Origin of the sequence: uncultured Aquimarina sp., from assembly GCF_947492965.1 — a bacterium.
Taxonomy (GTDB): Bacteria; Bacteroidota; Bacteroidia; order Flavobacteriales; family Flavobacteriaceae; genus Aquimarina.
In genome coordinates, this window is sequence record NZ_CANLOZ010000004.1 from 519,043 (window position 1) to 574,085 (window position 55,043).

Here is a 55,043-nt window from a genome sequence, read left to right on the forward strand (position 1 = left end):
CGGAGAAACAGAAAAGAACTTATCCAAACTTTTTGATAAGGCTAAAAATAAATCTTGGATTTTATTTTTTGATGAAGCGGATGCTATTTTCGGAAAAAGAACAAACGTTAGAGATGCTCATGACAAATATGCAAATCAAGAAGTATCCTATTTGTTACAGAGGATCGAAGCGCATCCTGGACTGGTAATTCTAGCTACTAATTTCAAAAATAATATCGATACTGCGTTCACAAGGAGATTTCAATCTATTATAGAGTTTGAGAATCCATCTTATAGAGAGCGACTAGAATTGTGGAAGAATAACCTTCCTGATAAAGTATCATTAGCCAATGATGTTTCTCTCGAAGAGATTTCTAAAAAATATGCGCTTACAGGAGCAAACATTATGAATGTGATACAATATGTTTGTCTAAAGACGGCCGCATCAAAACATTCTGAAATTCTCTTAGAAACTATTTTAGAGGGTGTGAAAAAAGAATACTTAAAAGAAGGTAAAATGATCACTATATAAAGTGATTTTTAATAGTTTATGAACTATTTATTCATGTTATTAACAATCCTATAGATTAAAAAGAGGAAATCAATATTTTTAAAAACAATCGTCTTTGGATACCAGAATATATTCCAATAGTCAGGGTATCAAGAATTAAAAATATTGGCACATGAATCGATTAATCGTAGTATTTTTTTCAATACTAATATTAGCTTGTAATCCCTCTGAATCTTCATCCGAAAAAACCGTAAAAGAACCTATAACGGTAGTATCGGATACTATTAAAGTAGTTGTTGAAAAACCTTTAGAATTAACCAAGAAACAGGCGATTTCCTTATTAGAATTACCTTTGGCTTGTATCAATACGGAATATCCAAATAAATTAGGGCAAACCTTAGGCGGTAAGGAAGATATTGGAGAGCCTAGTGCATTACACCCAGCGTTTTATGGTTGTTTTGATTGGCATTCTTCAGTGCATGGACATTGGTCCTTGGTGAAGTTGCTAAAATCCTTTCCTGATATCGAAAACGCTTCAGATATTAAAACAAAACTCTTAGCTAATATTTCTAAAAAGAATATTGAAGCAGAAGTTGTCTATTTTGAAGGGAAACACAATACTTCTTATGAACGAACATATGGCTGGGCATGGTTGCTAAAATTAGCAGAAGAAATTCATTCATGGGATGATCCTGTGGCTAAAGAATTAGAAACAAATTTACAACCGCTTACTGATCTTATTATCCAGCGATACATCGATTTTCTACCAAAACTAAAATACCCTATACGAGTAGGAGAGCATACGAATACTGCTTTCGGATTATCATTTGCCTACGATTATGCAGTTGCTTTGGATCATCAACTCTTAAAAGAAGCTATAACCAAAAGAGCAAAAGAGTTTTATACAAACGATATCTCTTGTCCGATAGTTTGGGAACCTAGTGGATATGATTTTTTGTCTCCTTGTTTAGAAGAGGTCGATATTATGAGAAAGATTTTATCCAAATCATCTTTTGATGCTTGGGTTCAAGATTTTATGCCGCAACTTAAAAACAAGGATTTTAATATTTCAGTAGGAGAGGTTTCGGATAGAACAGATGGTAAACTTGTACACTTAGATGGACTTAATTTTAGTAGAGCATGGGTTTTGTATGGTTTAGCAAATCAATATCCAGAGTATGAACATCTTGTGAATATTGCAAATAAGCATGTCAACTACTCATTGCCAAATCTTGTTGGAGATAGTTATGAAGGAGGTCATTGGCTAGGGTCTTTTGCCATCTATGCGCTTCAAAAATAGACTAGTAACACAGCACTAAAAACATACATGAATGTTCTCAGCGAATGTTCATTGTCCTACTAACATTCTAATATATAATTATATGATCAAATGGCTTCCTAAAATAGGTCCAGGTACCTTAGTAACTGCAGCATTTATTGGTCCTGGTACCGTTACGGTCTGCACAATGGCTGGAGTACAATTTGGATTTACCTTGCTTTGGGCTTTGGTATTATCGATTGTAGCTTGTGTCGTTTTACAAGAAATGTCTGCGCGATTAGGACTGGTAACACAACAAGGATTGAGTGAAGTAGTAAAGTCTCAGTTTGCAAATAAAGCTATTCGTTGGATACTTATTGCATTGATGCTATCCGCAATCTTTATAGGAAATGCGGCTTATGAAGCAGGAAACATTAGTGGAGGTGTCCTTGGAGTATCTACGATCATAGGATCTCCTACCATACAAATTGGGAGTATACCGCTTAACTATGTAAGTATCCTGATCGGAATTATAGCTTTTTTACTGCTGTATATAGGAAATTATAAGATTTTAGAGCGAAGTCTTATCGTTTTAGTACTGTTCATGAGTCTTGCATTCATTATCGCAGCAATGGTAACAAAACCAGACATATCTCTTTTGGTAAAAGGGTTTATCCCTGATCTCTCTTCCGATAAGATCCTTACCATAGTTGGATTAATAGGTACTACTGTGGTTCCTTATAATCTGTTTTTACATGCTTCTATTGTGAGTGAAAAATGGAAGTCAAAGGATGACTTACCAGCAGTACGAAGGGATACCGTAGTAGCAATAGTACTTGGAGGATTGGTTTCGATGGCAATCATTGTGGCAGGAGCAGCGATCCAGCAGTCAGAAATAAATAATGCAGCTGATCTGGCAAAAGGGTTAGAACCTGTTTTTGGGTCAATGGCAAAATATGTCCTATCGCTTGGGTTATTTGCAGCAGGAATTACATCTGCAATCACAGCTCCTTTAGCAGCAGCGTATGTGGTGAAAGGATGTCTTGGATGGGAGGATGGATTGAAGAGTAAACGCTTTAGAATGGTCTGGATGTTTATCCTTTTTTTAGGGGTTTTATTTTCATCTTTTGGTATCAAATCTATTGTCATTATTCAGTTTGCTCAAGTGGCAAATGGAGTCTTACTACCTATCGTAGCGATCTTTCTTTTATGGGTAATGAATCAGAAAAAAATATTGGGGAATTTTACGAATTCTAAATTGCAAAATGTATTAGGGTTTTTGATAGTGTTTGTAACATGCTTTTTAGGGTTTAGAGGTATTTGGAAAGTGTTGATAATTTTGTAGGAAATAATTTTATAAAATGTAAGAATTTGAAAAAAGTTTTATTGAATGCAGATGTTGGAGAAGGGGCTGGGTATGATGATCAAATTATGCCATTTATTTCGTGGTGTAATGTTGCTTGCGGTGTACATGCAGGTGATGACGAAGAGATAAAAAAAACGATCAATTTAGCTATGCAGAATGATGTTAAAATTGGAGCACATCCATCATATCCTGATCGAGAAAATTTCGGAAGGGTGTCTATGGAATTTTCTCATAATGATTTAGTGAAAACACTAACTGATCAAATTTTGAAAGTTAAAAAATTTACCGAAGAAGCAGGCGCGAAATTACATCATGTAAAACCACATGGAGCATTGTATAATGATGCTGTGAAAAATAAAGGTGTTGCTAGGGCTATTGTTGACTCGATTAAAAATATAGACAAAAGTTTATTAATAATATCGCCGAAAGATTCAGTTATTTCTTATTTTTACAAAGATGATTTTGAGATAAAACATGAAGTTTTTGCAGATAGGAATTATAATGATGATTTAACATTGGTGTCGAGATCCGAAGTTGGTTCGGTGATCGAAAATCCTGAAAAAGTTTTTAATCATGTTTGGAAAATGATTTCTGAAGAAAAAGTAAAAACAATCGGAGGAGAAGAAGTGGATGTTTTTTTTGATACAATTTGTGTGCATGGTGATAATCCAAAATCTGTTGAAATTTTGAAGTATATATATAAGGAGTTGACAGCTGAAAATTACGTGCTAAAATGAAGAATTCTGATGTAAAATTTGACTATAAACAATACAGTGAGAATTCAATTTTGATTCAAACCGATGCAAAAGTTGATGAAAATTTGCTGAATTTGTTGATTTTTTATAAAAAATCCATCGAGGAATTTTACGGTAAAGTAATTGTTGAGGTAATTTTATCATATAACTCGTTATTAATTTTATATGTATCCACTATAGAGAATATCTATGATAGTTTTTTTGAACTAAAATCACTGGTTTCTAAAGAAGTTTTAAAAAAGAGTGTAAAAAAACGCCTGTGGAATATACCTGTTTGTTACGATGTAAATGTGTGTCCGGAAATCGTTCCGTTTGCTGATCAAAAATCAATGAGTGTTGATGAGATTATTTCGCTTCACACTACTCCATTATATACAATTCATTTTATCGGTTTTTTACCAGGATTTTTGTATTTGAGTGGTCTTGATAAAAAATTGATAACTCCAAGAAAATCCAATCCTAGTCGTTTTGTAGAGAAAGGATCTGTGGCGATTGGTGGAAATCAAACTGGAATTTATCCGTCTAATAGTCCTGGTGGTTGGCATGTAATTGGTAGAACTCTTTTGTCTTTTTTCGATGTCAATTCGGATCCTTGTTGCTTTGCTACTCCTGGTGATAGAATAAAGTTTATATCGGTAACAGTAGGTGAATATAACGATATAGGTTTATCCATTGCTAATGAAAATTATCAATTAGTTCCTGAATATTTTTAATTGTTATGGTAGAGATTTTGTCTTCTGGAATGTATACGACGATTCAGGATAATGGACGTTTTGGGTTTTCAAAATATGGAGTTCCGCAAAGTGGTGCTATGGATAAAAGATCATTTCTGTTAGCAAATGCTTTGTTAGGGAATGATGAAAATTGTGCGGTTATTGAGTGGATGATAATGCCGCCGATTTTAAAGTTTTATGAAGAGTCGGTAATAGTTCTCACTGGTTCAATATGTGATCCGTATATGAATGATCAACCTGTAAAATTTAATCAGCCTTTAGGAGTTAAAAAAGGAGATGTTTTAAGATTGAAAAATGTATCAAAAGGTGTTTTTGGTTATGTAGGAATAAAAAATGGATTTTGTACGAATATTGTTTTGAATAGTAGGTCGCAATATAAAAGTATTACAGCTTCAGAAAAGTTGGTCAAAACTGATATGATATCCTATAGTAGTTATTGTGGATTTTCGACATCGTTATCTTCTGTGAAAATTGAAAATGATTGGCTCGATCAAGAAGGTTTAGAGGTGTATCCAGGTCCTGAATATGATCTGTTAAGTGATGCAGAAAAGTTGTCTTTATTGATGGGGAATTTTACTATTTCTAATGAGAGTAGTCGAATGGCAATTTCATTGAATGAAGAGGTGGGGAATAATCTCACTTCTATGATTTCGGTCCCAGTATTGCCAGGTACGGTTCAATTAACTCCTTCAGGTAGGTTGATTATCTTAATGAGGGATTGTCAAACTACAGGTGGATATCCAAGAATTTTTCAATTATCAGAGGAGGCAATTAATGTTATTGCACAGAAAAGGGTAAAAGAAAATGTAAAGTTTAGATTGTCTTGTTTCTAGGTGGATTTTCTTTTATACAATAGCTAAGATGTTAATTTTCCATTCGATTTGAAGTTTTATAATATTTAACCAATTAAATAGAGTTGCGTATATGTGTTGTTGGTTTTTGTATAATATATGTTATTCTGATTATAAGTTTGTTAAGTTTATATAGGTTGGTGATAGGGGTAAAACCACCTATTAGGTATAGGGGGAAAACCCCCTTTATTTATTTTTTCTGATTTTTATAGCATCTGTTTAAGTATTTGAAAATCAAAATATTATAATTATGGTTTTTCCGTAAATAAAGTTTACTAAAGGTTCAGGGGATTTGCGGATAATCTTGTTTTTTGGATATATTAGCGTTAATAAACCCATTAAACAAAATATTATGGCAGGAAAAGTACAAAAACCCCAAAAGTGTATCAATGTAGAAGAAGCTAGAGAGCTTCATGATAATTGGTGTAAGAAAAGAGGTAAACGTTTACAAAAGAAATTAGGATTTGAAGATGCTCGTGAATTTCATTGGTCAGTGGCTGAGTTAGAGGAGTATTTAGCATATGTAAAACAAGAATCAGAAGCACAAGGTATAAAGAACCCTGGTATTCGTGTTTATATGGGTGCGTATTCTTCATCCAAATGTAAAATGGGAAGAGGATATTCTACCTTGTTTTTTGCGCCTACAGGTTCCCGTCCAGGAGCGTCGGGAAAAGATGGTAGGGATGATGAGAATAATTATGAAATTGATGCTTTTAATAAAGGAGGGAGTGGTTTCCCGCCTAACGATTATTAAAAATTAATGAGTGATTTATTAAACTTAATAGTTATTAATTTATTTGAATTGATTGCAGCTATTGTTGGAACAATTTACATATCAAAATATCGAGTAGAAAAGCCTACTCGATATTTTGTTTCTTTTTTATGGTTTAATGTTTTTGTTGAAATAGTTTTTGGTTGGTTGCCTACTTTTATAGAAAATTTTAAATTTTTCTCATTATTAGAAGATACTATTTTTGTTCAAAATTTATGGATTTATAATATTTATGATATAATTAGTTTTAGCTTCTATCTCTACTATTTTACAATATTAATAGAATCCGAATTAAGCCGAAAAATAGCAAAAGGATTTATTGTAGTGTTTTTAATTTGTGCAATTCTGAATTTATCTTTTTCTGGTGTTTTCTTTGAGACAAACTCCACATTTAATGCTATCTTCGGAACATTGTTATTAGTGTTGTATATAATATATTTCTATTTTCAAATGTTGCAGAGCGAGAAAATTTTGGAATTTTATAAGTCATTTCCGTTTTATGTTTCTGTTGGAGCTCTGGTGTTCCATTTAATAGTTAATCCAATTTTTATTTATGAGCAGTATTACAGCCATAGTGTAAGTTCTGAATTTGTAAGAGTTTTTTTAACAATTCTAACAATAGTTAATATTTTTATGTATTCTTGTTATACCATAGGATTTCTTGTATGTTACAAAAAGAACAACTCTTACAAAAGGAGCAGATCTTACTCATAGTTTACTTTTCTGTAATCATTTTGTTTTTTGCAATTTTTGCCATAGTGTTTTTTGTGGCCTTTCAAAGAAGAAAAAACAAATTGCTATTAGAACGTTTAAAAGCAAAACAACGTTTTGATGAAGAACTCCAAAACTCTAAGCTCGAAATTCAGGAACAAACCCTAAAAAATGTAAGTTGGGAACTACATGATAATATTGGTCAGTTGTTATCTACTGCCGTAATGCAAATCAATATTTTAAGCACCAATTTAGAACCAAAAATCAAAGACTCTGTTCAGGATATCCGAAGTTTAGTTGGTGATAGTCTACAAGAAATTAGAAATCTTTCTAAAACCCTAAATCACGAAGTAATACAAAATATTGGTCTGATAAAATCTATCCAGGTAGAGTTAGATCGGTTTAAAAAACTAAATTTCTTAACACCAGAGCTTATTGTTACTGGAGAAGAGTTGTTTATCAATCCTAAGGATGAAATTATCATATATCGTATTGTTCAGGAGTTTTTCTCTAATACCATAAAACACGCTGAGGCTTCACATTTATTAGTAAAACTAGAGTATTCGCCAGATGATTTGGTGATTACGATCAAAGATGATGGAGTTGGGTATGATATGGAATCTGTGCAAGCGAATTCGGGATTATTAAATATGAAAAGTAGAGCAGCTTTGGTAAATGCAACTTTAGACTGTATTTCGGAGCCTAATAAAGGAGTATTGCTTACCTTGCAGTACCCATTTAAAGAAGAAGATAAGGTATAACAAAATTAAATCGAAAATGAAGAAAAAGACTGTTGTCATTGTAGATGATCATCTTCTATTCGCTCAATCTCTAGAAAGTCTTATAACCAATCTCGAAGGATATGAGGTTTTGGCTATTCTAAAAAACGGAAAAGAACTTACGCAATATTATCTGCATAAAAGAAAGAAACCAGAACTCATCTTGCTAGATGTAAAAATGCCAGTGATGGATGGTATCCAAACCATGCAGTGGTTAAAAGAAAACCAACCAGAGCAAAAGGTATTGGCTTTAACGATGGAAGATGATGAAGAAACCATTATCAAAATGTTAAGGGCAGGAGCGAGAGGGTATTTGTTAAAGGATATCCATCCGGAGAACTTCGAGTTTGCTATGAAAATGGTTATCGAACAAGGGTTTTATTATTCAAGTAAAATAGAAACTGCTCTAAAGTATTCTGAAAAAGCAGATGCTAAAATGACTGAAAACCTTGCTGAAAAACTAACCGATCGAGAATGGACATTTTTAAAGTATGCTTGTTCCGAGCTGACATATAAGAATATTGCAGGTGAGATGAATTTGAGTCCTAAAACGATAGAAAATTATAGAGAAGCAGTGTTTAAAAAATTGCAAGTAAAAACTAGAGTAGGACTTGTAATTTACTGTATGAAGAATAACTTATTTAAATTAGATTAGAGATTTCTATTCTTAACTATTTGTTTTTCAAAATTAAATTTTGCTATATTTATCCCTACAAATGAAGAAAATAAATTTAAATATCATTAATGTCATTACTATCGAGGTGATTATTTCATCTTGGTAAAGGGATATGATATGATACTAACTTATACTAAAATCCCTTTACGTTCGTAAAGGGGTTTTTTTATGAACTGTTTTAAACTGGTTCTATTAATAAAATGAAATAATGAATTTACAACAAGTAATTATTGTCCAAATTATTATCAACATCGTGATTATTATATCAAGGTGAGAAGGGCATTATGAATATATAATTTAAAAATCCCTTCTACTATTAGAAGGGATTTTTTTTTAACTAAAAAAATAAAAATATGATATGTAGTGATTGTAAATAGATTAAGTGTAAGTATCTGTAAATCAGTATAAAATGATGGTTTGTGAATGGTTGGATGTTGTAAGCTTATTGAATTAAATTTAACAGTTTAGTCATTACGAAATAATTTTATACTACGGTTTATTTATATACATGAGAATATGTTAATAAATAGGTTAAAAAAATAAGAAATTGATAAAAAAATAACATTCAGATAAGGATGAGTATTAATAAATATAGTAAACGAGTTACACAAGACGATACCCAACCAGCTGCACAAGCCATGCTTCATGCTGTAGGGTTAACCGATGAAGATTTTAATAAGCCATTAGTTGGTATCGCCAGTACAGGATATGAAGGTAATCCTTGTAATATGCATTTAAATGATTTGGCCAAATTAGTAAAACAAGGTACAAGAGAAGAAGATGTGGTTGGATTAATCTTTAATACGATTGGTGTAAGTGATGGCATTTCTATGGGAACTCCAGGAATGCGTTTTTCTTTGCCTTCTAGAGATGTTATTGCGGATTCTATGGAAACCGTAGTACAGGCAATGTCCTATGATGGAATGGTAACCGTAGTTGGATGTGATAAGAATATGCCTGGAGCATTAATGGCGATGATTCGTTTAAATAGACCTTCAATTTTGGTATATGGAGGTACAATTGCTTCCGGATGTCATGAAGGGCGAAAGCTAGATATTGTTTCGGCATTTGAAGCTTGGGGCGAAAAAGTAGCCGGAACGATGGAGAACACAGAATATAAAAGTGTCATTAAAAAAGCGATTCCTGGTGCTGGAGCTTGTGGAGGAATGTATACCGCAAATACGATGGCATCGGCGATCGAAGCTTTGGGGATGTCTCTTCCGTATAATTCATCGAATCCTGCTATCAGTAAAAATAAAGAAGAAGAAAGTATCGCTGCGGGTAGAGCTATGCGAGTGCTTTTAGAAAAAGATATTAAACCTTTGGATATCGTTACCAAAAAGTCATTAGAAAATGCAGTTCGTCTGGTAACTATTTTAGGAGGTTCTACAAATGCTGTACTTCATTTTTTAGCAATCGCTAGAGCGGCAGATGTAGAATTTACCTTAGCAGATTTTCAAAGAATAAGTGATGAAACTCCATTCTTAGCAGATCTAAAACCAAGCGGAAAATACCTAATGGAAGATGTTCATGATATCGGAGGAATTCCTGCCGTGTTAAAATATCTTTTAAAGAAAGGGTTATTACATGGTGATTGTTTGACCGTTACAGGAAAAACATTGGCAGAAAACTTATTAGACGTTCCAGATTTAGAAGAAGGACAAGATGTGATAAAACCATTAGAAAATCCTATTAAGGCAACTGGACATTTAAGAATCATGTTTGGAAACCTAGCAAAAGATGGATGTGTTGCAAAAATAACTGGGAAAGAAGGTTTGAGCTTTACAGGTAAAGCCAAAGTTTTCGATAGTGAATATGATGCGAACGATGGTATTAGAGATGGAAAAGTTCAAAAAGGTGATGTAGTCGTCATTAGGTACGAAGGTCCTAAAGGAGGTCCTGGTATGCCAGAAATGTTAAAACCAACAGCGGCAATCATGGGAGCGGGCCTTGGTAAAGAGGTTGCATTAATTACAGACGGAAGATTCTCAGGAGGAACGCATGGCTTTGTAGTAGGTCATATTACTCCCGAAGCACAAGAAGGGGGGTTGATTGCATTAGTAGAAGATGGCGATATGATCACTATCGATGCGGAATCGAATTCTATTACAGTTGCTATCGAAGAAGAAGAAATAGAAAGAAGAAAAGCTGCTTGGGTTCAACCACCGTTGAAGTTTAAAAAAGGAGTTTTATATAAATATGCCAATACAGTTTCATCTGCATCGCAGGGTTGCGTAACAGATGAATTCTAAAAAAAACATTTCAGTACGAGCTGAAAGAAAAATATATAGCGTAATGGAAACACAAACGCAAACGATAAAAAAAGAAACTGAAATAGCCTCTGGTCCAATGACAGGCGCTGAAGCAGTAATACATTGTCTGTTATCAGAGGGTGTAGATTTAATTTATGGATATCCTGGTGGAGCAATTATGCCAGTATATGATGAGTTATATAAGTTTCAAGATAGATTACATCACGTTCTTACCAGACATGAACAAGGTGCTACACACGCGGCACAAGGGTATGCAAGAACTAGTGGAAAAGTCGGAGTCGCAATTGCTACTTCAGGTCCGGGAGCTACAAATTTTGTTACTGGAATTGCTGATGCACAAATCGATTCAACGCCTATGGTTTGTATTACAGGTCAGGTAGGTTCTCATTTATTAGGATCTGATGCTTTTCAGGAAACGGATATTATAGGAATTTCTACTCCAATCACTAAATGGAATCATCAGGTCACCAAGGCTGAAGATATTCCTTCTGTGTTAGCCAAAGCATTTTATATCGCTCGTTCAGGTCGTCCTGGTCCTGTTTTGATTGATATAACAAAAGACGCCCAGTTTGGTGAACTGGATTTTAAGTACTCAACGTGTAAAGGTGTACGAAGCTATAAACCCGTTCCTGAAACAGATCCCGAAACAGTACAACAAGCTGCTCAATTGATCAACAGTGCTAAGAAACCTATGATCGTTTTTGGTCAAGGAGTGATTTTAGGAGAAGCTGAAGAAGAGTTAAAAGATTTTATAGAGAAATCTGGAATCCCTGCTGCTTGGACTATACTAGGATTGTCAGCATTGCCAACAGCTCATCCGCTAAATGTGGGAATGGTGGGAATGCACGGAAATTATGGACCTAATAAGCTTACCAATGAATGTGACTTATTAATTGCTATAGGAATGCGATTCGATGATCGAGTTACAGGTAATTTGGAAACCTACGCGAAACAAGCAAAAATTATTCATTTCGAAATTGATCCTGCAGAGGTTAATAAAAATGTAGAAGTAGACGTTGCTGTAATGGGTAATGTTAAAAATACCCTTGCAGAGATACTTCCTTTAGTAGCACCTAAAACCCATGAAAATTGGTTGCAGGAATTTAAAGATTTTGATACTGTAGAATACGAAAAAGTGATTAAAGATGAGCTGTACCCTTCTAAAGAAGGACTTTCGATGGGTGAAGTATTGCGAGGAATTAATGAGGAAACCAAAGGTGATGCGGTTATTGTATCCGATGTAGGACAACATCAAATGATTGCTTGTCGATATGCAGAATTTGTAAAAACAAAAAGTAACGTCACTTCTGGAGGATTAGGAACTATGGGATTTGCCTTGCCTGCAGCTATAGGTGCTAAAATGGGAGCGCCAGATAGAGAAGTGGTGGCAATTATTGGTGATGGAGGTTACCAAATGACCATACAAGAGTTGGGTACCATTTTTCAGACAAGAGTTCCTGTGAAAATTGTAGTGTTAAACAATGATTTCTTAGGAATGGTACGTCAGTGGCAACAATTGTTCTTTGATAAACGATATGCTTCTACAGAAATGGTAAATCCTGATTTTATTACTATTGCTAAAGGATATCATATCGCAGCTAAAAGAGTAACAAAAAGAGAAGAATTGCAAGGTGCAATTGAAGAAATGATAGCTTCCGAAGAACCTTATTTCTTAGAAGTGTGTGTAGAAAAAGAAAATAATGTATTTCCTATGATACCTACGGGAGCGTCGGTTTCGGATATAAGATTATGTTAGTTATGGAGAGAGAGTGTTATACCATCTCAGTATATACTGAGAATAATATAGGATTGTTGAATAGAATTTCTGCAATTTTCCTAAAACGTCATATTAATTTAGATAGTATGACAGCTTCTGTATCCGAAATAAAAGATGTATTTCGTTTTACTATTGTTGTAAAAATTACTGAAGAACAAGTAAAGAAATTAGTAGGTCAGATCGAAAAACAGATTGAAGTTATCAAAGCGTTTTATCATAAGGATGATGAAACGATTTATCAGGAAACTGCATTATTTAAAGTTGCTTCAAAATTATTATTTGAGGAGCGACAAATACAAAATGTGATTAAAGAAAGTAACGCTAATATCGTCACAGTAACTCCAGAGTTTTTTGTTCTGGAAAAAACAGGAAGACGAAAAGAAGTCGAAAAATTATATGATCAACTAGAACCTTATGGATTAATGCAATTTGTTCGATCTGGAAGAATAGCAGTAACTAAGGATAAAATGCATATATCATCTATATTAGAAGAATTTGTAGAAGAAACTGTGTAAGGGATAGCAGTGGCATCCTTTTCTAGGGGTGCCCTGAGGCTCTCGAAGGGAACCATTAGAAAAGATATAACGAATAGCCCGATCCGCCTCAGGCGGAATACACACAAAAAATAAGACAACTAAAAATCAAAATTAAATAGATTTCCGTGAGAACGGAAGTAACCACAAATTAAGAAGGAAATGGCAAATTATTTTAATACGCTATCATTAAGAGATCAATTAACACAATTAGGAAAATGTAGATTTATGGACTCTTCTGAGTTTACAGATGGAGTAAATGCATTAAAAGGAAAGAAAATAGTAATTGTGGGATGTGGAGCACAAGGACTGAATCAAGGATTAAATATGAGAGATTCTGGTTTAGATATTTCATATACACTGAGAGAAGCAGCTATTAAAGAGCAAAGACAGTCTTATAAAAATGCTACAGAGAATGGATTTACAGTAGGAACTTATGAAGAATTAGTGCCTAATGCAGATGTGGTAATTAACCTTACACCGGATAAGCAACATACTCAAGTGGTAAATACAGTAATGCCTTTAATGAAAGAAGGAGCTACATTGTCGTATTCGCATGGATTTAATATTGTAGAAGAGGGAATGAAGGTTAGAGAAGATCTAACGGTGATTATGGTAGCACCAAAATGTCCTGGTTCTGAGGTAAGAGAAGAATATAAAAGAGGATTTGGAGTACCAACCTTAATTGCAGTACACCCTGAGAATGATCCGCAAGGACATGGCTTAGATCAAGCAAAAGCTTATGCTGTAGGAACAGGTGGCGATAGAGCAGGAGTATTAGAATCATCATTTGTAGCTGAAGTAAAGTCTGACTTAATGGGAGAACAAACCATTTTATGTGGACTTTTACAAACGGGTTCCATTCTTTGTTTTGATAAGATGGTAGAAAAAGGAATTGATCCTGGATATGCTTCGAAATTGATTCAATATGGTTGGGAAACTATTACCGAAGGGTTAAAATATGGTGGAATTACCAATATGATGGATAGACTATCAAATCCTTCAAAAATAAAAGCTTTTGAACTTTCAGAAGAGTTAAAAGATATTATGCGTCCGTTATTCCAAAAACATATGGATGATATCATTGGAGGTCATTTTTCTAAAACAATGATGGAAGATTGGGCAAATGGAGATAAAAACCTATTATCATGGAGAGCAGAGACAGGAGAAACAGCTTTTGAAAAAACGCCAGCTGGAGATGTTGAGATTTCTGAACAAGAATATTACGATAATGGAGTATTGATGGTAGCTATGGTAAGAGCAGGTGTAGAGTTAGCTTTTGAAGCCATGACTTCTTCTGGTATTATTGAAGAGTCCGCTTATTATGAGTCTTTACACGAAACTCCATTAATCGCTAATACGATTGCAAGAAAGAAGTTGTTTGAAATGAATAGAGTAATTTCTGATACTGCTGAGTATGGATGTTACTTATTTGATCATGCATGTAAGCCGTTATTAGCAGATTTCATGAAAAAGATTGACACTGATGTTATAGGAAAGGCTTTTGACGCTGGTAAAAATAACTGTGTAGATAATGCTAAATTAATAGAAGTAAATACTGCGTTGAGAAATCATCCAATTGAAGTTGTAGGTTCGAGACTAAGAGCTTCGATGACTGCGATGAAGCCAATAGTATAATATAAAGTTTATTTGTCTAGCTGGGTCTGTTGAAGTTTTTTTGAGATGTGTATTGTGTAATCTTTGATGGACTCAGACTGGCAGATGAATTATTACTATGTAAAGAATGAATATGGATACTGAAGTAACCACATATTTTCCGGAATTAGAAGATATCCAAAAAGCGGCCTCCACGATTAAGGAGGTCTCTATGGTTACACCCCTAATGAATAGTATACGATACTCAAAGAAATATGATGCCAATATTTTATTAAAAAGAGAAGATCTACAAAGGGTACGATCTTATAAAATTAGAGGAGCTTTTAATAAAATTAGTTCATTAACCAAAGAGCAATTGGCTAAAGGAGTTGTATGTGCTAGCGCTGGTAATCACGCACAAGGTGTTGCTTTTGCTTGTCATCATTTAGGCATCGAGGGAACCATTTATATGCCATCTGTAACACCAAAACAAAAGATTGAACAGACACAAATGTTTGGTGGAGATCAGGTAAAGATTGTTTTAGAAGGTGATACTTTTGATGATGCGTCCAAAGCAGCAAGAAATAGTTGTAAAACACAAGGGAAGACGTTTGTACACCCTTTTGATGATCCTAAAACTATAGAAGGTCAAGGAACTATTGGTTTGGAAATTTTTAAGCAGGTAGATCATCCTATTGATTACATTTTTGTTGCCGTTGGAGGAGGTGGATTGGCATCTGGCTTATGTGGTGCTATGAAAGCGCTATCACCTAAAACAAAAATTATTGGAGTAGAGCCTAAAGGAGCTCCATCCATGTTGACATCTATTCGGGAAAATAAAAATACTGAGATCGTAGATATTGATAAGTTTATTGATGGTGCTGCAGTGCAAAAGGTCGGAGATTTAAACTTTGATATATGTAAATCTTATTTGTCAGATATGATAACTGTTCCTGAAGGATTGGTATGTCAAACAATCTTGGATTTGTATAATAGAGATGCAATCGTAGTAGAACCTGCAGGGGCTCTTACGTTAGCAGCTTTAGAAACCTATAAAGATAAAATCAAAGGTAAAAATGTAGTGTGTATTGTAAGTGGTAGTAATAATGATATTACTCGAACTGCGGAGATTAAGGAACGAGCATTGTTATATGCAGATTTGAAACACTATTTTATAGTGCGTTTTCCACAAAGAGCTGGTGCCTTAAAACAGTTTGTGGGAGAAATATTAGGTCCTAATGATGATATCACTCATTTCGAATACTCCAAAAAATCAAGTAGAGAAAATGGTCCTGCAGTAGTAGGAATTGAACTTAAAGATAAAAAGGATCTTCAACCTCTAATTGCAAGAATGAAAGAGCATAATTTCTTTGGAGATTATCTTAACGATAAGCCAGATCTATTTCAATTTCTAGTATAGTAAAATAGGACTATTGTTCTAAAAGCCCATCTGCAATCCAATCTTCAACTATATCGATGGTAGCTTGTGGCATTCTTCCTCCTTCATCAGAAGGTGGCATTACATTAAAAGCATTTGTAGTATCAATAAAACTAAATAAATTCCTATCATTTACTGCGTTTACTACTTGCTGAAAGGTAACTAATTCCATTGGTGCCGAATTTTGTAATGGGGATCCATGGCACTCTAAACAATTGGAATCTATAATCGTTTTTACATGACCTATATAGGTAGAAGTTTGTTCTGGAATCGGATCTGGATCGATAACTACATCTGGTTCAGTAGTTCCATCATCACTACTGCTACAACCTATTAGAATCATCGTAAATGCGCACAGTAATAGTAAAGTTGGGGATTTCATAATTTTCAATTTTTCTTAAATATAGCAAAATTCTGAAGAGTACATCATGGTATTCTCTGATAGCACTAACGCAGACTTCTAGAATAAATTATAATGCTAATTGTATATTGTATTCTTTTAACAGTTGTATATGATCTTCTAATCTAAATTCAGAAGCTTTAAATCGGTCTCTTCGTGCACTAGCATCTTCTTTTCTAATAATACTTCTTACAAAACGACGCACTGCGGTCTCGTTTTCCAAAATTAATCCAGGAACTGTAATACTTTTTCCTTCGTCATTTTTTGCAACCATGGTAAAGTAGCTGGAGTTACAATGTTTTACTTTACCAGTCATAATATTTTCTGCTTCTACACGAACACCAACCACCATAGAGGTAGTGCCCACATGATTTATAGAGGCTTTCATAGTAACTAACTCTCCAACTTCTATAGGTTTTCTAAAGTCTACCTTATCTACACTTGCGGTTACACAATACGCTTCAGAATGTTTTGATCCACAAGCAAAGGCAATCTGATCCATTAAAGAAAGAATATAACCACCATGAATTTTACCACTAAAATTAGAATGCGAAGGTAGCATCAACTCTGAGATCACCACTCTGGATTCTTTTGCTGCTTTATATTTCTTCATGTACAATTACTATTTATTTCTAAAATGTGGTGATTCTTCTTCTTCGACATCGATCACAAAGTATTTAGAGTCTCCTAACCATGAAACTTTGGCAAAACGTTCTTTATACTTAAGTTTTACATATCTTCCTTGATATTCTTCGAGTTTTTTGATGACTTCTTTATTTTGGTCCTCTACCGAAAAACTGAATATTTGTGCACCAGATATTCCTTGGCTTATTTCTCCTTCCCAGGTTTTAAATAAAACACCTTTATTGCTAAATTTAATCAGTTCTCCACTACGCACACCTTCGCTATAAGTTGCATAATAAACAGAAGCGTACCACACAGCAAAGAGTACTATGATAGCAGCAATAATAATTAAAAGAATTTTTTTCATTTTAGTATAAAAGTAGCTCTAGAATTCTGGTGTGATTAGTCGTATGGCATCATCTGTACCAACATAGATCACATCATTTTCATCTATGAATAAGTTTCTAGGGTTATTAAAAGTGGCAATAGAGGGAATCCCATCCATAAATCCAATTTCTCCAGTTCCAGCGTAGGTAGTTACCATACCATCGGTGTCAATTCTTTTAATTTTTTGATTACCAAAGTCTACAACAAAAATATTTCCTTGAGAATCGACAGCCACATCTAGTGGACTTGCAAATTGAGCAATATCACCTTCGCCATTAACATCTCCAGTGGTTCCTGTTCCAGCGATAGTAGAAACTACTCCTTGAGTTGTAACTCTTCTTACACTGTGATTTCCGGCATCGGCAAAAACAATATCGCCATTAGCTGCAATTGCCATACCAGCTGTAAAACTGATCAGTGCAGTGTCTGCGGGTCCGTCTACAAAGCCTGCTACACCTGTTCCGACTAAAGTACTTACTGTATTATCAGGTGCTATTCTCCGAATAGTAGCATTTCCTAATTCACTTATATAAATATTATCTGAATTATCTATAACAACTCCTATGGGTTGGGCAAATTGGGCTATACTACCATCACCGTTCACCAATCCTACATCTCCTGTACCAGCAATAGTTTCCACCGTTTCAGAAGAAAGATTTATTCTTCTAATCTTTTGGGCTGCTAAATCAGATACAACAATATTTCCCTGAGAGTCCATGGCCATACTTCTAGGATTATTAAAGGTAGCTTCTGCAAATGTACCATCCATGTCTCCAATTACACCAGTCATCCCAGTAACTGTGCTTACAATATTATCAGTATCGATTTTTCTTATTTTGTTATTACCATAATCTGATATGAATACAGATCCTTCTTCATCGGTTAATAATCCCCATAATGCAGAAAAACTTGCTTGTGCCACAGGACCATCCATATCTCCAGGCATTTCACTTCTTATCAATGTAGACACTTGAGCAGAAGTGATTACATATGTAAACTCAGGGCCCATTACGTTTTCTCCATTAAGAACAACACGAACGGTACCTGTTTGAGCTCCTCTGGGAACAATGGCAGTGATCTCCGTTTCTGTAACCGAATTAACAATGGCCTCAACATCATTAAAAAATACTGAAACAGCATTAGGATTCGTGCCAAAAGAAATACCGCTAATTGTTACTTCGGTGTCTCCAGGTCCACTAGTTGGAGAAATACTTTCAATTTCTGTCGGAACAAAAACAAGATTATCTCCATCTTTTGTACAACTTGTAATACTTAGGATAGACAAAAGCAAAAGTATCTTTATATTACTTTTTTTAGAAATAAGAGAAAAAGATGCCATGTGTTGAAGTTTTAAGTTATTACAAATATAGATGTAATTTTTTTTAAAATGATTCGTAAACTTTAGTTACAAATTCATCAATATACTTGGGTTCCAACCACCTAGTTACAATGACAAGGTTTTGTTCTTGATCGATTACTATAAAATTACCTCCGAAACCAGCGGCATAATACAGGTGTTCTGGCAATCCTTTCCAATGGCGATTCCCTTTCTTATTTAACCACCACATAAATCCGTAGTTGTTATTGGCGCTAGAAGGTTGTATTGCTTCTTGTATCCATTTTTTAGAAATCAATTGCTTGTCTTTCCAAATACCATTATTCATAAAAAGTAACCCAAAACGTGCGTGATCTAATGTATTGATAAATAGACCACCACCAGAATGACCACCACCACTTACAGATTGCATCTGCATACCATCTATAGTTACCCATGAATTGTCATACCCATACCATCTCCATGTTGTGGATGCTCCAATAGGATCCATTATATGTTGTTTAAGTATTCGGGGTAGTGGTTTGCGCCAAACATTAAGTAAGGAGTAGGCTAATACATTTACTCGCACATCATTGTATTCAAATACAGTTCCGGGATTATTTAATTTTCTGTGTTTCCAATCATCTACTCCTCCAGTATTAGGAGGGCGATCTGCCCAATCATATCCACCCCATAACTGTCCAGACCAGTCGGATGATTGTGTTAACAGATGTCGCCAACTTATTTTTTTATTATGAGCTCCATCAAACGTATGATCCCATACATACTTATAAGTGAGATCATCAACAGAGCCGATTAGTTTTGAATCTATGGCTAGGCCTGCGATTGTGGACAGATAACTTTTCGTTACACTAAATGTCATATCTACACGATCAATATCTCCCCATTTGGCAATAATATATCCGTCTTTTAAGATCAAACCAGCAGGCGCGCTTCTCTTTTTTGTTGGTCCAAGTATTTTATGATAAGGTTCGCGCTCAAATCCTTTTAAGATGGCAATTCGTAAATCTTTAGATCCAGAATACTCATTTGCTTCTGCATAGGCAATAGCTTCATTTAGCTTATTCGAATTTATATTAAATTCTGATGGACTTTTTTCTTCCCAATTTCCTCTTTCCGGGAAATATAGTTCTTGCGATATCCCAAGGTTAACAATAAGCCCAAAAAGAAATGTAAAGATGTGTGTGTGTTTACTTTTCATGAGTTCGAATTCTTTTGTTTGATCATTTTTTTAATGAGCAAGAATATACCCACAGCAAATAGTACACGTCCTATAAAAGAAAATATGCTAATTCCAGTAGATATATAGGAATAGCTTGTGTGTTCCCATTTTTGATAAAAAGCAAACTGTACAAATGCTATTTGTCCGATTATAACAGATAGAAATATTATGACGTTTCCAATTAAAATTAGCGTTCCGTCTATTTGGGAGCCCATTTTTAATAAATAGTAAATGCTTATGATGATAAATAGTAAGGAAGGAATAGCATATACTAAGCCCATTAATAATTGTATCATCACCTGAGTGGTATTTGAGTCTATCATTTTTAATTAAATTTCGTTGTCTTCGGAAGCTCTTTTGATAATTGCTTCTGGCAATGATTTCTTAGCTTTAGCTCCCATCTTTTTTAGTTTTTCAACACTAGTGATCAAGTTACCTCTTCCTTCAACTAATTTATTCATTGCGGATGCGTAGTCTTTTTTGGCATCATCAATCTTTTTGCCGACTCCAGTAAGATCTTTCATAAGTCCTTCGAACTTATCATAAAGCGCTCCAGCCTGTCTTGCAATTTCTATCGCATTACGTTGTTGTTTCTCATTATTCCACATAGTATCAATAGTACGAAGAGTAGCTAGTAGGGTAGAAGGAGTAACAATAACGATATTCTTTTCAAACGCTTGATTGTATAATTTGTTATCTTCATTGATGGCGATGGCAAATGCTGGTTCAATAGGTACAAAAAGTAATACAAAATCAGGGGATTCGATATCATAAAGATCTTGATAGTTTTTTTCAGCAAGTTGATCGATATGACGTCTTAAAGAGGTTATGTGTTCTTTTAAATATGTGTTTCTTAGAGTTTCATCATCTTCATTTACATAACGCTCATAAGCGGTCAATGTCACTTTAGAATCAATTATCATTTTTTTGTTATCAGGTAGATGAATTACCACATCTGGTAATACTCGCTGTCCTTCTGCTGTAGTAAAACTTTGTTGTACAAAATACTCTCGGTCTTTTTCTAATCCAGATTTTTCTAAGACTCGTTCTAATACCAATTCTCCCCAGTTTCCTTGCATCTTACTATCACCTTTTAAGGCTTTGGTAAGATTGGTTGCCTCTTTACTCATTTGTTCGTTAAGATCCTTTAGGCCTAATATTTGTTGGCGCAAAGCAGCATGGTAGTCTATACTTTCTTTATGTGTTTGCTCTACTTTTTTCTCGAAAGTATTGATTTTTTCTTGTAACGGATTTAGGATGTTTTTGATGTTTTCTTTATTCTGCTCTGTAAACTTATTAGATTTCTCATCTAAAATTTTGTTTGCAAGGTTTTCAAACTCTTTGGTGAATTTTTCTTGTAGTTTTTCTACTTCTCCTTTTTGTTCTTGATTTTTGAGTAGTAGGTTTTCGAATTCGGTATTACGTCTGGTGAGTTCTGTGTTTAAAAATTCTTTTTCTCTTCTAATTTCATCACGTTCTTTACCAATTTCAGAAAGTTGCTTTTCTAGGGTTTCTTTCTGTATTTGTTGTTGCTCTTTGGTAAGTTCTAACTGCTGCGTAGCTGTTTTTTTAGTTTCTTCTAGTTGTAATTGCAACTGATTGCTACGTTCGTTAAGGGCACTCTGATCGCTTTTGTTTTTAAGCGACGAAACGTATTTACCAATAAAAAAACCAATGATAATGGCAACAACTGCAACCAGCAGTAATATGTATTCTGACATGTGAATTTTATTTACCCTATGATAGAGATTTTAATTTTCAGAGACTAGTCTCTAGATAAAAAATAAGCTTATAATAACACGTTGATATTTACTCAAGTGTTATTAGATCAAAGATAAAAATTTAGGAGTAAGAAGAGATGATGAAGTATAAGTAATTATCTACATTATAATTCTTCCTCTAAATCTTTTAAAGTTTTTAAAAGATTAACAATATGCCTTTCGGAATGATTACGCATAATAAACTCAAAATACCATAAGGCATCCTGTTCGCTAGTATTTTTAAATCTCCATTGAACTTCCATCAAATCCTTGATAATATCCGATAGATCATCATTAGCATCACCTAATCCCGTATCAGGTTTTGTCATTTCAAAAGGATCTAAGATCATCTGATAGAAACCTAATTTTGGAAAATTGGATCTAATAGTATTCGATATTTTTTCGAAATTAAAATCTGGAGGATCAGGATAGTCTTTCTCATCTACTGGAGTTTTACCTGCTATGGCTAAGTATTCTTGATATAAAGAGATTAATGCTTGTTTAAGGGTAAGTTCTCCATTAGGGATGTTAAGTTTGGGAGTGGTGCCCCATTGAATTATAGGTTCTATAATGGAAATAAGATGATGCAATGTTATGATGGTTTTATAAAATCTAAATTATAGAATTATAACCAAAACCAAACTACAATTTAAAAAAACTTACACAACCGCATGCTGCACCTATACCCAAAGGAGATGGAGCTCCGCTAGAACCAGTAATAGCTCTGGAAGCAAATGCTGAAATAGGAGAAGTACTGGTAAAAAGATAGCTAAAAGTTCCATCACCATTATTGATGGTATTTACCGTATGATCTCCTAGTGTAAGTCCTGGGATACTGGCATAAGGAACATTTTGTAACCATATTTGATAATTAAATGCAACACTAGTAGCATTTCTGACTTGTAATTGGAAAGGATTCCCAGAACCATTCTGACCATCATCAAAGAAATTGATTACCATATCGGTTGTAGGAGTTCCAGTGGGTCCTGTTACTCCTGGATTTACTCTATAAGTAATTCTTCTATTGGTAATAACTGTACAAGATTTGTTGGATAAAATAACACCAACTCTACTTGTACTAACACAACCAGAGGTTGTATTCCTCGTTTCTGCATAATAACTGCCTGCTACAGATGTAGAATAGCTTGTATTACCTGCTAATAAAAGGGTTCCTCCGGTAGCTGCATTGTACCAGTCCACAGTTTCACCTGCTCCAACAGTAGCAGTAAGTGTTCCGCTAATACCAAAACAAACCGTTTGATTGCCTCCACTTACCGGAGGATTTGGTGCTCCATTCACCACTACATCTATAGATTCTGAAATGCTATTAGAAAAGCTGTCGGTAATTGTTACCGTATACGTATATGTTCCTATGGCGGTAATACTACTTTCTGTAGGATCTTGTAAAGTAGAACTAAAAGAATATCCACCAGGCCCTGTTCCCGACCAACTAAAAGTAGCGCCACTACTACCAGCACCTCCTGGATTGGCAAATAAATTTAATGTTTGCCCTACACATAAAGGGCCATTAGAAGTAGGACTTACATTTAGAGTTCCCCCATTATTATTTATATCACCAAAATCATAATCTACTCCTCCGCCACCACCATTACAAGAAGCAAAAACGGTAGATCCTATGGTGATAGTTTTAGTGGCATTACAAGGATTATCTTCGGCTAAGTTACCTCCATTAGTAACTATAGAAGCATTAGCAGGAAGTGCTAAATCGGTATTATTACTAGTCCATTCTGCTATTCCTCCTGTGTTTAAGGTGATTAAAGGCGTGTCTATACTAGAATCTGCATCCACGAACATTGTTCCGGGACCAATAGAAAGCGAATTAAAACTATTTGGAATAGTAGAATTGATAGTTACTTCAGAATTTCCAATGATAGATATATCGTTGGTGCCAGCTACCTGACCAGGATAGTTTGTAGCGGGTACCCAGGTGGTACCATTAAAAACTTCCCAGATAGCAACATTAGTCCAGTTACCATCCAAACCATTGGTTCTATAATCATTTACTGACTGGGCAGATAATTGAAATAGACTCAATAATAAAAATAGGGGTAATAAAAATTTTACCATATGATATTTACAAGTAGGCTTCTAATACTAGAACAACTAACTATTAGAAAGTCCTTAAAACATTACTAAATATTGGGTATATGGATTACTAGTAACAAGATGTGTGTTTGGTAAAAATAGAAATAAACTTTTAAAAGAGATTACGGAATTTGTGTAATAATTGTATGGTTTGTTGGTGTTTACTCTAGATTGATATATGATTAATATCAAAAAATAACTGGCTAGATGATTTTGATAGTAAAGAAATATTGATCCATAACTTCATATTGTTTTACATATAATAAAAAGGGTTCCACGATCTTGTTTCTAATAAAAATGGCTATCCTTTTTTAGAATAGCCATTTCAATTTATATGATGTGCGATTAGATCTGAACTTTAATATCTAAAGTGATGGATCCATCGTTACCATCGGTACCTGTGATATTAGTAACTTTAATTACACCCTTTTTTCCGTATTGATCAGTAAATTCTAGGATATCTCCAACAGAAAGTTCAGTAGCTCTTTCAGTTGTAGCTTGGCTGATTCCATCTAAATCAGTAGCGCTTGTTACTGCATCAAAATCAATTAATGAAGTAGAAATGTAGAATTTATTAAGTTCGTCTTGTGCAACACCTGTTAATCCAGATACGTTAACTAACGGCGTACTAGCGTCATTATCGTCATCAAAAAGAGCTGGATAATCAGATGTAGAAGCTAGAGAAGCTTTTTGCGTAAATCCGTAGTAATATCCAAAATCCCAAAGCGCTGCAGTTTCTTCTCCTTCGCTTATTTTATACACTTCGTTGTTATAAACCGACATAAACGTATCCGAAGAACCATCACCAAGTGGAGCAGCTAATAAAGTACTGGTAAATGATTTAATTCCGTTAGCAGTGCTAGTACCGCTTCCGGTAATTGTGATAGTACCAACGGCAGTATCACCGATAGCATTTCTTTTAGAAATATCTCTAAAATCTCCACGTCCCGTGGTAGCCCATATGGTATATACTATGTTACTATCAGCACTTGTTGGTACAGGAAAAGGAATAGCAAATTCAAATTCATCTCCATTGTCAGAAGATAAATCTAAAGAACCATCTTTTTTATCATCTACGGTAACACCACCAACTGCGAAATTGTAAGGTTCAGCACCGAAATCTGAAACGTTTTGAGTTACGTACAAACGTCTCATAGTGTTCGATGATCTGAAAGCAACTTTTACTATTGCATTATTTCCAGAAACATTTGATCCGTCGATCATTACGGTTCTGTTGTCTGTACCTGTTTCGAAAACAGAAAGTTCTCCATCAAAAGTAACAGGATCTGTAGGGTCGATAAAAATGTCATCATTGCTATCACTACTACAACTAGTAATGAATAAAGTAATTGCTGATAACATGATAAATGATTTGAGTCTAAAAATTTTGTTCATTATGTAAGGTTTTATTTTGCCTCGAAATTATCACTTTTCATGTTAAAATATGGGTGTTGGTTACTCAAAAAATCTACGTTTTTTCTGCAAGAAACACATTAAATCGTTAAAAGGATTTTAGGGATTATTACGCTTTTAAGATCTTCAATTAATGCCTTACTTTGTAACTTCCTGTTTTTTCGTCAAATAGGATAAGATCCTCCGGGAATAAAGAAGAAAATGCTCTACATTGGATAAGTTCTTTTGGTCTTCCAAATTCAAAACCATCTGTGTTCATTACGATCATTTTATCACATAATTGTATGGCAAAGTCAATCTCATGAGTCGAAAACAGTATTGTTTTCTGAGTTTCGAAGGCTAATCGTTTTAAAAGTTTCAGAATATAAGCCTTATGATATACATCTAGATGCGTAGTAGGTTCATCTAGCATGATAAATGGAGTGTCTTGTGCGATTGCACGAGCGATCAATACTTTTTGTAATTGTCCGTCACTTAATTCGAAACATCTTTTATTAACCAACTTGGTAATATGGGTGACTTCAATCGCTTTTTGTATTTTTTCTATATCCTCATCCAGTAATTTTCCAACCCAATTTGTATAGGGCTGTCTGCCCAAAGCCACTAATTCTTGTACAGTGAGATTTTTTGAAGCTATTTGTTCTGTGAGTACGATGCTTAATTGTGAAGCAAGTTCTGAAGTTTTGTAGGTTCTAATTTCTTTGTCGGATAAAAAAACATCTCCTCTTAGCGCTGGTTGCACTTTAGAGAGTGTTCTTAATAATGTAGACTTACCAATACCATTGGCACCAACCAAGCCTACAAGTTCACCTTCATATAGTTTTAGATTAATATCCGCAGCAACTACTTCGAGATTATTTTTATGGCGATAACCAATAGAAAGTCCTTCCGTTTGTAAAACGATATTTTTATTTTCAGTATCGGCAGATGCTATCTCCATAAGCTGCTAAAATAACATTTTTCGTTTTCTAACCAATAACCAAATAACAACCGGTGCACCTATCAAAGAAGTAATCGCATTGATTGGTAAGGTGTATTCGGTTCCTGGTAGCTGAGAAACTGTATCACAAATTAACATAATCATGCTTCCTATTAATATGACTGCTGGTATTAATGTTTTATGATCCGAAGTATGAAATAGTTGTCTGGTAAGGTGTGGTACTGCCAATCCTATAAAGGCAATCGGTCCTGCAAAGGCTGTAATGCTTCCTGCCAACAAACCTGTAGCCAAAATAATCAAGAAACGACTTTTTTTAATATTTAATCCAAGACTACGAGCGTAATTTTCTCCCAAAAGTAATGTGTTTAGTGATTTGATTGAGAAAATTGCCAGTATCATCCCGATAAAAACAATTCCAGAAAATATGATAACATCTGTCCAGGATAAATTTCCTAAACTTCCGAATCCCCAAAAAATAAATCGTTGTAACTGTTCAGCAGGCGCGAAATAAGAAAGTACACTTACAATGGCAGCTGTAATACTACCAAACATCAATCCGATGATGAGAATAGCCATGGTATCTTTTACTCTAATAGAAACGAGCATTACCAGAAATAGTACTAAAACACTTCCTAAACTTGCTGCTGCTACTAATCCCCAATTAGAAACCAAGAATAATGCAGTACTTCCGCCGATAAGAGCGCTTCCTAAAATCAACAATGCTACACCAAGACTTGCTCCAGAACTTATTCCTAGTACAAATGGACCTGCCAACGGATTTCTAAATAAGGTTTGCATTAATAATCCCGAAACACCTAATCCACTTCCTACGATAACTGCAGTAATAGCCTTTGGTAGTCTATAATCAATTATAATATGCTTCCAAGATTCTTTTTCTACAGTGCCTCCAACTAAACTTTTTAAAGTATCTACCCATGGGATTAGAACAGATCCAAGACTAATGTTTGTGATAAAACATAACAATAGTATGATAGTTATGATGAGAAAAACTGCTTTATATGATTTATTTGGGGTCAATTAGTTTAGTTTTTCAAAAAAATAAGGTTCGTAATCTTTTAATAATTCTGGATGTGCTATTCGGATAATATCTTTTAGAATCAAATCAGGTCGCATAGGTCCTAATTCATAATATATCAATCCGCCTTTGGATCCAGTTTTTAGAGTAGAAGAATATACGGTTTTATTTTTAAAAGCTTCAAAAAAAGTATATCGATTGTTCTTTTCTTCTAGTTCTTTTAAGGATTTAGAAGATCCAGAACCTATCCAAAGCTCTGCATTTTGCGCTTTTTCTAAAACACTTTCAAAATTCAGCGCGATACTTCCTGTTTTTTGCGTGTCTTTCCACAAGTAATTGGTATTCGCATCTTTTAAAAATTTGGCTACATAACTGTTCCCTCCAGGAACATGCCATACATCTTTAAACATATTTCCTGATAAGACTGTGGGAGTTTTTTCTGTATTTTTTGCCAGTGCAGCAGCTTTGGTATAGTCTTGTTCTATCTTGTTAAAAATACTATCAGCTTCTTTTTCTTTATTGTAAAATGCAGCTACAAACTTTATCCATTCTGCACGTCCTAATGGATGTTGCTCCATCCAAGAACCATTCATTACAACTGGGATTCCAGTTTTTTCCAGTAAATCATACGTTTTGGTATCTCCAGTAGCAGAATATCCTATAATTATTTCGGGTGCTAGTTCTAAAGTTAGCTCTGTATTTAAATGACCATTATTTCCTAGTTCTAAGATAGATCCATTGTCTATTAAAGCACGAGTTTTTTCCGATGATATATAATCACAATGTGGAAAGCCTACTAATTTGTTTTGGAGTTGTAAATACTCTAACATCGGAATATCTGTAGTAGAGGTAACTACGGTTTTTTCTACTGGAATCTTTATGTAAGATACTTTTCCTTTTACATCAGGTTTTTCAGTTCCTTTTGGATATAAAATATAGGTAAATCCATTTTTTGCATCAGGCCAAGGAGATGTAATTTTAATTTCTTTATAGGTATCCTTGTTTTCTATGGTAAATCCAGTAGCGTAGGAGACTTGTTGAGGAACAAGTTCTTGTGCAACAGTAGAAGTAGTTTCTTTTTTCTCTTCTTTACAGGAAACAAAAAAAAGGTATGGTATTAATAGAAAACAAAATTTATTCATATGAATTTAAATATTTTTCAAACTTCGAAATATTTTTTGAAAACCTGCTAAGAATTACCGTTAATTTGTACAACTTAATTTTTAGATATGTCTTTTTTATGTTCCTGGAGTGGGGGAAAGGATAGTTGTTATGCGATGCATATGGCGATAAAAGAAGGGTATTCTCCATCTGTTTTATTAAACGTATTGAATGAGTATGGTGATCGATCTCGTTCTCATGGAATTCCAAAAGAGATTCTAAAAGCGCAAGCTAATGCGATGAGCCTTCCAATTCATTTTTTTGAAAGTAGTTGGGGTGATTATGAGCGTCTGTACATTGAAAATTTACAATCATTGGCCAAAAAATATAGTTTGCAATCTGCTATTTTTGGTGATATCGATATCGAATCGCATCGTCAATGGGAAGAAAAAGTATCGAATGCAGCAAACCTAAAAGCGATATTACCCATTTGGCATCAGCCCAGAAAACAATTGGTTTTGGATATGATAGTGTATGGTATTGAAGCGATCATTGTTTCTTGTAATAATGATCTGGGTTCTGATTATTTAGGAAGAGCGATTGATCAAGAACTTATTCAGGATTTAGAATCTTTGGGGGTTGACGCTTGTGGCGAAAATGGAGAATATCATACCCTGGTTGTTAATGCACCACTTTTTAAGGAAAAGTTAAACGTACAAGTTGTAGAAAAAGAAACTTCTTCTAATTACAATTTTGCCAAGTTGGAGTTGGTATAAATTGATACTAATTAAATTTTTACAACTTCTCCGTATTCTAATTTAATACTAAAAGAATCTTTTAAGGCTATTTTTTGCAAATGAGAAAGTAATGCTCTGATAGGTCCGGCATGAGATATAATGACTGTTTTTTCATCGGCATTAGAGGATAGATTTTTATAAAAGTCAAGAACTCTCTCTTGGAGCATTACATATGATTCTCCGTTGGGAACAGGAACATTTACAAAATCTTCCATCCATGGATTCAGCTCTTTTTTAGAGATATCATCCCATGCTTTTAATTCCCAATTACCAAAATCTAATTCTTGTAGTCTCATATCAAATATTATGGGAAGATTAAAACTTTCCGCAAGTAGTTTGCATCTTTTTAGCGGACTACTGTAGACTTTTGTAATTTCTTTTAGCGGGAGTTTGGTATGAATTTCGGATACTTCAGCGTCAAAACTATCAGTAACATCCAGATCACTTTGTCCGTAGCAGATTCCTTTTTCTATGTTTGGGGTAGTATGTCTTACCAAATATATTTCCATAATACGATAATACTTAGATAAAAAACCACTTCACTCAATTGTTGCACCGCACCAGCACAGTCTCCTGTTTGGCCTCCGATCCATTTTTTAAATTTAGCAGCTAGAAACATTTTAGAAATGTACATGGGTATAATCGCTAAACATATTAATGGATTAAAGAAAAACACGAGTGGAAGGATTCCAAACAATGTACTAAATAATAACATTGATAAGCTCATGCTCTTAGCAGCAGGTTTCGCTTTGCTATCTTCCGTATCTCTGACATAAGGATGTGTGTAAATTAAAGTAGTCGCTATAAAACGACTAAGACTATGACCAGAAATTAAAATTAGCGGTATATAGGATGTTTCAGTTTCTCTTAATGCAGAAAATTTAATAGCGAGAACCAATAAAATTCCAACAGTACCATAGGTACCTAATCGCGAATCTTTCATGATAAGAAGGATCTTTTCTTTGGTCCAACCACCACCAAAACCATCACAAACATCAGCAAAACCATCTTCATGAAAAGCTCCCGTGGTATAAATGGTACTCGCCATAGATAATAACAAGGCAATTTCTGTAGAAAACAACAAGGAAAAACCATAGAAGACAATAGCTCCAATACCACCAACAAGTATTCCTACTAAAGGGAAATACTTAGAACTTTTCCGTAAATACTCTGGATCATGATTTACCCATTTTGGGCACGGAATTCTAGTAAAAAACATCAGAGCTGTGAAAAATATATGGATTTCTTTCTTCATGAAATAACTCTTAGGTTTTGTTACGAATTGATTGCTGTTGTTATATTTTGAGAAAAGTACTTCCAAAAAGGAATAAAAGCAGCAATACATAAGACTATCGCTAGCAGTATTCCCAAGATTCCTATTTTATGTTTTTTTAAGGTAGCGATGACACCAAGATATATACTTAATAAAGAAAGGCTAACCGTTACCATTTTGAATAATCTGGTAAACGAAACAAGATCATTAATAAAAATAAATCGAATTTCTTTTCCGGTGATTAAATTATACTGTATTTCATGCATTTTTACATGGTATTTATATGCAAAGAAAAAACCAACCAAAGCAACGAGTATGGATAAAACACCTTTTTTCACTTCGTTAAGATTCTGAAGTGTTTACAGATGCTTCTTCGAAGCTAGCCATGTTGTTTAGAAAAGCGATGGCAGAAGTTATTATTGGGTACGCTACAGCAGCTCCTGTTCCTTCTCCTAATCGCATGCCAAGATGAATTAGCGGCTTTTTTTCTAGAAAGTTTAGCATTTTCTGATGACCTTGCTCATTAGAAGTGTGTGCGAAAATACAGTAATCTAATACATTTTCATACACGGCATTAGCAGCCAATAATGCAGCTGTAACGATGAATCCATCTATAAGAATAGTCATTTTTAATTCGGCAGCTCTAAGAATAGCACCTGTTATCATTGCAATTTCAAACCCTCCAAAAGTAGCCAATGCTTCATTTGCTGATGCTGGTTTATATTTTTGAAAAACTGATTGCAGAACCGCTTGTTTTTTCTTTTTAGCATCTCCCTGAATTCCTGTTCCGGCTCCTACACATTCTTCAATGGATATTTTTGTAAAATAAGACATGAGTAATGCTGCAGCAGAAGAGTTTCCGATTCCCATTTCACCAAATCCGATAATATTACATCCATCATTATAAACCTCGGTTACCAAAGAAGCTCCCGTTTGTATAGCTTTGCAACATTCATCGCGAGACATTGCAGGTTCGTTCTCGTAATTATTAGTACCATATGCAATTTTAGCATCAATTAGTCCTTCTATTTGATCAAAGTCATGGTTTACGCCAGCATCTACAATTTTAAGATCAATATGATGTTGATTACAAAAGGCATTGATAGCAGCGCCTCCATGTAAGAAGTTGTATACCATTTGTTGTGTTACTACCTGTGGATAGGGATTTACTTCTCCTTTTTCTGCAATACCATGATCTCCGGCAAAAACCAAAATTGTTGGTTTATTAAGGCTGGGGGCACTAGTTTGTTGGATAAGCCCTATTTGTAATGCAATTTTTTCAAGAATACCTAATGAACCTACTGGTTTGGTTTTCAGATTAATTTTATGTTGAATCTTGTTTTCTAAGGACTTATCTAGAGGTGTTATGGTAAAATTCATGTTATTTTATTTTTACAGGTATGCCAGAAACCATTAAAATGGCGTGATCAGCATGTTTGGCAATATGTTGATTCATCCAACCCTGAAGTTCTGTGAATTTTCTTCCTATTTCTGTGGTTGCATGAACTCCCATTCCTATTTCATTAGAAATGATTATAATATTCGCTTCTATAGTAATGAGTTTATTAAATTCTTTTTTTGCCTGTTCAAGGGATATTTCGATGTCATTTTTGGTATCTACAAAGAAATTCGTAAGCCATAGAGTTACACAATCAATAACTACAGTAGTATTTTTATGAATCACTTTAGAGAGTTCTTTTTCCTCTTCAATAGAGGTCCAGACATCACTTCGATCCGCAATATGTCGATCGATTCGTTTTCTATGATCACCATCCCAAACTCTGGAAGTTGCTATGTAAACTGGTTTTTTGGAAAGTTCTAATGCTAGATTTTGTGCATAGCTACTTTTTCCAGAACGTTCTCCACCAGTGATGTAGTACAACATTTTCTAAGGCTTTAGAGTGCGCAAAGATACTAGTATTATCAATTTATTTGTTAAAGTGGATGCAATTTCAGAGAAATATAATACATTCGCGCAGAATTTTGGTTTTGATACGCTTTACTAGCGTAGAGAATTAAAAGGGAATCAGGTGAACTGAAATACGAATGTAGCATTACGAATTACGATTTCTGTCATAATTATCGTATGTCTCACATCTCATATTATAAATCAGCATTCCTGAGCTGTTCCCGCAACTGTGAGCTTAGTCCGTCAAAGGCGGATGCTTGTTGTTAGTTCTTTTAACCACTGTTTCGATAAACTCGGAATGGGAAGGTAGACAACAAGACGCGAGCCAGGAGACCTGCCAGAATTCGATATGTCAAACTTTCGGGATAGAGGTTTTGGTATGGGTAAACTACATACTTTTTTCCGGTAATTGTAAACAATAAGTCATTTAGGAAATGAACAAAAAAGTGTTTTTTGGGGCTGCACTCGTATTCATGGCATCCCAGGTTGTTTCTGCACAACAAACAACAGAAGAAGAAGAAGTAAATGAATTAGAGGAGGTTGTCATCTCTGATTCAAAATTTAATCTAAAAAGAGAACAGAGTGGTAAGGTAATTACTAAGATTGGTTCTAAAGAATTACAGCGTAGTCAAGGACAATCAGTAGCAACTGTTTTAAACAGAGTTGCAGGGGTTTTTATCAATGGTAGTAATAATGCGGCTGGAGAACCATTAGGGGTTTCTATTCGTGGAGGTCGTAATCGACAAGTAGTGATTAGAGTGGATGGTGTTACAGTAAGTGATCCTACCTCTTCTGCAGGAGATTTTGATCTACGATTATTATCTACTAATCAAATAGAATCTATTGAGATTCTAAAAGGAGCTTCGAGTACTTTATATGGATCCGGAGCAGCAACAGCAGTAATTAATATTACCACAAAATCTGAGAGTAAAGATGCGATTGCTGCACAATTCTCTTCTACAATAGGTACCAATCAGTCACAGGATGATCAGGATTATGATATTAATGAGTTTGTAAACTTTGCGTCTGTTAACGGAACGATTGGAAAAGTAAGTTATTTAGGGAGCTTATCTCATCAATCTACAGATGGTTTATCCGCTGCCGAAAATCCTTTAGAATCGACTACTGGAGAAACATTTGAAAGCGATGCTTATAATAAGTTTAATGTATATGCAAAACTTGGGTATCAATGGAATAAGAATTTTAGATTTCATTTTTTTGGAAATTTAGATCAGTATAAAACAGATTTTGATGGTGGGGCTGGTTTAGATGCTGATAACCAATTTACCAGTAGACAATTAAGAGGAGGAAGTTTTTGGGAAGCCAAGTATCCTAATGGTAGCTTTACTTTTGTAGATAGCTATGCGTTGGTGGATAGAGAGTTTATCTCTGGTTTTCCATCTAGATACGAAGGTAAAATCTATACCTTCGATGCTTATAATAAATATAACTTTAAGAACACATTATATACGGTTATTGGAGCCAATGGTTCTTACAGTGATTTTAATCTGTTTAGCATTCCTTTTGGAAGTACAGATTTCGAACAAACTATAAATGACAATGAAGCTGATTTTGATATTATCGATCCTTATATCAACTTAGTGTATGTTTCTAAGTTTGGTTTAAACGTGAATGCGGGAGCACGATTAAATATCCATAGCGCCTACGGAAATCATTTGGTATATAACATTAACCCATCATTTACCTATACGTTCGGAGGAAATTATATCAAGGGATTGGCGTCTTATAGTACGGCATATATTACACCTTCCTTGTTTCAACTATATGATACAGCTTTCTTTAGTGGAAATCCAGATTTAGAACCGGAAGAGAGTACTACATTAGAAGGAGGAATCGAATTTTCTCACCAGAAAAAGGCTACGATTAGTGTAGTATATTTTGATAGAACATCCGAAAACTTCATCACTTTTGACCCTAATACTTTTGTAAATTTTAATTCACCAGAAGATATAGAAGTTAATGGAATCGAAGTGGAAGCTAGCGCATTGTTATTAGACGATAAATTATCAATAAATGCTAACTATACCTATACTAATATTGATAAATTAGAAAATAATATTAGGATACCAGAAAACACTTTACAAGCGACTGTAGGATATCAGCTATCTACTAAATCGTTTACATCTTTAAGCTATCAACTAAATAGTAAACGAAATGATACTTTCTTTAATCCAGTGACATTTACTTCGGATCCAGTAGAACTAGATGGTTACGGAATTTTAGATTTTTATATCAGCCATCAGTTAATGGATAATTTAAGTATCTATGCAGCGATGAATAATATTACCAATGAAGAATATCAGGAGATTTTTGGATTTAGTACGAGAGGTAGAAATGCCAGAATAGGTTTTAATCTTACTTTTTAAGAAAAGACATTATATTATTTAAACTAAAAAACTCAAGTCGCTAAGACTTGAGTTTTTTAGTTTTTATATGGAGACAAATATATTTACTCCCTCGTATTGTTGTCGATAGTTTTGTACATTCTCTGGTAATTAGGAAGTGTCATTTTACTTTCTCCGATAGTCTCTAGGGTAAGACTTTTAGTATTTGCACTAATTCTGTTACCTAGAATATTATCAATAGCAGCTTTTAATAGCGGTTCGTTTGGATCTCCCAAAGTACCTAAATTAGAAAAGTCTTCGGCAAGTTCGATTTCAGGAGTAAATCCTCCAAAATAATCTGTAAAACCTACAGAGTTTAATGATCTTAGGACTAGCGGTTGCATAGCGTAGGTATGGCCAGGATTGGCACCATTACGACCAAAATTGTCAGAATCATATAACGTAATCGATGCCTGAAATTTACCTCTTGTTGTTGTCCCTACTTGTATTACATTAATATAAGGATCTAATCCATTAATTAATAATTCGCTGGCAGAAGCAGAGCTTCTACTTGTTAATACGTATAATCTGGTTAAGTTTAAGCTGTTAATTCCAGCTCCTGTTCTTATGGTATTGTCAAATAGATTTGTTCCTCCAAATTGTGGTTGTCGATCTTCGTTCCATTCTTCTGTAGAAAACACCTGACCGCTAAATTGTCCCGTTATCATACTTGCTAGATCGATTGCTGAGGTTACAGAACCACCACCATTATATCGCAAGTCTAATATTAGATCTGTTACATTATCCGCAGCTAATTGTCCAAAAGCATTATTTAATTGCTCATCAAAATCTCCGGTAAATCCATTGTACATAAGATAACCTACTGGGTTTCCACCAACATCAATAGTAGTTGAGATCAATACTGGATTTTCCGTGTACTGCACTTTCGTTAAAGAAACAGAAGTACCAGTTGGTGTTACATTGTCTCCATCAAAAGTCGCTAAACCAATAGTATAGGTATCTGGATTTAGTAAAGCACTAAAATTTTGATCTGTGATTTGTGTACCGTCTATAGTATTAAAAACATCTCCTCTTTGTACACCTTTGGCTTCAGCATCTGTTCCTGGTAATACGTAACGAACATATCCAAACACATTAGAAGCATCATTTGGGTAACGTACCAGACCAAATTCCATTCCGTTATTTCTAGTAATACCATCAAATGCCTGTTCGAGTGCTACAAAATCATCTACTAAAAAGCTAAATTCGTCTACATCAACTCCACTAGCAGGATCTACTTCTTGCGTTCTAAGCGCTGCAAAAATAGCTTCAGGAGAAGAAAATCCTCCTAAAAAATCTGAATATTCCTGGTTCGAAGAAAATCGATCATTCGCTAAATCATCTACATCTGCTTTATATAAATAGAAAGTATTCATGCCTTTCCAGATAAAATCATTAATTTCTACAACACCTGCCAGACCTGGAACATCATCATTATCATCAAAACAACTAGTAAGTATACTTCCGAATAGAAGCATTACGATCACATACTTTAAAATTTTCATATACTTTTTTTATTTATATAACCCTAAAAATAGGGACTTTATTATAATTTTAAAAAATTGTGTAACAAATTATAGAGGTAGTCGTCTCCCTAATATAAAGCTAACATAGAAAGCTTTGTAACCACCAACCAACGAAATATGAAGGAAAGAGCATTTATAACGCTTACTAATGGTTTTAAAGACAAGCTGTATAGGTTGGCTAAAAGATTGTTGGTGAGTAATGAAGAGGCAGAAGATGCTACGCAAGAAATTTTATTAAAGCTATGGCGAAATAAATCTAAAATGGCTGAATATAAAAATGTAGAAGCATTTGCCATGACGATGACCAAAAACTATTGCTATGATAAATTAAAAGCAAAAGAAACTGGGAATTTAAAAATTGTTCATAGCAATTATAAAGATGAAAGACCTTCGTTGCAAAGAGAAGTAGAAGCTAAAGATAGTTTGGAGTGGGTCGGTAGAATCATGGATGGTTTACCAGAACAACAACGAATGATCGTGCAACTAAGAGATATAGAACAATATGATAATGCAGAAATTGCAGAAATGATGGAAATGAACGAAACTGCAGTTCGTGTAGCCTTATCAAGAGCAAGAAAAACAATACGACAAGAATTATTAAAAAAACACAATTATGGAGTTGTCTAACATAGAAAAATTACTGGAGAAGTATTTTGAAGGAGAAACGACCCTTTCTGAAGAAAAAGAATTAAAGGTTTATTTTACCGGAGAAAGTGTGCCGTCGCATTTGGAGAGATACAAGGATTTGTTTCAGTTTTTTTCTGATGAAAGCCAAGTAACTGCAAGTTCAGAGGTAAGTTTGAAAACCAATTCGTCCAAAGTTCCATGGTATACCTGGATAGGAGTAGCTGCATCAATAGCTTTAATTGTGGGGCTATTTATAAAAGATATTCCTGCGGGAGCCGATCACGAAGGTGTGTATGGTACTTATGATGATCCAGAGATTGCATTACAGAAAACCAAAGAAGCCCTCGATTTGGTTGCTCGTTTAATGAATGAGGGTAAAAAGGAATTAGTGTACCTGAATGAGTTTGACAATGCCAAAAAAGAACTGGTATATATCAATGAGTTCGAAAACACTAAAAATAAATTAATAAAATAAACACGAATACTATTTCCCGATAGGGAGTCTTAAAAATGAATTAATTATGAAAAAGTTTGCAATAATATTAGTAGCAGCATTAGTACCATATTTATCTATTGCACAAAGCAATTTTGATAAGTACGAAGATATGAACGATGTATCCTCTATAGTGGTAACAAGTAAAATGTTTAAATTGTTAAGTAAGATCGATCTAGAAAGCAATGATCCAGAAATTAAAGATTATGCAAATCTGGTAAAGAACATTAAGAATATTAAGGTTTTTGTTACAGAGAAGAACGAAATAGGTCAGAAAATGAAAGCCGATGTGCAAAAGTATCTTAGTAGTACTTCATTAGATGAACTGATGCGTTTTAAGAGTGATGGAAAAAATGTAAAGTTCTATTCTAAGCCAGGTAAGAATGATAATTTCGTTACAGAACTCTTCATGTTTATGGAAGGTATGGAAAACGATGGAGGTCCTAATACAGTAGTAATGACCATTACAGGAGATATAGATCTTAGACAAGTTTCTAAAATCGCAGATCATTTAAATGTTCCAGGAGGAGAAGAGCTTAAAAAGGTAAATAAGAAAAATTAAACTTATACAATTAGTTTATGTTACACAAGCTTCTTTAGATACGATTATCTAAAGAAGCTTATCATCAATCAATCAACCATTAAAACCAAATAAAATGAAAAATATTAGTAAGCTTATTCTTGTAGTTTGCGGGTTACTATACATTAGTTGTGGTAATGACCAATCATTACAAAAGTATTTTATCGATCATCAAGGAGATAAGGACTTTGTTGCTGTAGATTTAGCGACCAGCCTATTGGATGCCAGAACGAGAAAGGTAAATCTTTCTGATGACGAAAGAGCAGCATTAGAGAGTATTAAGAAGGTTAATTTTTTAGCGCTACCGATCAAAGAAGATAAAAGCGAAACCAAAACGAGGTTTGAAGAAGAAAAAACTAAGATCAATTCGATTTTAGATGCCGAAAAATATGAAACACTTATGAGATTTGGTTCTAATGGAACAAAAGCGGTATTAAAGTTTGAAGGAGAAGAGGATAATATCGATGAAATGATCGTATTCGCATCTAATAAAGAACGCGGTTTAGCGCTGGTAAGAGTGTTGGGAGATGATATGAAACCAGCAAATATTGCTAAACTAATGAATGCAATAGATAAAGGAGACGTAGATATAGGTGCTATTAAAGATATTATAGGAGAGGTTAATATTAACTAATCGTATAGTTTTTAAGATATAAAAAAAGCTTTGACGTATCGTCAAAGCTTTTTTCTTTTTTATCTAATGTAAGTTTTTGTTTGAAAACCTATTATTGTCAATTATATTCCAGTATAATTAGCTGGAGTTATCACTTTTAATTCGGATTTAATATCGTCTGAAACTTCTAGTGTTTCAATAAAGTTTGCAATAGAGTTTTGATTGATAGCTTCATTGGTTCTGGTTAATCCTTTTAAAGCCTCGTAAGGATTAGGATATCCTTCTCTTCTTAAAATGGTCTGTATAGCTTCTGCCACAACAGCCCAATTGTTTTCGAGATCTTGAGCAAACTTTTCTTCGTTCAGTAATAACTTGTTCAATCCTTTTAACGTAGCCTGAAAAGCAATTAAGGTATGTCCAAAAGGTACTCCTACATTTCTTAATACAGTACTATCTGTTAAGTCGCGTTGTAGTCTACTTACTGGTAGTTTAGAGGCTAGATGCTCAAACAATGCATTAGCAATACCAATATTACCTTCGCTGTTTTCAAAATCTATAGGATTTACTTTGTGCGGCATCGCAGAAGATCCTACTTCGCCTTTTTTGATTTTTTGCTTAAAGTAATCCATAGAAACATAAGTCCATACATCTCTATCCAAATCCAGGATAATTGTATTGATACGCTTAAGTCCATCAAACAACGCTGCCATATGGTCGTAGTGCTCGATCTGAGTTGTTGGAAAAGAATGATGCAATCCTAGTTTCTCCTGTACAAAACGAGTGCCAAATTCTTTCCAGTCGATAGCTGGGTACGCTACTTTATGGGCATTGTAGTTTCCGGTAGCACCACCAAATTTAGCGGCACTCGGAATATCGTTTAACAAATCAAACTGCGCTTCTAATCGAGTTACATATACCTGAAATTCTTTTCCTAATCGGGTAGGAGAAGCTGGTTGTCCGTGTGTTCTGGCTAGCATGGATACATCAGACCACTCTTCTACTAATGATTTTAGTTTTGCTACTAATTCTAAGTAATGAGGAATGTATACATCTCCAATAGCTTCTTTTATACTTAGTGGTATCGCAGTATTGTTAATATCCTGAGATGTTAGTCCAAAGTGGATAAACTCCTTGTATTCTTGTAAACCTAGCTGATCGAATTTTTCTTTAATAAAATATTCAACAGCTTTTACATCATGATTGGTTACCTTTTCAATATCTTTTATAGCCTGAGCATCTTCTGTAGAAAAGGCTGTATAAATGGCTCTTAATTTTTCAAAAACCGAAGTGTCTATACCCTCTAATTGTGGTAATGGTATTTCGCATAAAGCGATAAAATATTTGATTTCTACCAGTACACGATATTTTATTAAAGCTTCTTCACTAAAATAAGCGCTTAATGATTGTGTTTTAGAAGCATAACGACCATCGATGGGTGATATAGCTTGTAATGGAGTTAAAGACATGACTTTGTTTTTTTGAAAGCTGCAAAGATAATTGATTTCGTGAGTAATTACGATGTAACCGGTTGGATTTTTTTGGTTTTGAAATTAGTTGTTAGTGGTTGGCAGTTAGTGGTTAGCTGTTAGTGGTTAGTGATTCTCGTCCAATTCCTGAAACCTACGACCTCATACCTCATGCCTAACACCAACAACCATTAACTAAACTACAACTTTTTCAGAATCATACGGGATCTGGCTTTGTAAGCAGCGCTGCCTTGATGGTAATTATTTTCTAAGGTGACTTTTAATTCTGGGTGAACCCAATCAAACTCAGTACCCAATAGATATAAACTAGTCATCGAATACGCTTTGGCGGCTACTTTTTGATCAGAAATCAACCAATCAAAACAAGCTTCTGTTATTTTTTCTCGATAAGGTGTGGTTAGTGATTTTTGTACAATAGGATTTTTTTCTTTGTAATACGCAAGAATAAGGTATTCACAAATTTTTGCCATAGGTCGCACTGCTGGATGTTGATATACCTTTGGTAATATTTCGGTAAAACTATCCAGATAAGGGAGTATAGCATCTAATCTTTTCTTACATAAAAATTCTAATCCCCAGGATGCTCTACAAGAAATTTCGTCATCTACCTGATGGCAAATCGCTAATAACTGCGGTAACAATTCCGGATTGTCCAAAATAAGATTGGCAAAATAGTTTCGCTGTTCTCTGGAATGATTGGTCTTTCTTATGTTTTCCTCTAAATCGATCATTAGATTTTTGAGTTTTCCTATATAGAAGGAGGTGATTTACGATAATATTTACTTAGAACGGTTGATCGCATTATATGATTAGTTAAAATTTTGTACAAGTTCTTCTACAACTTTAGGAACTCCTACAGTTGCTTTTTCCGCTAAAATCGTAAGATTTTCGTTGGGTGCTATAGCTGGTTTTGGGTCTATAAAATAAATAGGAGTACCAGCAGGTGCATATTGTAATAAGCTTGCCGCAGGATATACTTGCATAGAAGTACCTATAATCATAAGAATATCTGCTTGTTCTGTAATGTCAATCGCCTTTTCTAGCATCGGGACTTCCTCTCCAAACCATACGATATGTGGACGTAGTTGAGAATTGTGTTCACAAAGATCTCCTAGATGCAGATCGTTTTTCCAATCTAACACCAGGTTTTCATCAAATTGACTACGTACTTTTAATAATTCGCCATGCAAATGTACTACATTGCTGCTTCCAGCACGTTCATGGAGATCATCTACATTTTGTGTTACAATAGTTACCTGATGTGTTTTTTCTAGAGCTACTAAAGCTTCGTGTGCCAGATTTGGCATTACGGTATGCAATTGACTACGTCTTTTGTTATAGAAATCTAATACTAATACAGGATTATTACTCCATCCAATAGGAGAGGCAACTTCCATGATGTCATGACCTTCCCATAATCCGTTTGCATCTCTAAAGGTGTTAATACCACTCTCGGCACTGATTCCTGCACCGGTAAGAACAACAACTTTCTTCATTCGTGATTTGTTTTTCTAAAACTATTTAAAATATTTGAATCCTTCTTTATGATCTCTTATTATTTTAAAATTAAATGATGGTTGATGGTTGATTTTCCTTGCGAACTGAGGTGTCACATCGAGCTTGTCGAAATGCTCTTGAACTTTGATAATGTATGATGACATCTCCCTTGATTCTTCTTCAAAGAGGAAAGTTAAAAATACATTGGATTTTTAGTTTCTTAATATCTCATTATCAATAATATTACTGTAGTTTGGAGCTGGATATTTATGATAATATCGTTCTACGGTATCAGAAAAATATAAAATATGGTATAAATACTTGTAAACTTTATTTTTTTTAGGTCATATATACTAAGGTATCTCTTTTTGCGTTTAGAGATTCTAAACCCCCAAAACCGACGATATGCAAATTATTTCGATCAAAGATTTCTCCTTAATCCCTGATATCCTTAGGATTCCGTATTAATATTGCGGTTTTACCGTAACCAAGATATAAGTAAAAAACCTAACTTGTAATCAGTAAATGTGTACAATTTTTTTTGAATACGAACAGTATTTAATGACCAACGCTAACCTTTAATTGTTTACCTCATGAAATACCCTTACATCATTATTGATAATGATCAGAATTCTGCACGCAAAATTCAGATCGCTCTCGAAGATCACAATGATTATATGTGTACTGGAATTGCTGAAAATGAGCAAGAGGCGTTGGACTTGATTTTAGAAAGAAAACCAAGATTAGTTTTCTTAGAACCGGAAGTACCGGGAGTTCAATCGTCTACCACGAAGTATAATCTATTATCAGAACTTACAAAGTATATGACAAACCTACCCGAGTTTGTTATTATTACAAAAACTACAGACTATGCTATCGAAGGTATACGTAATCGTGTACTGGATTATATCCTGAAACCTTTATCTAAAAGCGACCTTATCAAAACCGTTCTTAGATTTGAGAAGGATTTTGAAGAGGTTACTACGGATAACACCTTGTGTTTTAAGTCGTATGGAGATTATCGTTTTGTAAATATCGATGATGTTCTGTATCTAAAAGCAGATAACAACACTACCGATTTTATCATGAGTAATGGTAATAAGGTTGAAGCTTTTAAGACCTTAAAACATTTTCAGAATTTATTGCCAGATCATTTTGTGCGAATTCATAATAGTTACATTATCAATACAAAATATGTATCTAGAATACATTTTGGGAAAGCTAAATGTGCTATTAAAAACACAAGTGATATGATTCCTTTTTCTAAATCTTACAAAACCAATGTAGAAGAGATTAAGGATACCTTAGCAAAGAATAGTATTCTTTATGTGTAGTGCGTGATGTTGTTTATGATAGATTTAATAAACAAATAATCACACTGCAAACCCAATGAAAATTGAAACCTTTTATCATCTTATAATGATTGGAATACCTTATAAGATGATGAAATAGAGAGAATTAAAATTCTCGCTTTATTGTAAAACCCCGTTAGTTGGTTATTACATACAAAAAGAATCAAAAAAAATGTACATCAGATGAACTCATTGCTTTTTGTAATATCTAGTAAATGTGTATAAGAGCAGTCAGTTGTTTTATTTATTTTTAGATCACACAAATATCTTACTTGTAATAAAACGCAAGTCAGGACCTCCTCGCCACAGCGAGGAGGTTTTTTTGTTTTAATAGCTTCTTGTTGTCAGTCTGAGCCTGTCGAAATGCTCTCGAACTCTGTTTCATGTTTCATAACATCTCCCTCCAATCCCTCTTCAAAGAGGGAAGCTTTTAAGTCTCCCTTTGAAGGGAGATTTAGAGGGATGTTGCAGGAGAGTAGAAGCGTTGGAGAGAGATGGATGTTTTTTTGAGGTATAAGACAAAATTATAGCTTGTGAAAGATCTATAAATTCCCTATGTTTAAGCAATGATAAACATAAAAAGTAAAAACATGAAAAAAACAAAAATGGTATTTGCGTCTATGATGTTAATGCTTGGTTTAATGGCTACTCCTTACCAATCGTATGCTTTAGAAGATGGTGAGGAAGAGGTTTGTCACGATGGTGATGATTGTCCGTATTCGGAAGAACCTAGTGTATGGGATAAAATAGTCGCTTGGTGGGATGCTTTATAAGTAGAACTAGAAGTATAAAAAACCGATTCTTTTTAGAATCGGTTTTTTTATACAATAAACCTAATAAACATATTAATTCGATAAGAATCAATCAACTACCTATATGTATTGTTTTATTTGATAAATTCCCTACCTACTTGTAAGGTTTTTATACAAGATAGGGCGAAAATGTGTGGGGATTTTTTCTAACAAACTTGAAACTAAACCCTTACAGTATAATGAGGGAATTTTCTTATTTAATTTTGGGGAAATCATCTAACTACTTCTTTTTCAACGAAGAAGCTTTTGTGGTTTTAGATTCTTTAGCTTCTTTGGATTTACTGGATTTTTGTTTTTTTTAAGTTTTTTTTAGGTAAATTTTACGGCAAATCCACTAGTAATCCATTTCTTACATATTCCTTGTTTTTTAAAAATCGGTCATTCACTCGTGTAATTGACCCATCTACACCGTACAGGTATCCATCCACTAAACACACCTTAATATATTAGGCGCGAGGGGGCAATCTCCCTACATTTGTAGTGTACAATTAAGGTTATCAACCTATTACACATTTACTAAAGGATATACAGAGAGAAATCTAAGTATGCCGCTGGCCAGCGAAATCCTTACAAAACAGAAACCAAGAAAACGAAAGTTTGATTGCACTAAACAAAACAAAAAAAGTTTAGAAAAGGAAAAATTTTAATAAACAACAAATAACAACCAGAATAAGATATTAATTATAAAAGATAAACCGTTATGAAAGCTATAAAAACTATATTCGCAGTATTATTCGTAAGTTCAATGTTCATCGCTTGTGAGTCAGACAGTATCAATGAAGAGGTAGGAATCGAGGATATTAATGTGGAGTTAAATTCGAGTGAAGATGAATCTGAAGACGTACAGCCAGGATCATAATCAACTATTATACAGAAAAAAAATAAGGAGAAGATGTCACAACGTCTTCTCCTTATTTTTTTTCTGTATAATATTTATTAATTTTAAAGTTCTAATGTATGAATTTTATGAATTTTTTGATTAAACGTATTTTTTATTTCTTGCTTTTTATTCTATTTAATTCTTGTGATTATAACAACGACTTAAAAGAGGAAGATTTAAAGGTTAATATGATAGATGAGGCTATCTCTGGATCGCGTATAAAATCAAAAAGTGTTGAAGAAAGAAAAAGTGATTTAAAAAATGCTTATGGAGTCATTAGCACACTTCCTGATGGTATAGAGAAAGTAAATAAGCTTCGTGAAATATCAATAGAATATTATAAATTAAAGGATCAAGAAAAGTTTATAGATTTAAATTATAAGGCATTAAAAATGTCGACTGTAATTGGTGATTCTATTGGGTCAGCAAAAGCTTATGGCAACATAGGCATTTATTATAGAAATAGAGAATTGGATAGTGCGTACAAGAATTTTTATGAGGCTGATAAGATATATATGTCTTTGGATAATAGTGGGAATTATGATCCTTTAAAATATGCATTTGACCATGGAAAGGTACTGATTGATTTAGCAAAATTGTCACAAAAAGTAAAAGATTATGCGGAAAGCGAGGAATTAACTATAAGAGCAATTGAAAAATTTGAATCGTCTGGGAACTTAACTTATGTGCCACTTTCATATTCAAATCTGGGCACTGTTGCTAAATATTTAGGTAGATATGATGATGCAGTTGAATATCATCTTAAAGCCATAGAGGCTGCTAAAAATACTCCTAAAGACACATTGTATGCTACGGTATCATATAACAATATAGGTACCGTTTATAAATCTCAAAAAAAATATAAAAAAGCAAAAGAGTTTTACGATGAAGGATTGGCTTTTGAAAGTTTTCTTGCCAAAAAACCAAAGCGATATGCTAGATTGTTAGATAATCTAGCTTATGTAAAATTTCTATCTAATAATGATGATGATGACGTATTGTTTTTATTTAATAAGGCCCTGAAAATCCGTGATAGTGTAAATGATCTAGTTGGTATTGCTACTAATGCATTACATCTAGCAGAATATCATCATTCTAGGGGAAATGATAGTGTAGCATTATATTATGGTGAGAGGGCAAGAATAACTTCTGAACAAATGGATAACAATATTGAATTATTAAGATCGTATCAACTTTTGTCTGAAATTTCAGACAGTAATGTTGGTTTGAAATATGCCCAGAAGTACATAAGACTTAACGATAGTATAGTGAATGATGAGAGAGCGTTTAGAGATAAATTCGCTCGGATTCGTTTTGAAACCGAAGAAAAAGTTGAAAAAATAGCTCAGATTAGCCGAGAAAATCAATATTTAATCTTTGCTATTTTAGGATTGTCGGTTTTATTTTTACTGGGATATGTAATCTTTAGACAGCAACAGAGCAATAAAGAGCTACTCTTCGAGCAAAAACAGCAACAATCCAATCAAGAAATTTATCGATTACTACTTAGCCAGCAGCTAAAATTAGAAGAAGGGCGTAAGATGGAGCAACACCGTATGTCCGAAGAGCTGCATGATGGTGTGTTGGGTAGATTGTTTGGGGTGCGATTAAGCTTAGACGGGATTAATCAGCGCGCTAATGATGGATTTACCGATGCTAGAAATAAATATATAGAAGAACTTAAATCTATAGAACGAGAAATAAGATTGATTTCACATGATTTGGGTACTGAAACTTTATCGCCAGATATTGCCTACGTAGATGTAGTAGAAAGTTTGGTAAGTGATCTGTGCACGGTACATAAAATGGAGTTTGAGTTTGCGAATGATGAAAACATTGATTGGGAAGTAGTAGATGATCAGAAAAAAGTAAATCTATTCCGTATTATACAGGAGTCGCTGCAGAATATATTTAAACATGCAAAGGCAAAAAGCGTAAAAATAAACTTCGATTATGTGGATGATAAAATAAATCTTACTATTTTAGATGATGGAATCGGATTTAAAAGCAGTAAGGTAAAAAGAGGAATTGGTTTAAAAAATATTACATCCAGAGTTACCCAGATGAATGGTGTAGTAGATTTTATTAGTAATCAGGATGCAGGTACCAAAGTATCTGTAGGTATACCAATTTAATTAATGTAAATGTTGTCATATCCACTTACTGAGTATACTATAAATGTTTTATTGTAGTTACATAAGTAACCAGATAGGATAACAACTGACAAAATTTTAAAAATGAAGAAAAAGTTAAAAGTTCTTATGATTGATGATCATCCTATGATTATCGAAGGATACAAGAACACCTTATTAGGAGAAAACCAAAAAGAATACCAAATCAAAATCGATATCGCATCCAATTGTGATGATGCATATCAGAGTATTCTAAAATCTTCTAAAACGACTCCTTATGATATGCTTTTTGTAGATATTAAGTTGCCACCTTCTTCTGATGGTTCTATTACCTCTGGAGAAGATCTGGCAAAACATGCTAAAGAGTTATTGCCAAAAGCAAAAATTATTATCCTAACGATGCATAGAGAGGATCATAGGATTCATAATATATTAAAGAACATAAATCCTTCTGGTTTCTTAATCAAGAGTGATCTTACTTCTGCAGAGTTATTATTAGCATTTAATAATATCGTGAGTGGTACTCCGTATTATAGTGCTACGGTAAATAATCATTTTAGAAAAATGATGACCAACAACTTCTCACTAGATGAGAAAAATCTTAAAATTTTATATCACTTATCTAGAGGTGTAAAGACTAAGAATTTACCGAACTATGTAAGTCTTTCATTAAGTGCTATAGAAAAGCGTAAGAATCAAATAAAGGAAATGTTCTCTATAGCTAAAGCTGATGATCAAAAATTATTAGAAGAAGCTCGTAAACGAGGATTCGTATAATAGAGAAATTTTTAAACAAATATAGAATAGAAGGGACAGCAATTGCTGTCCCTTTTTGTTTTCCCGAATGTTTGATTAACGGTTTTTGGTTTTTGATGTGAGGTTGTCTAATGCTAAAATAAGATACTTTAAAAGAGGTGGTACTTAGGGTTTTATGATAGGGGAAAAATCCCTTCATTTTTTAACAGTGTGTTAATCTCGTTGTTAACTGAGGTTTATCCGTAATAATATTTAATTTAAATAATTGTATTTCAATATATTTGATAAGAATTATAGGGGAATATATAATCTGATTCACACAAACTTTTTAATGTTTTTTTAGAGGTTATTAATTGCTTATTTAGTGATGGTAATCTTGCAGTTTTAATCAATTTCAGACGCAAGCTGAGAGTGTCTTAAAATGTTCTCAGATAACTATTTAATTTATGTAATATGAAAAAGTTAGCGAATTTAAAAAAAGTAAGTGTGTTAAGTAAAAGTATGCAAAGTACGATCCATGGTGGGGACTATGTGATGGCAAGTTGTAGTGATTATTGTCCAGGTACTGTTCAGGGGAACATTTTTACAGGACAATGTACTTGTATTACGGGAGAATAATAAAGGGCTATTATTCGATTGATTCCTAGATAAATTACTTTTAAGGCTTTCCAGTAGGAAGGCTTTTTTCTTTTCGGGATGTTTTAGATTTTTATAAGGGAAATTTCATATTTTTATATTTTAATATTTAAGGGAATATTTATTTTTATATACAAGTATTATTTCCCCTTATATTTATTTTGTGTTTTATGATTACGGTTTTTAAGTAAAAAAAATGAGGTTATTAATCTTTGATAATCAGTTAAATAGTTATAAATTTAAAATGTTAAAGTACATTAGTTGATTTGTTGTTAAAATTTAACATAAAATAATTAACAAATTAATTGAGCTATATGTTGCTGTTTTATGTGAATTAATTTGTTAGATTTAAGTGTTGATTTGCAACATTTTTTATAATCGCTTTTTAAAGACTTTTTTTGATGTGATAATTACTTTTTTAAACCATACGAATGCTAAAATATTTGTTCGTCGCAAGAGGAAAAATAAATACGATCTAAGATGCCTATGAAAATAATTACTCAAGCAGTAAAACATAATATATTCCACAATAAACTTATCGTCTTTTTCATAAGACGCACTACTAATATTCCTGTTTTTTTTAATGTTTTTCCTAATGAAGAGTTCCGATTTTTATCAGAGAAGGAACGGATAATGAAAGGGAAAACCACCTTCTTGTATAATGCTTTTTGGAGTAACTATATAAGGAAAAGGTATAACGCTATTACTTACCCCACATTTTTTATAAAGCAATTTAGTAAGTATACAAAGTTGCTTGTATTGTGTAACATCCTATCTAAACTAAATATGAAAACGATTGATCTATAGTAATTGGTAATTCAGCTACGTTAACTATCAGTTTTGTCGATAATTAAAAATCGTGATGATCCTTTTTGTTAGGTTTAGACAAGGAGAGAATGTTACAGGTCTACAGTATTTCTTATGAATATGTCTGTAGATATTAAAAATACCAGTAGAGAATAATAAACGAAATTTTGATGAATCAAGATTTTATTAAGGTAGATATTTAATAAAAAGAAGCTCCTATGCATAATTTGAAATGTAGTTCCACGATAGACAATTTTTCTATGGTAGACAAAAGAAATGTTTTACAAAAAGGATATAAGTGTAACATCACATACTTATGGATACTTGTGCTGGTTTTTTTTATGATAAAACCTAGTTCAGTCATTTCTCAGCAGAATCAACTTCCTTCAAGCGTGGAGGCCTATCAGGAGATATTTCCAAAAAATGAGATGGATTATGAGTTTAAGGGTCCTGTAATTTATCGTGGAGATGTTGGAGATGATGTGGATTTTGGTTCAGTTTTTTCTAACAACCCATTTGCTGCGAAATCACCAACAGATCCACCTACCTTAGATTTAGACGAATTTACTGCGGGTAATAATTTCGAATTTGATTTAGAACCCACAACGGGTAACGTTTTTCGCATTTCTCGTGGAAATGTGGCAATTACTTCAGATACAGGTACACTTTCTAGTGCTATCATTACCGTGAGTGGTAATGTGGACGCAAATGAACTTTTGGCTATTCCAGGAGATCCTGGACCAAATTTTGATTTATATGTCTTGGGTGCTACTAATACATTTACGTACGACAGAGGTGGAGGTATTGTTCTAGAAGTAGCACAAGTCGGAACCACTTTCACTATTACAGAAACTACAAATGACCCGATACCTAATAATGTGTTTGAAGATTTTATCGAGGTCATATTCTATGGGGATTTAACAGATCCGTATACAGAAGGAACAAGAACTATAGATGTTACATTAAATGATAGTACAGGAGGTTCTTCAACTTCACAGACGATTATAGAGGTAATAAGGATACCAGATGCTGTTGATGATAGTAATAGCATAGCAGCGAATTCGATGACTGCTGTAACAGGAAATGTATTAACTAACGATATAGATGATACACCAGGAGAGGTGTTGTCTGTTTCTGAAGTAAATGTATTTCCTGCTCAGGTAGGTGTTACGTATAGCACGTTGTACGGAACATTTACCATTCAATCTAATGGATCGTATTCCTATACAGTAGATACTACTAATCCAGCAGTTGCAGGATTGGTAAATGGAACGAGTTTGGATGATATTGTTGCATACACGGTAGAGGATCTTCAAGGGAATTTCGATTATGGTATTTTAACAATTACAATAAACGGAGTGGATGATCCCCCAACAGCTGTGGATGATGTAAATAGTGTAACGGTTAACGTACAGAACACAGCAAGCAGTAATCTGATTGAAGGTGATGGGGTAAATGGACAAGATCTATTAGATAGACCATTGTCTGTGTTGGTTTGGGAAACTGAATTTACAGATAATCAAACAGTAGGTGGGTTATCCAGAACAATTGATGGGATTACGTTGGATTTTACCTCTTCTGATTTAGGAGGAATGGGAACGGTTCTGGACTTACCTAATGGAATTCGTAACAATCAAAGTGTTTTAACTACCGCAACCAATGGTGGGCACACAGGATATTTAATATTTAGTATTAATTCTGCAATTAATCCTAATACAGATACATCATTACAAATCGATTTTGATCAGGAAGTTTTTAATCTAGGATTTTTAGTTACGGATATCGATTATTCTCAAGGTACCAGTTGGCAAGATCAGATGACCATACATGGATTTTTAAATGGAACCCCTGTTACTTATACAAATACTATTACCGGAGGTATTGTAGACGCAGGTAGCGACACTTACTATGGTACAGGTACTGCAATAACTTCGGATGCTACAGGAAATATTAATGTAGCTTTTGATGGACCTATTGATCAGTTGATCTTATCTTATAATTATGGACCTGATGTAACAGATGCGGATCCGGCGACGCAAATAGCAGGTATTTCGGATATTTTTTGGCAAGGAGATAATGGGGTTACGATTATCGTAATTAATGGAACTCCAGTAGTTGGTGCTACCACAGTAGCTACTACCTATGGTTTCGTTACCGTAAATCCTGATGGCACTTATACCTATACGGTAGATCCAACTAATCCTGCGGTGGCTAGCTTGTTAGTAGGGCAAACATTAATAGATACAATTCCATATACATTAGAAGATGCATTAGGAAGTACAGATGATGCTAACCTTATTATTACGATTAATGGATCAGCAGTGGATTCTGATATGGATGGAGAACCAGATTGGACAGATCTGGACGATGATAATGATGGTATATTAGATACCAATGAGTGCTATGTAAGTGATGTGCTTATAGGAACTCCAGATGGAGTAGAAGATGGTAATTTTGGCGTTGGATATTGGGATGCCGAGTATTATAGTGGTCATTTTGCTATTGCTGGTTCTACTTTTGGGAATAGTGATCAGAATAGTACATTAAATGGCTCAGTAGGTACTCCCACTTTTGTAGGAGAAGCGTATGTAGGAGGTAATTCTCTAAGTTTTACAGAATCTGGATCGTATGCTCAAACATCTCCAGGTGTTTTTGATACCAATTCCAGTACAGGTCTAGTGCCTCCTGGTTATGTAGGAACTAATGTAGATGATGTTGGATTCCAGCCCTATTATCAAACAATTTTTAAAAGAGTAGCAGATATAGATGGAACACTAACCTTCGGTGGTGCTGGATTTAGTGTAGACGATGTTTTTGAGCTTTTTATAAATGGAACAAGACAAGTCTTTGCTTCTTTTTGTTGTGGAGCTACCGATTCCCCAAATGATTCGTTTAGTTTTTCCGTAACAGCAGGAGATCAATTAGAAATTAGATATACAAACTTAGGCTTTGTGGGAAGCTTTCAGTTTAATTTAACATTAACTCCATCCTGTAATGTAGACCAAGATAATGATGGTATACCTAATGGTCTTGATTTGGATAGTGATAATGATGGGATTTATGATGTGGTAGAGGCAGGAGGAACTCAAAGCACTGCAGCAGGGCAAGAAGGAAGAGCAGATGATGACGATAATAATATAAATAATACATCAAGTAATGGTATCCCTACGAGTGCTGGTGGAGGATTAACTCCTACAGATACTGGGAGTAATGGCAGCTTGGATTACCTTACTTTAGATAGCGATAGCGATGGATGTAGTGATGCTAATGAAGCGTATGCAGATGCGAATGCTGATGGAGGAGATGGAGGAATTTATAATCCTGGAAATGCAGCAGCTGAACCACTGAGCGTCGGGGCGGGAACAATAGATGCTAATGGAGCTGTAGTTGCAGCTTCTTATGCGGATCCTGTGGATAGTGATAGTACAGGTGGATTGGATTATCAACAAATTGGAGGTCCAGATGGAGATGGAGATGGTATAGTAGATGCATGTGATGCTACGTTTGATGATATTGATGGTGATGGAGTAGGTGATATTGTGGATTTAGATGATGATAATGATGGTATTTTGGATACTGTTGAACTTGATTGTCCTACTGGTTTTGTAGATTTAGGACAGACCTTTACACAAGTTAGTACAGGATCTACAGGTTCTGCTTCAGGTACCGTAAATAATGTATATAATTATGGAGGAGTAACAGGAACATTTAACTTTCAAGTACTGAATAGTGCAACATGGAATGGAGGTATAAGTAGCACATCTAACGGAGCAATAACAGGGGATTATATAAATGCTCAACCTCAAAATACTAATTTCCCGGATGGAAGTTTTTATCCAGCTGATGCTGCTACAATCAGTGTTGCGGTGTATACATTTACTTTTGATCAACCGATTCTATTATCGGAATTTAAATGGGGTGGTATAGACAATTCTGATAGAGTAGATTTCTCGGCCTCATTAGGAGGAAATAATGTACCATTAACTATTACTAATATTAATATTCCTGGGGCAAACTTTTTCCAGACTAATGGTCCACAAACGGTAACAGGAACTAGCGGAGGAGCAAATGCACCGAATAATGCAGTTGGCGTGGCTTCTTTAGGAGCAATTGATTCAATAACTATAGTAGCAGGAAAATCCAATGGAAATGCTGGCAATGTAACCTTACAATTTTATGAATTTAGTTACTGCGTGGAAGTAGATACGGATAATGATGGTATTCCTGATTACTTAGACTTAGATTCCGATAATGATGGTATTTATGATGTTGTAGAAGCTGGTGGAACTCAAAGCAGTAGTACTGGACAAGAAGGAAGAGCAGATGACAATGATAATAATATAGATAATACTGGAAGTAATGGTATTCCAACCAGTGCAGGAAGCGGATTAACACCAACAGATACAGGTAGTAATGGAAGTTTGGATTACCAGACTTTAGATAGCGATAGTGATGGATGTACTGATGCAAATGAGGCCTATGCTGATGCTAATGCTGATGGTGGAGATGGAGGGATTTATAACCCTGGAAATGCAGCAGCTGAACCACTAAGTATCGGCGCGGGAACAATAGATGCCAATGGAGCAGTGGTAGCAGCTTCTTATACTGATCCAGAAGATGGTGATACCGATAGCACAGATGATTATCAACAAATTGGTGGTCCTGATGCTGATGGTGATGGAATTCCGGATGCTTGTGATGCAACTTTTGATGATGCTGATGGTGATGGAATAGGGGATGTTGTTGATCTAGATGATGATAATGATGGGATTTTAGATACTGTAGAATCTCCTTGTACTTTTGATTTAACAAATAGAAAGCTGGCACTCTTGTATGATAATACAGGAGGAAGTAATGTGGTTACTACTACAGATTCGGATTTCTTCTACGTAGCTTCAGTTTCGGATCAAATGTTTGGATCGGGTGTTAGTTATACTAATGATGCTAATAATACATCTGGAGGTTATATAGATTTACAAGGTGTGGATCAAGCGGATCTTGCTTCTGCAAAAGCTGATAATGATTATATTGAATATCAATTTACAACAAGTACAGAGCAGTTTCAAATAGCTCAATTATTCTTTTTTGGAGAGCCTGTAGGAATTCCTGCAGTAGATTATAGAACTGGATATTCTTATCAAGTAGAAATTTCTGATGATAATTTTGCTACGAGTTCAGTGTTATTTGATGAGGATGTAGTAACGACCTCTTCCTTTAGGTTTCCAGCAACTAATTTAATTACACTAGAGCCTGCTCAAAGATATACTATAAGGATGTTTGTATATGCAAACCCTGGTGCAAATGCTGGTTCAATTACTTTTGATAATGTCGCTTTTCAAGCCACCTTGTGTGAAAGAGAAGATTCTGATAATGATGGTATTCCAAATTATTTAGATTTAGATAGTGATAATGATGGGATCTATGATTTAGTAGAATCTGGACAACTGGATAATGGAGTAACGGATGCTAATAATGATGGAATTATTGATGGAAACACATTAGATTTTGGAGCTAATGGTTTGGCAAATGCTTTAGAGTCTGATGATACTTCTGCGGCAACAACTGCAAATCCTATTAGTACAGATACTGATGGTTTAGCTAATTATATTGATATCGATTCGGATGATGATGGTATAGTTGATAATATCGAGGGTCAGACAACAGGTGGTTATATTGCTCCTATTGTAGATGATCCGTTAACCCCATTGGTTGATGAATCCGATACAGATGGTAATGGAGTGAATGATGCTTATGACACCAATGGTACAGCTATCGATCCAGATTTGGCAGATGTAGACGGTACTGGTGGTGCGGACTATGTGGATACGGATGCTGATGGCGATGGTATTCCAGATGCTACCGAAGGGTATGATACCGATGGGGACAATATACCCGATACCTTACCGAGTGGTAATGACAGTGATGGTGATGGTTTAGATGATAACTATGATGTTGATGGTACGGCGACTACTGATGCTGGCGGCGCTACCAATGGAGGTACCTTACCAACAGACTTTCCTGATGATGACAATCCAGGAGATGATAGAGACTGGCGAGATCCATTAGATGCGGATGATGATGGTATTGCAGACAATATAGACGAAGATGATGACAATGATGGAATTCC

General features: G+C 34.3%; 49 protein-coding genes and 1 riboswitch (1 of these 50 running past the window's edge). Of the genes, 27 read left to right on the plus strand and 22 right to left on the minus strand.

All coding sequences use genetic code 11. The features are described 5' to 3' along the window. The 14 genes from Q1B37_RS13400 to ilvA form a co-directional block, all read left to right on the plus strand. Positions 1-511: the 3' portion of an ATP-binding protein gene (locus Q1B37_RS13400; protein ID WP_299899262.1), read on the plus strand. Its footprint begins 833 nt before the window's first position; only the last 511 of its 1,344 coding nucleotides appear in the window; the start codon falls outside the window, past its left edge; the stop codon is at positions 509-511. Positions 512-662: 151 nt separating this feature from the next. Next, positions 663-1,790, plus strand: a complete 1,128-nt coding sequence (locus tag Q1B37_RS13405) for a DUF2891 domain-containing protein (protein ID WP_299899263.1) — start codon at positions 663-665, stop codon at positions 1,788-1,790. Between the two features lie 82 nt (positions 1,791-1,872). Further along, positions 1,873-3,093, plus strand: a complete 1,221-nt coding sequence (locus tag Q1B37_RS13410) for an Nramp family divalent metal transporter (protein ID WP_299899338.1) — start codon at positions 1,873-1,875, stop codon at positions 3,091-3,093. A gap of 26 nt (positions 3,094-3,119) precedes the next feature. Then, the gene (gene pxpA, locus Q1B37_RS13415) at positions 3,120-3,851 is read left to right on the plus strand and encodes a 5-oxoprolinase subunit PxpA (RefSeq protein ID WP_299899264.1); all 732 of its coding nucleotides are present in this window, start codon (positions 3,120-3,122) and stop codon (positions 3,849-3,851) included. Then, positions 3,848-4,582 carry a 5-oxoprolinase subunit PxpB gene (pxpB, locus tag Q1B37_RS13420; RefSeq protein ID WP_299899265.1) on the plus strand — a complete coding sequence of 245 codons (735 nt, stop codon included), beginning with the start codon at positions 3,848-3,850 and terminating at the stop codon, positions 4,580-4,582. Before pxpA ends, pxpB begins: the two co-directional genes overlap by 4 nt. Positions 4,583-4,587: 5 nt before the next feature. Next, a complete protein-coding gene (locus Q1B37_RS13425; RefSeq protein ID WP_299899266.1) occupies positions 4,588-5,436 on the plus strand; it encodes a biotin-dependent carboxyltransferase family protein in 849 nt (282 codons plus the stop codon). 370 nt (positions 5,437-5,806) lie between these two features. Then, positions 5,807-6,208, plus strand: a complete 402-nt coding sequence (locus Q1B37_RS13430) for a hypothetical protein (protein ID WP_299899267.1) — start codon at positions 5,807-5,809, stop codon at positions 6,206-6,208. 683 nt (positions 6,209-6,891) lie between these two features. Continuing rightward, positions 6,892-7,698, plus strand: coding sequence for an ATP-binding protein (locus Q1B37_RS13435; protein ID WP_299899268.1), 807 nt, complete (start codon positions 6,892-6,894; stop codon positions 7,696-7,698). A gap of 16 nt (positions 7,699-7,714) precedes the next feature. Continuing rightward, complete coding sequence (locus tag Q1B37_RS13440) at positions 7,715-8,371, plus strand: response regulator transcription factor (RefSeq protein ID WP_299899269.1); 657 nt, start codon at positions 7,715-7,717, stop codon at positions 8,369-8,371. A gap of 596 nt (positions 8,372-8,967) precedes the next feature. Beyond that, the gene (gene ilvD, locus Q1B37_RS13445) at positions 8,968-10,644 is read left to right on the plus strand and encodes a dihydroxy-acid dehydratase (protein ID WP_299607170.1); all 1,677 of its coding nucleotides are present in this window, start codon (positions 8,968-8,970) and stop codon (positions 10,642-10,644) included. Between the two features lie 43 nt (positions 10,645-10,687). Beyond that, the gene (gene ilvB, locus Q1B37_RS13450) at positions 10,688-12,421 is read left to right on the plus strand and encodes a biosynthetic-type acetolactate synthase large subunit (RefSeq protein WP_299899339.1); all 1,734 of its coding nucleotides are present in this window, start codon (positions 10,688-10,690) and stop codon (positions 12,419-12,421) included. Between the two features lie 2 nt (positions 12,422-12,423). After that, on the plus strand, positions 12,424-12,957 hold the full coding sequence (gene ilvN, locus Q1B37_RS13455; protein ID WP_299607173.1) for an acetolactate synthase small subunit: 534 nt from the start codon (positions 12,424-12,426) through the stop codon (positions 12,955-12,957). 180 nt (positions 12,958-13,137) lie between these two features. Then, positions 13,138-14,613: a ketol-acid reductoisomerase gene (gene ilvC, locus Q1B37_RS13460; RefSeq protein WP_299899271.1), complete on the plus strand. Its 1,476-nt coding sequence runs from the start codon at positions 13,138-13,140 to the stop codon at positions 14,611-14,613. 112 nt (positions 14,614-14,725) lie between these two features. Beyond that, positions 14,726-15,991, plus strand: a complete 1,266-nt coding sequence (ilvA, locus tag Q1B37_RS13465; RefSeq protein ID WP_299899273.1) for a threonine ammonia-lyase IlvA — start codon at positions 14,726-14,728, stop codon at positions 15,989-15,991. 10 nt (positions 15,992-16,001) lie between these two features. On the opposite strand, the gene Q1B37_RS13470 is transcribed toward ilvA, so the two are convergent. From Q1B37_RS13470 to Q1B37_RS13530, 13 genes are all read right to left on the minus strand, one after another. Beyond that, positions 16,002-16,391 (minus strand): hypothetical protein, encoded by a 390-nt coding sequence (locus Q1B37_RS13470; RefSeq protein ID WP_299899275.1) that lies wholly within the window; start codon positions 16,389-16,391, stop codon positions 16,002-16,004. Positions 16,392-16,479: 88 nt separating this feature from the next. After that, entirely contained in the window at positions 16,480-17,022 is a 543-nt protein-coding gene (locus Q1B37_RS13475) for an acyl-CoA thioesterase (protein ID WP_299607180.1), read from the minus strand. Positions 17,023-17,031: 9 nt separating this feature from the next. Beyond that, entirely contained in the window at positions 17,032-17,400 is a 369-nt protein-coding gene (locus Q1B37_RS13480) for a 6-phosphogluconate dehydrogenase (RefSeq protein WP_299899277.1), read from the minus strand. An 18-nt stretch (positions 17,401-17,418) separates the two neighbouring features. After that, positions 17,419-18,759 carry an IPT/TIG domain-containing protein gene (locus Q1B37_RS13485; protein WP_299899279.1) on the minus strand — a complete coding sequence of 447 codons (1,341 nt, stop codon included), beginning with the start codon at positions 18,757-18,759 and terminating at the stop codon, positions 17,419-17,421. A gap of 43 nt (positions 18,760-18,802) precedes the next feature. After that, positions 18,803-19,957 (minus strand): serine hydrolase, encoded by a 1,155-nt coding sequence (locus Q1B37_RS13490; RefSeq protein ID WP_299899280.1) that lies wholly within the window; start codon positions 19,955-19,957, stop codon positions 18,803-18,805. Further along, positions 19,954-20,301, minus strand: coding sequence for a hypothetical protein (locus Q1B37_RS13495; RefSeq protein ID WP_299607187.1), 348 nt, complete (start codon positions 20,299-20,301; stop codon positions 19,954-19,956). The genes Q1B37_RS13490 and Q1B37_RS13495 overlap by 4 nt, the downstream gene beginning before the upstream one ends. Before the next feature lie 6 nt (positions 20,302-20,307). After that, positions 20,308-21,699 (minus strand): DNA recombination protein RmuC, encoded by a 1,392-nt coding sequence (rmuC, locus tag Q1B37_RS13500; RefSeq protein ID WP_299899281.1) that lies wholly within the window; start codon positions 21,697-21,699, stop codon positions 20,308-20,310. A 164-nt stretch (positions 21,700-21,863) separates the two neighbouring features. Continuing rightward, positions 21,864-22,328, minus strand: coding sequence for a DUF5063 domain-containing protein (locus tag Q1B37_RS13505; RefSeq protein ID WP_299899283.1), 465 nt, complete (start codon positions 22,326-22,328; stop codon positions 21,864-21,866). 52 nt (positions 22,329-22,380) lie between these two features. Then, on the minus strand, positions 22,381-23,826 hold the full coding sequence (locus Q1B37_RS13510; protein WP_299899285.1) for a hypothetical protein: 1,446 nt from the start codon (positions 23,824-23,826) through the stop codon (positions 22,381-22,383). Positions 23,827-24,189: 363 nt separating this feature from the next. Beyond that, a complete protein-coding gene (locus tag Q1B37_RS13515) occupies positions 24,190-25,239 on the minus strand; it encodes a hypothetical protein (protein WP_299899286.1) in 1,050 nt (349 codons plus the stop codon). A gap of 148 nt (positions 25,240-25,387) precedes the next feature. Then, positions 25,388-26,197, minus strand: a complete 810-nt coding sequence (locus Q1B37_RS13520) for an ABC transporter ATP-binding protein (protein WP_299607195.1) — start codon at positions 26,195-26,197, stop codon at positions 25,388-25,390. 6 nt (positions 26,198-26,203) lie between these two features. Further along, on the minus strand, positions 26,204-27,235 hold the full coding sequence (locus Q1B37_RS13525) for an iron ABC transporter permease (protein WP_299607197.1): 1,032 nt from the start codon (positions 27,233-27,235) through the stop codon (positions 26,204-26,206). Next, entirely contained in the window at positions 27,236-28,375 is a 1,140-nt protein-coding gene (locus Q1B37_RS13530) for an ABC transporter substrate-binding protein (RefSeq protein ID WP_299899288.1), read from the minus strand. An 87-nt stretch (positions 28,376-28,462) separates the two neighbouring features. Between Q1B37_RS13530 and Q1B37_RS13535 the strand changes: the two genes are divergently transcribed. After that, positions 28,463-29,110, plus strand: coding sequence for a diphthine--ammonia ligase (locus tag Q1B37_RS13535; RefSeq protein ID WP_299899290.1), 648 nt, complete (start codon positions 28,463-28,465; stop codon positions 29,108-29,110). A gap of 11 nt (positions 29,111-29,121) precedes the next feature. On the opposite strand, the gene cobC is transcribed toward Q1B37_RS13535, so the two are convergent. The 5 genes from cobC to Q1B37_RS13560 are packed head-to-tail and all read right to left on the minus strand — an operon-like array spanning position 29,122 to position 32,289. Then, positions 29,122-29,640: an alpha-ribazole phosphatase gene (cobC, locus tag Q1B37_RS13540; RefSeq protein WP_299899292.1), complete on the minus strand. Its 519-nt coding sequence runs from the start codon at positions 29,638-29,640 to the stop codon at positions 29,122-29,124. Continuing rightward, the gene (locus Q1B37_RS13545) at positions 29,622-30,386 is read right to left on the minus strand and encodes an adenosylcobinamide-GDP ribazoletransferase (RefSeq protein WP_299899294.1); all 765 of its coding nucleotides are present in this window, start codon (positions 30,384-30,386) and stop codon (positions 29,622-29,624) included. Before Q1B37_RS13545 ends, cobC begins: the two co-directional genes overlap by 19 nt. A gap of 20 nt (positions 30,387-30,406) precedes the next feature. Continuing rightward, positions 30,407-30,742: a hypothetical protein gene (locus Q1B37_RS13550; protein WP_299899296.1), complete on the minus strand. Its 336-nt coding sequence runs from the start codon at positions 30,740-30,742 to the stop codon at positions 30,407-30,409. 4 nt (positions 30,743-30,746) lie between these two features. Next, complete coding sequence (gene cobT, locus Q1B37_RS13555; RefSeq protein ID WP_299899297.1) at positions 30,747-31,784, minus strand: nicotinate-nucleotide--dimethylbenzimidazole phosphoribosyltransferase; 1,038 nt, start codon at positions 31,782-31,784, stop codon at positions 30,747-30,749. A 1-nt stretch (position 31,785) separates the two neighbouring features. Then, positions 31,786-32,289, minus strand: coding sequence for a bifunctional adenosylcobinamide kinase/adenosylcobinamide-phosphate guanylyltransferase (locus Q1B37_RS13560; RefSeq protein WP_299899299.1), 504 nt, complete (start codon positions 32,287-32,289; stop codon positions 31,786-31,788). 82 nt (positions 32,290-32,371) lie between these two features. Next, a riboswitch (cobalamin riboswitch) is annotated at positions 32,372-32,670 on the plus strand. A 77-nt stretch (positions 32,671-32,747) separates the two neighbouring features. Between Q1B37_RS13560 and Q1B37_RS13565 the strand changes: the two genes are divergently transcribed. After that, complete coding sequence (locus Q1B37_RS13565; protein ID WP_299899302.1) at positions 32,748-34,700, plus strand: TonB-dependent siderophore receptor; 1,953 nt, start codon at positions 32,748-32,750, stop codon at positions 34,698-34,700. Between the two features lie 83 nt (positions 34,701-34,783). On the opposite strand, the gene Q1B37_RS13570 is transcribed toward Q1B37_RS13565, so the two are convergent. Then, complete coding sequence (locus Q1B37_RS13570; protein ID WP_299899304.1) at positions 34,784-36,223, minus strand: S41 family peptidase; 1,440 nt, start codon at positions 36,221-36,223, stop codon at positions 34,784-34,786. Positions 36,224-36,361: 138 nt separating this feature from the next. Between Q1B37_RS13570 and Q1B37_RS13575 the strand changes: the two genes are divergently transcribed. The 4 genes from Q1B37_RS13575 to Q1B37_RS13590 all read left to right on the plus strand — a co-directional run bounded on the left by Q1B37_RS13575 (position 36,362) and on the right by Q1B37_RS13590 (position 38,578). Next, on the plus strand, positions 36,362-36,871 hold the full coding sequence (locus tag Q1B37_RS13575; RefSeq protein WP_299607209.1) for an RNA polymerase sigma factor: 510 nt from the start codon (positions 36,362-36,364) through the stop codon (positions 36,869-36,871). After that, on the plus strand, positions 36,858-37,346 hold the full coding sequence (locus Q1B37_RS13580; protein WP_299899306.1) for a hypothetical protein: 489 nt from the start codon (positions 36,858-36,860) through the stop codon (positions 37,344-37,346). Before Q1B37_RS13575 ends, Q1B37_RS13580 begins: the two co-directional genes overlap by 14 nt. Before the next feature lie 46 nt (positions 37,347-37,392). Continuing rightward, complete coding sequence (locus Q1B37_RS13585; RefSeq protein ID WP_299899308.1) at positions 37,393-37,926, plus strand: DUF4252 domain-containing protein; 534 nt, start codon at positions 37,393-37,395, stop codon at positions 37,924-37,926. Positions 37,927-38,020: 94 nt separating this feature from the next. Further along, a complete protein-coding gene (locus tag Q1B37_RS13590) occupies positions 38,021-38,578 on the plus strand; it encodes a DUF4252 domain-containing protein (RefSeq protein WP_299607214.1) in 558 nt (185 codons plus the stop codon). A 101-nt stretch (positions 38,579-38,679) separates the two neighbouring features. On the opposite strand, the gene purB is transcribed toward Q1B37_RS13590, so the two are convergent. From purB to Q1B37_RS13605, 3 genes are all read right to left on the minus strand, one after another. Beyond that, positions 38,680-40,023: an adenylosuccinate lyase gene (gene purB / locus Q1B37_RS13595; protein ID WP_299899310.1), complete on the minus strand. Its 1,344-nt coding sequence runs from the start codon at positions 40,021-40,023 to the stop codon at positions 38,680-38,682. Positions 40,024-40,223: 200 nt separating this feature from the next. Then, positions 40,224-40,775: an adenylosuccinate lyase gene (locus tag Q1B37_RS13600; protein WP_299607217.1), complete on the minus strand. Its 552-nt coding sequence runs from the start codon at positions 40,773-40,775 to the stop codon at positions 40,224-40,226. A 78-nt stretch (positions 40,776-40,853) separates the two neighbouring features. Next, complete coding sequence (locus Q1B37_RS13605) at positions 40,854-41,540, minus strand: NAD-dependent deacylase (protein ID WP_299899312.1); 687 nt, start codon at positions 41,538-41,540, stop codon at positions 40,854-40,856. A 594-nt stretch (positions 41,541-42,134) separates the two neighbouring features. On the opposite strand from Q1B37_RS13605, the gene Q1B37_RS13610 reads away from it, so the two are divergent. The 7 genes from Q1B37_RS13610 to Q1B37_RS13640 form a co-directional block, all read left to right on the plus strand. Continuing rightward, a complete protein-coding gene (locus tag Q1B37_RS13610; protein ID WP_299607219.1) occupies positions 42,135-42,875 on the plus strand; it encodes a LytTR family DNA-binding domain-containing protein in 741 nt (246 codons plus the stop codon). Positions 42,876-43,483: 608 nt separating this feature from the next. Next, positions 43,484-43,666 (plus strand): hypothetical protein, encoded by a 183-nt coding sequence (locus Q1B37_RS13615; RefSeq protein WP_299899314.1) that lies wholly within the window; start codon positions 43,484-43,486, stop codon positions 43,664-43,666. Between the two features lie 739 nt (positions 43,667-44,405). Then, positions 44,406-44,564 carry a hypothetical protein gene (locus Q1B37_RS13620; RefSeq protein WP_299899316.1) on the plus strand — a complete coding sequence of 53 codons (159 nt, stop codon included), beginning with the start codon at positions 44,406-44,408 and terminating at the stop codon, positions 44,562-44,564. 107 nt (positions 44,565-44,671) lie between these two features. Further along, positions 44,672-46,720, plus strand: coding sequence for a sensor histidine kinase (locus Q1B37_RS13625; protein WP_299899317.1), 2,049 nt, complete (start codon positions 44,672-44,674; stop codon positions 46,718-46,720). Between the two features lie 102 nt (positions 46,721-46,822). Beyond that, positions 46,823-47,494, plus strand: coding sequence for a response regulator (locus Q1B37_RS13630; RefSeq protein ID WP_299607222.1), 672 nt, complete (start codon positions 46,823-46,825; stop codon positions 47,492-47,494). A gap of 432 nt (positions 47,495-47,926) precedes the next feature. Further along, on the plus strand, positions 47,927-48,091 hold the full coding sequence (locus tag Q1B37_RS13635) for a hypothetical protein (protein ID WP_299607223.1): 165 nt from the start codon (positions 47,927-47,929) through the stop codon (positions 48,089-48,091). 1,043 nt (positions 48,092-49,134) lie between these two features. Further along, positions 49,135-55,043 (plus strand): VCBS domain-containing protein (locus Q1B37_RS13640; protein ID WP_299899319.1); only part of this gene is annotated, 5,909 nt, incomplete at its 3' end.

Excerpts from the sequence above, each read along its gene's own strand:
- Q1B37_RS13405 (WP_299899263.1), top strand. The coding sequence starts at position 663 with ATGAATCGATTAATCGTAGTATTTTTTTCAATACTAATATTAGCTTGT.
- Q1B37_RS13410 (WP_299899338.1), top strand. The coding sequence starts at position 1,873 with ATGATCAAATGGCTTCCTAAAATAGGTCCAGGTACCTTAGTAACTGCA.
- pxpB (WP_299899265.1), top strand. The coding sequence starts at position 3,848 with ATGAAGAATTCTGATGTAAAATTTGACTATAAACAATACAGTGAGAAT.
- Q1B37_RS13425 (WP_299899266.1), top strand. The coding sequence starts at position 4,588 with ATGGTAGAGATTTTGTCTTCTGGAATGTATACGACGATTCAGGATAAT.
- Q1B37_RS13430 (WP_299899267.1), top strand. The coding sequence starts at position 5,807 with ATGGCAGGAAAAGTACAAAAACCCCAAAAGTGTATCAATGTAGAAGAA.
- Q1B37_RS13435 (WP_299899268.1), top strand. The coding sequence starts at position 6,892 with ATGTTACAAAAAGAACAACTCTTACAAAAGGAGCAGATCTTACTCATA.
- Q1B37_RS13440 (WP_299899269.1), top strand. The coding sequence starts at position 7,715 with ATGAAGAAAAAGACTGTTGTCATTGTAGATGATCATCTTCTATTCGCT.
- ilvD (WP_299607170.1), top strand. The coding sequence starts at position 8,968 with ATGAGTATTAATAAATATAGTAAACGAGTTACACAAGACGATACCCAA.
- ilvB (WP_299899339.1), top strand. The coding sequence starts at position 10,688 with ATGGAAACACAAACGCAAACGATAAAAAAAGAAACTGAAATAGCCTCT.
- ilvN (WP_299607173.1), top strand. The coding sequence starts at position 12,424 with ATGGAGAGAGAGTGTTATACCATCTCAGTATATACTGAGAATAATATA.
- ilvC (WP_299899271.1), top strand. The coding sequence starts at position 13,138 with ATGGCAAATTATTTTAATACGCTATCATTAAGAGATCAATTAACACAA.
- ilvA (WP_299899273.1), top strand. The coding sequence starts at position 14,726 with ATGGATACTGAAGTAACCACATATTTTCCGGAATTAGAAGATATCCAA.
- Q1B37_RS13470 (WP_299899275.1), bottom strand. The coding sequence starts at position 16,391 with ATGAAATCCCCAACTTTACTATTACTGTGCGCATTTACGATGATTCTA.
- Q1B37_RS13475 (WP_299607180.1), bottom strand. The coding sequence starts at position 17,022 with ATGAAGAAATATAAAGCAGCAAAAGAATCCAGAGTGGTGATCTCAGAG.
- Q1B37_RS13480 (WP_299899277.1), bottom strand. The coding sequence starts at position 17,400 with ATGAAAAAAATTCTTTTAATTATTATTGCTGCTATCATAGTACTCTTT.
- Q1B37_RS13485 (WP_299899279.1), bottom strand. The coding sequence starts at position 18,759 with ATGGCATCTTTTTCTCTTATTTCTAAAAAAAGTAATATAAAGATACTT.
- Q1B37_RS13490 (WP_299899280.1), bottom strand. The coding sequence starts at position 19,957 with ATGAAAAGTAAACACACACACATCTTTACATTTCTTTTTGGGCTTATT.
- Q1B37_RS13495 (WP_299607187.1), bottom strand. The coding sequence starts at position 20,301 with ATGATAGACTCAAATACCACTCAGGTGATGATACAATTATTAATGGGC.
- rmuC (WP_299899281.1), bottom strand. The coding sequence starts at position 21,699 with ATGTCAGAATACATATTACTGCTGGTTGCAGTTGTTGCCATTATCATT.
- Q1B37_RS13510 (WP_299899285.1), bottom strand. The coding sequence starts at position 23,826 with ATGGTAAAATTTTTATTACCCCTATTTTTATTATTGAGTCTATTTCAA.
- Q1B37_RS13515 (WP_299899286.1), bottom strand. The coding sequence starts at position 25,239 with ATGAACAAAATTTTTAGACTCAAATCATTTATCATGTTATCAGCAATT.
- Q1B37_RS13520 (WP_299607195.1), bottom strand. The coding sequence starts at position 26,197 with ATGGAGATAGCATCTGCCGATACTGAAAATAAAAATATCGTTTTACAA.
- Q1B37_RS13530 (WP_299899288.1), bottom strand. The coding sequence starts at position 28,375 with ATGAATAAATTTTGTTTTCTATTAATACCATACCTTTTTTTTGTTTCC.
- Q1B37_RS13535 (WP_299899290.1), top strand. The coding sequence starts at position 28,463 with ATGTCTTTTTTATGTTCCTGGAGTGGGGGAAAGGATAGTTGTTATGCG.
- cobC (WP_299899292.1), bottom strand. The coding sequence starts at position 29,640 with ATGGAAATATATTTGGTAAGACATACTACCCCAAACATAGAAAAAGGA.
- Q1B37_RS13545 (WP_299899294.1), bottom strand. The coding sequence starts at position 30,386 with ATGAAGAAAGAAATCCATATATTTTTCACAGCTCTGATGTTTTTTACT.
- cobT (WP_299899297.1), bottom strand. The coding sequence starts at position 31,784 with ATGAATTTTACCATAACACCTCTAGATAAGTCCTTAGAAAACAAGATT.
- Q1B37_RS13560 (WP_299899299.1), bottom strand. The coding sequence starts at position 32,289 with ATGTTGTACTACATCACTGGTGGAGAACGTTCTGGAAAAAGTAGCTAT.
- Q1B37_RS13565 (WP_299899302.1), top strand. The coding sequence starts at position 32,748 with ATGAACAAAAAAGTGTTTTTTGGGGCTGCACTCGTATTCATGGCATCC.
- Q1B37_RS13570 (WP_299899304.1), bottom strand. The coding sequence starts at position 36,223 with ATGAAAATTTTAAAGTATGTGATCGTAATGCTTCTATTCGGAAGTATA.
- Q1B37_RS13575 (WP_299607209.1), top strand. The coding sequence starts at position 36,362 with ATGAAGGAAAGAGCATTTATAACGCTTACTAATGGTTTTAAAGACAAG.
- Q1B37_RS13580 (WP_299899306.1), top strand. The coding sequence starts at position 36,858 with ATGGAGTTGTCTAACATAGAAAAATTACTGGAGAAGTATTTTGAAGGA.
- Q1B37_RS13585 (WP_299899308.1), top strand. The coding sequence starts at position 37,393 with ATGAAAAAGTTTGCAATAATATTAGTAGCAGCATTAGTACCATATTTA.
- Q1B37_RS13590 (WP_299607214.1), top strand. The coding sequence starts at position 38,021 with ATGAAAAATATTAGTAAGCTTATTCTTGTAGTTTGCGGGTTACTATAC.
- purB (WP_299899310.1), bottom strand. The coding sequence starts at position 40,023 with ATGTCTTTAACTCCATTACAAGCTATATCACCCATCGATGGTCGTTAT.
- Q1B37_RS13600 (WP_299607217.1), bottom strand. The coding sequence starts at position 40,775 with ATGATCGATTTAGAGGAAAACATAAGAAAGACCAATCATTCCAGAGAA.
- Q1B37_RS13605 (WP_299899312.1), bottom strand. The coding sequence starts at position 41,540 with ATGAAGAAAGTTGTTGTTCTTACCGGTGCAGGAATCAGTGCCGAGAGT.
- Q1B37_RS13610 (WP_299607219.1), top strand. The coding sequence starts at position 42,135 with ATGAAATACCCTTACATCATTATTGATAATGATCAGAATTCTGCACGC.
- Q1B37_RS13615 (WP_299899314.1), top strand. The coding sequence starts at position 43,484 with ATGAAAAAAACAAAAATGGTATTTGCGTCTATGATGTTAATGCTTGGT.
- Q1B37_RS13620 (WP_299899316.1), top strand. The coding sequence starts at position 44,406 with ATGAAAGCTATAAAAACTATATTCGCAGTATTATTCGTAAGTTCAATG.
- Q1B37_RS13625 (WP_299899317.1), top strand. The coding sequence starts at position 44,672 with ATGAATTTTTTGATTAAACGTATTTTTTATTTCTTGCTTTTTATTCTA.
- Q1B37_RS13630 (WP_299607222.1), top strand. The coding sequence starts at position 46,823 with ATGAAGAAAAAGTTAAAAGTTCTTATGATTGATGATCATCCTATGATT.
- Q1B37_RS13635 (WP_299607223.1), top strand. The coding sequence starts at position 47,927 with ATGAAAAAGTTAGCGAATTTAAAAAAAGTAAGTGTGTTAAGTAAAAGT.